General features: G+C 68.1%; 49 protein-coding genes (2 of these 49 running past the window's edge). 27 read left to right on the forward strand and 22 right to left on the reverse strand.

Features of this window, described 5'->3' with window-relative positions:
* From ABZS29_RS34525 to ABZS29_RS34535, 3 genes are all read left to right on the forward strand, one after another.
* A protein-coding gene (locus ABZS29_RS34525; RefSeq protein WP_355468546.1) for an EVE domain-containing protein crosses the window boundary here: on the forward strand, window positions 1–152 show its final stretch. Its footprint begins 307 nt before the window's first position; only the last 152 of its 459 coding nucleotides appear in the window; its start codon lies off the left edge, out of view; the stop codon is at window positions 150–152.
* Between the two features lie 77 nt (window positions 153–229).
* Window positions 230–805 carry a hypothetical protein gene (locus ABZS29_RS34530; protein ID WP_355468548.1) on the forward strand — a complete coding sequence of 192 codons (576 nt, stop codon included), beginning with the start codon at window positions 230–232 and terminating at the stop codon, window positions 803–805.
* A 19-nt stretch (window positions 806–824) separates the two neighbouring features.
* On the forward strand, window positions 825–2,063 hold the full coding sequence (locus ABZS29_RS34535) for a crosslink repair DNA glycosylase YcaQ family protein (protein WP_355468550.1): 1,239 nt from the start codon (window positions 825–827) through the stop codon (window positions 2,061–2,063).
* On the opposite strand, the gene ABZS29_RS34540 is transcribed toward ABZS29_RS34535, so the two are convergent.
* From ABZS29_RS34540 to ABZS29_RS34560, 5 genes are all read right to left on the reverse strand, one after another.
* Window positions 2,060–4,039, reverse strand: coding sequence for an exo-alpha-sialidase (locus ABZS29_RS34540; RefSeq protein ID WP_355468552.1), 1,980 nt, complete (start codon window positions 4,037–4,039; stop codon window positions 2,060–2,062). The genes ABZS29_RS34535 and ABZS29_RS34540 overlap by 4 nt on opposite strands.
* Before the next feature lie 78 nt (window positions 4,040–4,117).
* Window positions 4,118–5,344 carry an MFS transporter gene (locus tag ABZS29_RS34545; RefSeq protein ID WP_355468554.1) on the reverse strand — a complete coding sequence of 409 codons (1,227 nt, stop codon included), beginning with the start codon at window positions 5,342–5,344 and terminating at the stop codon, window positions 4,118–4,120.
* A complete protein-coding gene (locus tag ABZS29_RS34550) occupies window positions 5,341–6,705 on the reverse strand; it encodes a GH1 family beta-glucosidase (protein WP_355468556.1) in 1,365 nt (454 codons plus the stop codon). Before ABZS29_RS34550 ends, ABZS29_RS34545 begins: the two co-directional genes overlap by 4 nt.
* On the reverse strand, window positions 6,695–7,309 hold the full coding sequence (locus ABZS29_RS34555; protein ID WP_355468558.1) for a heavy metal-binding domain-containing protein: 615 nt from the start codon (window positions 7,307–7,309) through the stop codon (window positions 6,695–6,697). Before ABZS29_RS34555 ends, ABZS29_RS34550 begins: the two co-directional genes overlap by 11 nt.
* A 15-nt stretch (window positions 7,310–7,324) precedes the next feature.
* Window positions 7,325–10,486 (reverse strand): penicillin acylase family protein, encoded by a 3,162-nt coding sequence (locus ABZS29_RS34560; RefSeq protein ID WP_355468560.1) that lies wholly within the window; start codon window positions 10,484–10,486, stop codon window positions 7,325–7,327.
* Window positions 10,487–10,613: 127 nt separating this feature from the next.
* Here ABZS29_RS34560 and ABZS29_RS34565 point away from each other — a divergent pair, with 127 nt between their 5' ends.
* The gene (locus ABZS29_RS34565) at window positions 10,614–11,702 is read left to right on the forward strand and encodes an aminotransferase class V-fold PLP-dependent enzyme (protein ID WP_355468562.1); all 1,089 of its coding nucleotides are present in this window, start codon (window positions 10,614–10,616) and stop codon (window positions 11,700–11,702) included.
* A 48-nt stretch (window positions 11,703–11,750) separates the two neighbouring features.
* Here the strand turns inward: ABZS29_RS34565 and ABZS29_RS34570 are convergent, their stop codons facing one another.
* Window positions 11,751–13,991 carry a DEAD/DEAH box helicase gene (locus ABZS29_RS34570; protein ID WP_355468564.1) on the reverse strand — a complete coding sequence of 747 codons (2,241 nt, stop codon included), beginning with the start codon at window positions 13,989–13,991 and terminating at the stop codon, window positions 11,751–11,753.
* Window positions 13,992–14,338: 347 nt separating this feature from the next.
* Here ABZS29_RS34570 and soxR point away from each other — a divergent pair, with 347 nt between their 5' ends.
* From soxR to ABZS29_RS34585, 3 genes are all read left to right on the forward strand, one after another.
* Window positions 14,339–14,812, forward strand: a complete 474-nt coding sequence (soxR, locus tag ABZS29_RS34575) for a redox-sensitive transcriptional activator SoxR (RefSeq protein WP_355468566.1) — start codon at window positions 14,339–14,341, stop codon at window positions 14,810–14,812.
* Between the two features lie 176 nt (window positions 14,813–14,988).
* Window positions 14,989–15,633, forward strand: coding sequence for a snapalysin (gene snpA / locus ABZS29_RS34580; protein WP_355468568.1), 645 nt, complete (start codon window positions 14,989–14,991; stop codon window positions 15,631–15,633).
* Between the two features lie 20 nt (window positions 15,634–15,653).
* A complete protein-coding gene (locus tag ABZS29_RS34585) occupies window positions 15,654–16,181 on the forward strand; it encodes a hypothetical protein (protein ID WP_355468570.1) in 528 nt (175 codons plus the stop codon).
* Here the strand turns inward: ABZS29_RS34585 and ABZS29_RS34590 are convergent.
* Entirely contained in the window at window positions 16,178–17,197 is a 1,020-nt protein-coding gene (locus ABZS29_RS34590) for a LacI family DNA-binding transcriptional regulator (RefSeq protein WP_355468572.1), read from the reverse strand. The two genes, ABZS29_RS34585 and ABZS29_RS34590, sit on opposite strands and share 4 nt — an antisense overlap.
* A 223-nt stretch (window positions 17,198–17,420) precedes the next feature.
* On the opposite strand from ABZS29_RS34590, the gene ugpC reads away from it, so the two are divergent.
* Window positions 17,421–18,500, forward strand: coding sequence for a sn-glycerol-3-phosphate ABC transporter ATP-binding protein UgpC (gene ugpC / locus ABZS29_RS34595; RefSeq protein WP_355468574.1), 1,080 nt, complete (start codon window positions 17,421–17,423; stop codon window positions 18,498–18,500).
* Window positions 18,501–18,558: 58 nt separating this feature from the next.
* Here the strand turns inward: ugpC and ABZS29_RS34600 are convergent, their stop codons facing one another.
* A complete protein-coding gene (locus tag ABZS29_RS34600) occupies window positions 18,559–19,539 on the reverse strand; it encodes an ABC transporter permease subunit (protein ID WP_355468576.1) in 981 nt (326 codons plus the stop codon).
* Complete coding sequence (locus ABZS29_RS34605) at window positions 19,536–20,459, reverse strand: ATP-binding cassette domain-containing protein (RefSeq protein WP_355468578.1); 924 nt, start codon at window positions 20,457–20,459, stop codon at window positions 19,536–19,538. Before ABZS29_RS34605 ends, ABZS29_RS34600 begins: the two co-directional genes overlap by 4 nt.
* A 136-nt stretch (window positions 20,460–20,595) precedes the next feature.
* Between ABZS29_RS34605 and ABZS29_RS34610 the strand changes: the two genes are divergently transcribed.
* From ABZS29_RS34610 to ABZS29_RS34630, 5 genes are all read left to right on the forward strand, one after another.
* The gene (locus ABZS29_RS34610) at window positions 20,596–21,066 is read left to right on the forward strand and encodes a nuclear transport factor 2 family protein (protein WP_355468580.1); all 471 of its coding nucleotides are present in this window, start codon (window positions 20,596–20,598) and stop codon (window positions 21,064–21,066) included.
* 101 nt (window positions 21,067–21,167) lie between these two features.
* Entirely contained in the window at window positions 21,168–21,467 is a 300-nt protein-coding gene (locus tag ABZS29_RS34615; RefSeq protein WP_344159755.1) for a metal-sensitive transcriptional regulator, read from the forward strand.
* 19 nt (window positions 21,468–21,486) lie between these two features.
* Window positions 21,487–21,705 (forward strand): heavy-metal-associated domain-containing protein, encoded by a 219-nt coding sequence (locus ABZS29_RS34620; protein WP_355468582.1) that lies wholly within the window; start codon window positions 21,487–21,489, stop codon window positions 21,703–21,705.
* Complete coding sequence (locus ABZS29_RS34625) at window positions 21,702–22,679, forward strand: hypothetical protein (protein WP_355468584.1); 978 nt, start codon at window positions 21,702–21,704, stop codon at window positions 22,677–22,679. Before ABZS29_RS34620 ends, ABZS29_RS34625 begins: the two co-directional genes overlap by 4 nt.
* Window positions 22,676–24,886 carry a heavy metal translocating P-type ATPase gene (locus tag ABZS29_RS34630; protein WP_355468586.1) on the forward strand — a complete coding sequence of 737 codons (2,211 nt, stop codon included), beginning with the start codon at window positions 22,676–22,678 and terminating at the stop codon, window positions 24,884–24,886. Before ABZS29_RS34625 ends, ABZS29_RS34630 begins: the two co-directional genes overlap by 4 nt.
* Window positions 24,887–24,992: 106 nt before the next feature.
* Here ABZS29_RS34630 and ABZS29_RS34635 read toward each other — a convergent pair whose 3' ends face one another.
* The 5 genes from ABZS29_RS34635 to ABZS29_RS34655 all read right to left on the reverse strand — a co-directional run bounded on the left by ABZS29_RS34635 (window position 24,993) and on the right by ABZS29_RS34655 (window position 30,881).
* Window positions 24,993–26,534: a glycoside hydrolase family 13 protein gene (locus ABZS29_RS34635; protein WP_355468588.1), complete on the reverse strand. Its 1,542-nt coding sequence runs from the start codon at window positions 26,532–26,534 to the stop codon at window positions 24,993–24,995.
* Window positions 26,535–26,543: 9 nt separating this feature from the next.
* Window positions 26,544–27,416 (reverse strand): carbohydrate ABC transporter permease, encoded by an 873-nt coding sequence (locus tag ABZS29_RS34640; RefSeq protein ID WP_355468590.1) that lies wholly within the window; start codon window positions 27,414–27,416, stop codon window positions 26,544–26,546.
* The gene (locus tag ABZS29_RS34645) at window positions 27,413–28,195 is read right to left on the reverse strand and encodes a sugar ABC transporter permease (protein WP_355468592.1); all 783 of its coding nucleotides are present in this window, start codon (window positions 28,193–28,195) and stop codon (window positions 27,413–27,415) included. Before ABZS29_RS34645 ends, ABZS29_RS34640 begins: the two co-directional genes overlap by 4 nt.
* A gap of 164 nt (window positions 28,196–28,359) precedes the next feature.
* A complete protein-coding gene (locus ABZS29_RS34650) occupies window positions 28,360–29,733 on the reverse strand; it encodes an extracellular solute-binding protein (RefSeq protein ID WP_355468594.1) in 1,374 nt (457 codons plus the stop codon).
* 155 nt (window positions 29,734–29,888) lie between these two features.
* The gene (locus tag ABZS29_RS34655; RefSeq protein WP_355468596.1) at window positions 29,889–30,881 is read right to left on the reverse strand and encodes a LacI family DNA-binding transcriptional regulator; all 993 of its coding nucleotides are present in this window, start codon (window positions 30,879–30,881) and stop codon (window positions 29,889–29,891) included.
* Between the two features lie 87 nt (window positions 30,882–30,968).
* Between ABZS29_RS34655 and ABZS29_RS34660 the strand changes: the two genes are divergently transcribed.
* The 3 genes from ABZS29_RS34660 to ABZS29_RS34670 are packed head-to-tail and all read left to right on the forward strand — an operon-like array spanning window position 30,969 to window position 33,717.
* Entirely contained in the window at window positions 30,969–32,213 is a 1,245-nt protein-coding gene (locus tag ABZS29_RS34660; protein WP_355468598.1) for a DUF4032 domain-containing protein, read from the forward strand.
* Window positions 32,214–32,269: 56 nt separating this feature from the next.
* Complete coding sequence (locus ABZS29_RS34665) at window positions 32,270–32,758, forward strand: SigE family RNA polymerase sigma factor (protein ID WP_355468600.1); 489 nt, start codon at window positions 32,270–32,272, stop codon at window positions 32,756–32,758.
* Window positions 32,758–33,717 carry a hypothetical protein gene (locus ABZS29_RS34670; protein ID WP_355468602.1) on the forward strand — a complete coding sequence of 320 codons (960 nt, stop codon included), beginning with the start codon at window positions 32,758–32,760 and terminating at the stop codon, window positions 33,715–33,717. The genes ABZS29_RS34665 and ABZS29_RS34670 overlap by 1 nt, the downstream gene beginning before the upstream one ends.
* Here the strand turns inward: ABZS29_RS34670 and ABZS29_RS34675 are convergent.
* Window positions 33,714–34,481, reverse strand: a complete 768-nt coding sequence (locus ABZS29_RS34675) for an SDR family NAD(P)-dependent oxidoreductase (RefSeq protein WP_355468604.1) — start codon at window positions 34,479–34,481, stop codon at window positions 33,714–33,716. The two genes, ABZS29_RS34670 and ABZS29_RS34675, sit on opposite strands and share 4 nt — an antisense overlap.
* The gene (locus ABZS29_RS34680; RefSeq protein ID WP_355468606.1) at window positions 34,481–35,629 is read right to left on the reverse strand and encodes an acyl-CoA dehydrogenase family protein; all 1,149 of its coding nucleotides are present in this window, start codon (window positions 35,627–35,629) and stop codon (window positions 34,481–34,483) included. The genes ABZS29_RS34675 and ABZS29_RS34680 overlap by 1 nt, the downstream gene beginning before the upstream one ends.
* 85 nt (window positions 35,630–35,714) lie before the next feature.
* Here ABZS29_RS34680 and ABZS29_RS34685 point away from each other — a divergent pair, with 85 nt between their 5' ends.
* The 3 genes from ABZS29_RS34685 (at window position 35,715) to ABZS29_RS34695 (ending at window position 38,325) form a co-directional block, all read left to right on the forward strand.
* A complete protein-coding gene (locus ABZS29_RS34685) occupies window positions 35,715–36,299 on the forward strand; it encodes a TetR/AcrR family transcriptional regulator (protein WP_355468608.1) in 585 nt (194 codons plus the stop codon).
* A gap of 116 nt (window positions 36,300–36,415) precedes the next feature.
* Window positions 36,416–37,306 (forward strand): S1 family peptidase, encoded by an 891-nt coding sequence (locus ABZS29_RS34690; RefSeq protein ID WP_355468610.1) that lies wholly within the window; start codon window positions 36,416–36,418, stop codon window positions 37,304–37,306.
* A gap of 143 nt (window positions 37,307–37,449) precedes the next feature.
* The gene (locus tag ABZS29_RS34695) at window positions 37,450–38,325 is read left to right on the forward strand and encodes a S1 family peptidase (RefSeq protein WP_355468612.1); all 876 of its coding nucleotides are present in this window, start codon (window positions 37,450–37,452) and stop codon (window positions 38,323–38,325) included.
* A gap of 247 nt (window positions 38,326–38,572) precedes the next feature.
* Here the strand turns inward: ABZS29_RS34695 and ABZS29_RS34700 are convergent, their stop codons facing one another.
* The 4 genes from ABZS29_RS34700 to cysS are packed head-to-tail and all read right to left on the reverse strand — an operon-like array spanning window position 38,573 to window position 41,696.
* Window positions 38,573–38,977 carry a type II toxin-antitoxin system VapC family toxin gene (locus ABZS29_RS34700; protein ID WP_355468614.1) on the reverse strand — a complete coding sequence of 135 codons (405 nt, stop codon included), beginning with the start codon at window positions 38,975–38,977 and terminating at the stop codon, window positions 38,573–38,575.
* Entirely contained in the window at window positions 38,974–39,255 is a 282-nt protein-coding gene (locus ABZS29_RS34705; RefSeq protein ID WP_355468616.1) for a type II toxin-antitoxin system prevent-host-death family antitoxin, read from the reverse strand. Before ABZS29_RS34705 ends, ABZS29_RS34700 begins: the two co-directional genes overlap by 4 nt.
* 46 nt (window positions 39,256–39,301) lie before the next feature.
* Window positions 39,302–40,261 carry a 23S rRNA (guanosine(2251)-2'-O)-methyltransferase RlmB gene (gene rlmB / locus ABZS29_RS34710; RefSeq protein WP_355468618.1) on the reverse strand — a complete coding sequence of 320 codons (960 nt, stop codon included), beginning with the start codon at window positions 40,259–40,261 and terminating at the stop codon, window positions 39,302–39,304.
* Window position 40,262: 1 nt separating this feature from the next.
* Window positions 40,263–41,696: a cysteine--tRNA ligase gene (gene cysS, locus ABZS29_RS34715; RefSeq protein WP_355468620.1), complete on the reverse strand. Its 1,434-nt coding sequence runs from the start codon at window positions 41,694–41,696 to the stop codon at window positions 40,263–40,265.
* 67 nt (window positions 41,697–41,763) lie between these two features.
* Between cysS and ABZS29_RS34720 the strand changes: the two genes are divergently transcribed.
* The 4 genes from ABZS29_RS34720 to ABZS29_RS34735 all read left to right on the forward strand — a co-directional run bounded on the left by ABZS29_RS34720 (window position 41,764) and on the right by ABZS29_RS34735 (window position 45,838).
* Window positions 41,764–42,957 (forward strand): neutral zinc metallopeptidase, encoded by a 1,194-nt coding sequence (locus ABZS29_RS34720; RefSeq protein WP_355468622.1) that lies wholly within the window; start codon window positions 41,764–41,766, stop codon window positions 42,955–42,957.
* A gap of 297 nt (window positions 42,958–43,254) precedes the next feature.
* Entirely contained in the window at window positions 43,255–43,884 is a 630-nt protein-coding gene (locus ABZS29_RS34725; RefSeq protein ID WP_355468987.1) for a lysozyme, read from the forward strand.
* Between the two features lie 30 nt (window positions 43,885–43,914).
* The gene (locus ABZS29_RS34730) at window positions 43,915–44,472 is read left to right on the forward strand and encodes a GNAT family protein (protein ID WP_355468624.1); all 558 of its coding nucleotides are present in this window, start codon (window positions 43,915–43,917) and stop codon (window positions 44,470–44,472) included.
* A gap of 76 nt (window positions 44,473–44,548) precedes the next feature.
* A complete protein-coding gene (locus tag ABZS29_RS34735; protein WP_355468626.1) occupies window positions 44,549–45,838 on the forward strand; it encodes a peptidase C39 family protein in 1,290 nt (429 codons plus the stop codon).
* Between the two features lie 3 nt (window positions 45,839–45,841).
* On the opposite strand, the gene ABZS29_RS34740 is transcribed toward ABZS29_RS34735, so the two are convergent.
* Window positions 45,842–47,521 carry a DUF2207 domain-containing protein gene (locus tag ABZS29_RS34740; RefSeq protein ID WP_355468628.1) on the reverse strand — a complete coding sequence of 560 codons (1,680 nt, stop codon included), beginning with the start codon at window positions 47,519–47,521 and terminating at the stop codon, window positions 45,842–45,844.
* A 141-nt stretch (window positions 47,522–47,662) separates the two neighbouring features.
* Here ABZS29_RS34740 and ABZS29_RS34745 point away from each other — a divergent pair, with 141 nt between their 5' ends.
* A complete protein-coding gene (locus ABZS29_RS34745) occupies window positions 47,663–48,877 on the forward strand; it encodes a neutral zinc metallopeptidase (protein ID WP_355468630.1) in 1,215 nt (404 codons plus the stop codon).
* A 171-nt stretch (window positions 48,878–49,048) separates the two neighbouring features.
* A complete protein-coding gene (locus tag ABZS29_RS34750) occupies window positions 49,049–50,824 on the forward strand; it encodes a neutral zinc metallopeptidase (RefSeq protein WP_355468632.1) in 1,776 nt (591 codons plus the stop codon).
* A 983-nt stretch (window positions 50,825–51,807) separates the two neighbouring features.
* On the opposite strand, the gene ABZS29_RS34755 is transcribed toward ABZS29_RS34750, so the two are convergent.
* Window positions 51,808–53,493, reverse strand: coding sequence for a DUF2207 domain-containing protein (locus tag ABZS29_RS34755; RefSeq protein WP_355468634.1), 1,686 nt, complete (start codon window positions 53,491–53,493; stop codon window positions 51,808–51,810).
* A gap of 55 nt (window positions 53,494–53,548) precedes the next feature.
* Here ABZS29_RS34755 and ABZS29_RS34760 point away from each other — a divergent pair, with 55 nt between their 5' ends.
* Both ABZS29_RS34760 and ABZS29_RS34765 read left to right on the forward strand, forming a co-directional pair.
* Entirely contained in the window at window positions 53,549–54,667 is a 1,119-nt protein-coding gene (locus ABZS29_RS34760) for a neutral zinc metallopeptidase (protein ID WP_355468636.1), read from the forward strand.
* A 55-nt stretch (window positions 54,668–54,722) separates the two neighbouring features.
* A protein-coding gene (locus ABZS29_RS34765; protein WP_355468638.1) for a Pls/PosA family non-ribosomal peptide synthetase crosses the window boundary here: on the forward strand, window positions 54,723–57,459 show its 5' portion. The gene runs 1,196 nt beyond the window's last position; only the first 2,737 of its 3,933 coding nucleotides appear in the window; the start codon lies at window positions 54,723–54,725; the stop codon falls past the right edge of the window.

Below are 57,459 nucleotides of genomic sequence, written 5' to 3' on the forward strand. Positions count from 1 at the left end.
CGCCGATCCCCCTCAGCGAGATCACCGGCGACCTCCTGCTGACCGCCCGACCGAACTGGGGCTATCAATTGCGCCGCGGCCTGGTCGCTCTCGAGCCCGCGGACTTCGCTGTTCTGCAAGCAGCCATGGGTGCTGCGGAAGTTATCAAGTAGTGGCCAACTTCTCCGACGAAACCCGCGTCTCAGTTCGCGTCAGGCCAACTGGGGCCGGGGTAAGAGGGGAAAGAACGATGCTGAAGAAGAGCTTGCTGGCCCGCATGCTGGCTGGTGCCGCGACGCTGGCGGCCGTGGGTGTCGTGGCCGGCGCAATGCCGAGCAGCGCGGCGGCGCCGAGCTACAGCTACAAGTGCTGGGGGACCTCGAAGGACCACTGCACCGTGGCGGTCCAGGCACCGAAGGGCTGGAAGTTCACCCAGCTCGACCGGGACCAGGCGAAGTTCACCAAGGGCTCGACCGAGATGCTGCGCGTCGACGGGATCTACGCGAAGGTGAGCCCGAAGACCCAGGTCGCGCGGAAGACCGCCGAGCTGAAGAAGGTGCCGGGCCTGAAGATCCTCTCGCTGTCGAACGGCGTCACGCCGTCGGAGATCACGTGGAACAACCCGAAGGTCGTCTTCTACGACGTGAAGTACACCTACCGTGACGGCGCCCGGGGACAGCGCGTGGTGACCACGCGGTACGCCGACACGCTGGACGGCGGAAACCACGCGCTGGTCGAGCTGACCGTGGGTGGGCGTGCACAAGACCAGGCCGAGCTCGACCTGGTGCTGCGCAAGGCGACGCAGACGGTGACGCTTGTCGGCTGAGGCCGGTAGCTTCTGAAACATGAAGCTCTTCGGAGACGACCTATCGGTCGCTACTGCTCGACGAATCGCGCTGGGGGCGCAGGGATTCGCGAGCGGGCGACCGGTAGGTCGTCTTGATGTACGGCGGATGCGGTCGGCGATCGGGGACGTCGGCGTACTGCAGGTCGACGCGGTGAACGTGCTGACCCGCGCGCACTACCTGCCGTTGTTCTCGCGGTTGGGGGACTATTCGCGAGACCGGCTTGACCAGCTGAGCTGGGGACCATCGCGGGAACTGTTCGAGTACTTCTGGGGGCACAAGGCGGCCTTGCTGCCGGTGGTGTACTTTCCGCTGCTGCGGCACCGGATGCGGGCGGCCGAGCAACAAGACTGGAGCGCAGAGCTCTCGCCGGTGATCACTGCGCCGTGGGCGGTGGTGGTCGGGATGCGGCGGCTGCAGACCGAGCGACCCGGGTTCGTGGAGCAGGTGCTCGCCACGATCGCCGAGCGGGGGCCGTTGGCGGCCGGTGAGATCAGCCCGGACGACGTACGCCGCAAGCGCACCGACCCGGATCCTGATCCGACCACGGGCTCGATGTGGAACTGGCAGGACGCCAAGATCGCGGTCGAGTACCTGTTCTGCGCCGGCCTGGTGAGCATCGCCGGCCGGCGGAACTTCGAGCGGCTCTACGACCTCACCGAGCGGGTGCTGCCGGCCGCCGTACTGGCCTCGCCGGAGCCGGATGATCCGCAGCAAGAGCTGGTCCGGATCGCCGCCCGCGGCATCGGCATCGGCACGGCCGCCGATCTCTGCGGCTCGCGTGGCCACTACAAGTTGCCCACAGCAACCGCTCGCCGGATCATCGCTGAGCTTGTCGAGTCCGGCGAGCTCGTCCCGGTGCAGGTCGAAGGCATCACCAAGCAGAGCTACCGCTGGCACGAGGCCGTGGATCGACCGGTCGACGCCCGCGCGCTGCTCTCGCCGTTCGATCCTCTGATCTGGAACCGGGACCGCACCGAGCAGTACTTCGACTTCTTCTACCGGATCAGCATCTACACCCCAGCCGCCCAACGCGTGCATGGGTATTACGTTCTCCCGTTCCTACTCGGTGACGCGCTGGTTGCCCGCATCGATCTCAAGGCTGAGCGCGCCACCTCCACCCTCGTGGTCCCCACGATCACCGCCGAGCCCGGCGCTCCCGACTTCACCGAACCACTCCGCGAGGAGCTCCGGCTGATGGCCGACTGGCTCGGCCTCGAGAACGTTCGTCTGCCTTAGGAGAGGCGGCGGAACCGGACCGCGTCGGCGATCACATACCCGTCGGCCGCGTCGGTGAGTTGGACATATCCGGTGGTTCCGGCCTTGAACGTGAACTCACCCAGCGACTTCCACTCGCCGGTGCGATCGTCCGGGGTGGCCTGGATCCGCTGGTTCACGGTCACTGTCGTCGTACCGGTGGCGTGGTGGATCGCGTACTTGGCGTTCGAGGCGCGATTCGGGTCGGCGGTGTAGGAGACCAGCACCTCGTACCGGCCGTCGCCCGGTAACGCCGGGCGGAACCGCGCCAGGTTCGTACCGGTGCCTTTGGGGTGAGTGAGGTAGTCGAAGCCGTAATACCCCGGAATGCTGCGACCGCTGTTCCAAGTACCGACCAACTCGAAGCCCAGACCGTTGTTGTCCACGGTGATCTCCTCCCGCACATCAGGCTTTGCCGAGGCTGTGACCAGCGTCAGCTGATCGAGGTCGATGCTCTGGCCACCACCTCGCCCGGGACCGGCGAGCGTGATGCGGAGGGTGTGCCGCCCAGCAGCGAGCTGACGCGTGTCCACCAGTACGACGTCGTGGCCGTCGCCTCGGAACGACGTGAGGTCGATGGCCGACGTACGGGGTGTTTGGCCGTCGACGGCGACCGAGACCAGAGCACCGGCGGCCGTGCGGTAGTAGCGCAGCCAGAGCTCGTACCGAGCGTCGCGGTCGACGATGAAGGGGTACTCGATCGAGCCTGTGGGAGGAGGCCCCAACGGGAATGTCTTCGTGCTGAGTCCGGGGCCGGTGGCGAGGGAGTCGCGACTCGCGGTCAGCCACTCCAAGTTGAAGCAGGCAACAGCCACCCTCTGCGGGAATCCGTCCAGGTCGCCGTCGCGGCCGTACAGCAAGACAATCGTGCCGTCGGAGAGTCGGCCCAGGTCCGAGTAGTAACTGCGGCCCGGATTGACCACGCGGCTGTAGCGGAACGAGTTCCCCTCGTCGTAGCTGACCGACACCGTCATGTTTCGGCGCATCGGAGCATCTGGCCGGCTGAGCAGGACGCGGTCCGGGGAGTAGCGGAGCAGGCCTGTGTCGACGCCGTTGAACAGGCCGGCGCCGAAGTCGAGCGCCGGTCGTGACCAGCTCAGCCCGGCGTCGGTGCTGATAGCAACGCCCCGCGGCCAGTCGTTGCCGGAACCAGGACGGCTGTTCAGCAGCACACTGCCGTCGGCCCGCTCGATCAGCCGGGACTCGCCCATTGCCGGCAGGTCTGGGCCCAAGGGGACTTCAGCCCCCGAACGCCAGGTGCGGCCGTGGTCGTCGCTGTAGATCGTGGAGACGCCGTAGTGCCGGTCAGCAGCCGGTACGCCGGTGATGATCGTCCGATGGCCGACGGTCACCAGCAGCCGGCCCGAGGAGAGCTGGATGCCGTGTCCGGGCCCAGCTCCGTGCATGGCCCAGTTGTGCGGGAAGTGCTCGAACAGCGCCGTGAGGTCGCGGCGCTCGCTCCAGGTGACTCCGCTGTCGGTACTGGAGATGACATGGAACGTGCTGGAGTCAGCGGAACAACTGGTGTTCTCCGGCAACCGCACGCACAAGCCGTGGAACAGGAAGACCTCACCAGTCGTGCTGTCGACGACGAAGGTCGGGTTGGCCCAGCTCTGGCCGTTGACCGACGGTACGACGGCCTTCGACGGTGTCCAGGTCCGACCGCCATCGGTACTGCGCCGGAGCAGCAGGTCGTGCGGACCCGCATCGCAGACCTCATACCTGCCTTCGGTGCAGGCGAGGATCGTGTCGTTCGGCAGGACCGCAAGGGCGTGCACGTGGTAGCTCGCCAGTGGGTCAACTGTGTTGTCCCACAAGATCGTCTCGGCGAAGGAAGGTGCCGCGACCTCGGCCTGCCTGGTGGCGACAGCGGGTTGGACGGCTGACGGTAGGGCGGTGCTGACGGCACCAGCGGCAAGTCCGGCGGTGAATGTGCGACGACTGACGGGCGGAGTCATGCCCGGGACGCTAACGACCGAAGGTGAACCAGGACCTGTTGCTCCGCGGCCAATACTGGACTCTGGCAGGAAGCTGAATCACTTGACCGAGCGGACCTTGCCGACCAGTACGCCGGCGAGGGCGGTGATGACCGCGGAGAGCAAGTAGAGGACGGGGTAGCCGCCGAGGTGTTTGACGATCGGGGCGGCGATGACCGGGGCGATCACCTGGGGCAGGGAGTTGGCGATGTTGATGACGCCGAGGTCTTTGGCGCGGTCGACGGCGTTCGGGAGGACCTCGGTGATCAGGGCGAAGTCGACCGAGAGGTAGACGCCGAAGCCGATGCCGAGCACGATCGCGCCGAGTACGGCGCCCGGCCAGGTCGGCCAGAACGCGAGGACGACGGCGGCGACCGCCATCACCAGGCCGGAGGCGACGACGAAGATCTTCCGGCGGCCGAGCCGGTCCGACCAGGCGCCGAAGGCGATCGCGGTGACCAGGGTGCAGACGCTGTAGATCGCCGTCAGGACGAGGACGCTGGTGCCCGCATCGGGGACGCCGACCTCGTCCTGCAAGTAGTAGAACAGGTACAGCAGACCGATCGAGTTCCCCACGTTGAACAGGAACCGCGTCAACCACGCCCACCCGAAGTCCGGATACCGGCGCGGGCTGATCCAGAACCCACGCAGGAAGTCGCGCAGCACGAACGCCGGCGCAACCACCAGCCGGGCGTCCTGCGCACGCGCGACGTACGGCAGCACGGACAACACGACGAAGATCGCACACGCGATGTACCCGACAGCGATCCCACCGAAGACCGTCGCCAGCGCGGTCCCCACGAGTGCACCGGGGACCTGGGCGACGGCGACCCAACCGCCGACGACACCGCGCTGCTCGACCGGCACCCGATCCGGGACGGTCGCGGTCTGCGCAGCCAGTACGGCGTTGCCGAACAACTGCACGAGGCACCACCCCACAAGCATCAAGGCCACGCCCTGAGCTCCGGACAGCACCAGCAGACCCGCGGCAGCACCCAGCGCACCACCGAGCGTCCACGGCATCCGGCGACCGAACCGGGAGGTCGTCCGGTCCGAGACAGCACCCCAGATCGGCGCAGCAACCACCGAGACTGCCGCACCGATTCCGGTGACCAGGCCGAAGACGAATTCTTTGTTGTCCGGAGCAAGTGCCTCGGACTGCTTGGCCAGCAGCACCTGGATCGGGCCGAACCACGCGGCGAACACTCCGACATTGGCCAGCACCACGGCCACGGTCCAGCCCGGCCGAACCCTCATCGTGGGTTCGGCCAGGGACTCCGTCGTCATTCGCGGTTCTGCGCGATCACGTCGCGGAACCAGTGGTACGACGCCTTGGGCGTCCGCTCGAGCGTCTCGAAGTCGACGTGCACGAGCCCGAACCGCTGCGAGTACCCGGCGGCCCACTCGAAGTTGTCCATCAGCGACCACTGGAAGTAGCCGCGGACGTCGACACCATCGTCGATTGCCGACCGCAACGACCGCAGATACCCATCCAGGTAAGCGATTCGGCGCTGGTCGTCGACCACACCGTCGACCGGTACGTCGTTGATCGCGCACCCGTTCTCGGTGATGTAGATCGGTGGCAGGCGGTCGCCGTACCGGTCCTTGAAGGTGCGCAGGATCTCGCCGAACGCGGCCGGCACGATCGGCCAGTCGAAGTCGGTCCGGTCGTAGCCCTCCACCATCCGTGGCTCGAACGGCAGCCCGGGTGGCAGCGGGATCCCGTCGGTGGCGGCCACGTCCGCCTGGCCCGTCGCAACACCGACCGAGGCCGGTGCGTAGTGGTTGATCCCGAACCAGTCGAGCGGCGTCGAGATCACCTTCAGATCGTCCTCGACCGGTCCCGGCATCGCGGCCTCGTAGCCGGCCGGGTACTTGCCGAGCAGGATCGGGTCGGCGAACAACCAGTTGATCAGGTTGTCGTAAAGCCCGGCAGCCTCGACGTCCTCGGCGCTGTCGCTGGCCGGCCAGGTCGGCGCCTGGTTGCTGGCGATGCCGATGTTCGTGGCGCCACCGGCCCGGAGCGCCTGGACGGCCCGGCCGTGGGCGAGCAACTGGTGATGCGCGACCGGCAATGCGTCGAACATCAGGTCCTTGCCCGGGGCATGCGCTCCGAGCGAGTAGCCCATCAGCGTCAGCACCATCGGCTCGTTGATCGTGATCCACATCGGAACCCGGTCCGCGAACCGCGCGGCGAGCACCGACGCGTAGTCACCGAACCGGTCGGTGATGTCCCGCGACAGCCAGCCGCCCGCATCTTCCAGCGCCTGCGGGGTGTCCCAGTGGTACAACGTCGGCGCCGGCTGGATGCCGGCACCGAGCAGCGTGTCGATCAACCGGTCGTAGAAGTCCAGGCCGGCCGCGTTGCCCGGCCCGGTCCCGTCCGGCTGGATCCGCGGCCACGAGAACGAGAACCGGTAGGTGTCGACCCCCAGCTCGCGCATCAGCGCGACATCCTCGGCGTACCGGTGGTAGTGGTCGCACGCGACCGCCCCGGTCTCGCCGTTCAGGACCTTGCCGGGCTCGGCGCAGAACGTGTCCCAGGTCGAGGGGCCCCGGCCGCCCTCGGCCACGGCCCCTTCGATCTGGTACGCCGAGGTGGAGACACCCCAACGGAATCCGGGCGGGAAACTCAACTCATCCGGCACTCGCATCATCCTCATCGGGTGTGGTGTCCACGGGGCGGGGCGGCTCGACCTTGTGCACGATCACCGCCGTACCGTAGGCCGCCACCTCGCTCATGGTCTGGGCGATCTCCGTGCAGTCGAACCGCATCGCCAGGATCGCGTTGGCGCCCATCTGGTGCGCCATCTGGCACATCCGCATCACGGCGACGTGCCGCGACTCGGCCAGCATCTGGGTGTACTCCGGCACCTCACCGCCACCGAGCGAACGGAAGCTGGCGGTGAAGTTCGAGCCGAAGTCGCGGCTCCGCACGGTCAGGCCGAAGACCTCGCCGAAGACCTTGTCCGCGACGTACCCGGGCAGGTCGTTCATGGTCGAGACCAGCACCGGGTACGGCGAGCCCTGCGGCGCGACGTGCGGAGCGTTCTGCTGAGCCGGCTGGTAGCCCGGCCCTTGTCCGTACCCCGGTGCCGGCTGGCCGTAGCCCTGCGGCGGCGGCCCCTGCTGGTACCCCTGCTGCGGCGGCGGCTGGTAGCCGGGCGGCGGGCCCGGCTGGTAGCCGCCCTGCGGCGGCGGGCCGTATCCGGGCGGGGGCTGGTTGGGGTTCGGAGGATAGTTCTGCGTCATGCACTCATCCTGACATCACTGCCGAAACACCTGCATTTCATACACCGAATATCCGTACGACGTCGCTCGCTGCGTCCCGGTGAACTTCACGTACCGAGCCTGCGTGGCCGGGAACCGGAGCACATCCTCCCCACCGTTGCCGGTGGTTGTCGCGTACACCTGCTTCCAGGTCGATCCGTCCGTGGACACCTCGATGCGATAGCTCTTCGCGTACGCCGCCTCCCAGGTCAGCACCACCCGACCAACCGGTTGGATACTGCCGAGGTCGACCGACAACCACTGCGGATCCGACCAGTCGCTGGCCCATCGGCTGGCGAAGTTCCCGTCGACCGCGTTCACCGGCGGGGAGTTGTACCAGCCGGTCTCGTAGCTGCTCGCCGCCACCGGCTTGCCCTGGGCAAGGTTGCTCACGTTGTCGCCGCGCCGAGCCGGGAACTCGACCACCTGCTGGTACGTGGGCCGGTTGACCCAGGCGATCCTGTCCTGCGTGATTCCGCCCATCGGGTTGTGTGCGATCTGATCGGCGCAGAACTGGTCTCCCGCCGCACAGTCCGCCGTCGCCGGGTACGTCGTCGCCGCCGGCACCTTGGTTGCGGCCAGCAACGAATCGGTCAGGACCGACCGGCAGGCTGCGAGTGCTCCGCTACCGCAGTACGTCACCGGCTGGGCCGCCTGGACGGGATCGCCGAGCACCTTGCGCAGATCACGCTGGACGAAACCCCACCAGCCGCTCTGGAACGCCGACCCCTGCGCGCTCGGCCGCTCGTCGATCTTCAGGTTCGCGACCAGAGCGCCGTACAAGTCGGGGCCGAGGTCCTTGAACTGTGCGGGGACCAGGATCGGCCACCAGGCGTCGAGGATCCGGATCGCCTCCGCATGGTCGTAGGTCTTCGACGACGCGTTCGGCGACTGGCGGTGGCTGCCGGCGTTCTTCCAGGCGGTCAGCTTGGCGACCGCGTCCGCGACCGCCGGGTCGGTGATCGGCGCACTCTTCAGCACGCGGAGCAGGTAGGGCAGCACGTAGTCGGCGCGCAGATCGACCGTGGCCGCGCTCTCCATCGCCTCGACCAACTTGCCGCGGGTGAACTTCTGCCCGCTGCCGATGACCGCCTTGATCCGGTCGTCCAGCGGCTGGTTGCGGTAGACCGAGTTGTAGCCCCACTGGCCGTCCGACGCCGAGAAGCCGGGCGCCTGCTTGTTGTTCCAGCTGGTCAGGTAGTCCTGGTTGACGACCTGCGGGTGCTCGGCCGGCGGCGTGTACGTCGCCCTGTTGGTGGCCGGGTTCCAGCCCTGCCACTCGTAGTTGCTCCAGGTCGGCAGGTTCGGGTCGGCGCCGGCCGCGCGGACCGGGTTGTCGCCGGAGTTGTAGTACGCGATCGTCGACTTGTCGGTGTAGAACCAGTTGAAGGTGTAGCCGATGTTGGCGGCGGCCTTCTTGAAGTCGTCCGCCGACTTCATCTTCTCGGGATCGTTGAACAACATGAAGCCGAGTGCCGAGCCCGCGTCGTTGCCGTAGGTCGACCGGTTCTTCGTGAACAGCACCGGCTTGCCGGCCACTGTCCCGCGGTGCGTGACGATGCCGAACTTGGTGCGCAGGGCAACCAATGTGTACGAGCCGGCCGGTTCCGAGGAGCCGAGGCTCGAGTACCACGCGTTGTTCCGCTCGAGCCGCTCGATCGGCGTGCACTCACCCCGGAAGACGTAGTACGCCGAGTTCTTCGTCGGCGTACCCCCGTTCGGCTCACAGAGCGGGACCGCGAAGGTGTCGGTGATGTCCTGGCCGGCGGACGTTGCGCTCCAGGAGTAGTCCGGGCCGCGGCCGATCAGCGTGTAGAAGTTCAAGCCGGAGAACGCGATTCCGCGGGTGCTGATGCCGGGGCCTTGCAGCTCTTGGCGCAGCAGCAGTTGCGGGGCGAAGTAGCCGGTCTGCGGGCCGTAGACCGCGACCGGATTGCCGCTCTCGGTGTGCGCGCCGGAGACCAGCAGAGCGTTCGACATCGCCTTCTTGCCGTAGCCCTCGGGGAAGACACCACCGTCGAAGACGCCCTTGAGACTCTCGGATCCCTTGGGTGCGGCTTTGACGGTCGCCGTCTTGTTGACGGTCTGGTTGATCACTTCGGGCTCGGGCGTGACCGATCCACGGTCCGGCATCGCCCGTCCGGCCGGGTTCGGCCCGGTGGTTCCGTACGGGAACGACGTACCGTTGTGGACCGTCGTACTGGCTTCGGGGTCGTTCTGCGAGCGGAAGGACTCCCAGACTTTGGTGCCCTGGGCAACGCCGTACTTCGCTTGGGCTTCGAGCAAAGCCAAGGCGGAATTGACTTCGCTACCGCCGCCGGTGCCGAAGATGCCGGCCACCACGGCCGCGGTGGCGACGACGTCGGTCACCTTCCACGGCTGCGTCGGCCAAGCCAGACCGAGCGCCACGTATTCACCGGGGTACGCGATGCCGACCGTGTTGATGTAGTGGTTGACACCGTCGACCCAGGCCTGGATGTCCTGCTGCATCTTCACGCCGTCGGCGCCGTACAGCTCGTCGGCGCTGTCGAACTGACGCTGCAGGTCGGCTTCCGTGTACGGCGCGGTCCGCCAGAACTCCTGCTCGAACGCACGGTTGGCCGCCGCACCACCGGCGAACGGCGTCAGCTGGCCGCGACCGAGGTGCCGGAAGACGTCCATCACGAACAAGCGGTCCTGTGCACCGGCGTACCCGGCGCCGAACATCGTGCCCAGCCGGGTGGTGCCGGTGATGTGCGGGATCCCGCGCGACTTGTCCCGGACGATCGTGACGTCCGACCGCGGCGAGATGGTGCTCGCGACATCATCCGGCTTGACCCCGAACGAGGCGTCGTCGAAGTACGGCGCGAGGCCGTCGTCGGTGATGTTCTGGGAGTTCCAGACCAGGTCTTGATAGGGCTTTACGGTGTCGCTGAAATGCGCGGGGCGGGTCCCGAAAGCCTTGAAGGCAAGGAGATCCGTGAACGTCGCGTTGCCGTTCTGACCTGGCGGCAGGATGTCGCGACACTGGCCGGCGCAGTAGTCCACTGGTGCGGCGGCAGCTGCTGCTCGTGGTGCGGCCTGGGTACTCGGTACGGGTAGCGCCGCCAGTACGGCGGCCGAGGTCGCCACGGCGATCGCCGTACGAAGGGTGCGGGTCCGGGGTGCGGGGCGGGGCACGGGAATCCTCCCTTGGTCGAAGAAACTGAGAATGACTCACTAGTAGCTTCGAGGTCAAGGGGTCGGCAATTGGTCCGGGGCGACTACTGGTCAAGTACGGACAGTGACCACTACTGTGTCGACCACCATGAGCATTCATGACCGTTATCGGTTGAGTGCGGTGATCAACGCCAGGGGCACCTACACCCCACTAGGGGTGTCACGGAGTTCCGACGGGGTGGCGGAGGCCGTCGCACAGGCATTACCCGAGTTCTTCGTGATGACCGAGCTCGGCGACCGGGCGAGTGAGACGATCGCCCAGGTCACCGGCGCCCAGGCGGGTGCCGTCGTGCACTGCACCGCGGCCTCGATCACGCTCGCCGTCGCGGCCACGATGGCCGGCACCGACCCGCGCCGGATCGCCTCGTTGCCCAATACAACGGACATGCACAACCGGGTGGTGATGCCGGCCTGCCACGTGGTCGACTACGGCCACTCCAACCTCCAGGGCATCCGATTGGCCGGTGCCCAGGTCGACCTGGCGGGTGACGAAGCCCGTTGCACGCTTGAAGATCTGGAGGCCGAGCTCGACGGCCCCGACATCTGTTGCCTGATGCTCGTATCGTCCCGGCTGACCAGCGGACCGCCGATCGACCTGGTGGCGGCGATCCGCGCCGCCCATCGCCGCGGCGTACCGGCGATCATCGACGGAGCCGCACAGTTCCCTCGCGTGGCCGATCTGCTGGCCACCGGCGCCGACCTGGTGCTGATCAGCGGCCAGAAGTACCTGGCCTCACCCACCGCGGGTCTGATCGCCGGCACCTGGCCGCTCGTGCAGGCCGTCCGGGCGCAGGAGCACGGCATCGGCCGGGCGATGAAGCCGACCAAGGAGGCAGTCATCGGCGTCATCGCCGCACTCGAGGAGTGGCAGGCGCTGGACCGGATGAAGTGGGAGGCCGACGAGCTGGCCAAGGCCGGCGACTTCGCCGATGCCGCGGCCCGGATTCCGGGGGTCACGGCAACCGTCGTACCGGATCCGACTGGGCTGCCGGTCTCCCGCGTGGTGCTCACCGTGCCCAATGCGCATGACATCGCCACGCAGCTCGAGGCCGGTTCGCCGTCGATCTACGTGATGACCGATCGGCTGGCGGACGACCAGTTGACGCTGGAGCTCGTCCCCCTGACCAAGGACGAGATCGACGTCGTACTCGCTCGGCTCTGGGCACTGCTGACATAGCAAAGCCCCGGCCTCCTCCGTAGAGGAAGCCGGGGCTTCGGTGCTAGCTCAGTGCTGGTACGACTTGCGCGGGCCGCTGCTGCTGTCGCGACGCGGGCCACTGCTGTCCCGGCGCGGGCCGCTGTTGCCACGGCGCGGGCCGCTGCTGTTGCCGCCGAAGCGACGACCGCCACCACCGCCGCCGCGCTGCGGCTTCGGGGCGGGGAGCCGGACCGGGTACCCGGACGGCGTCTTGCCGCCGGTCAGCTCGGTGACCAGCTCGTCGCCCGGACGGGCGCGCACCGGCTCGGCCTCGACACCGGCGGTCTCGGCCATCCGGATCATGCCCCGACGCTGGTGCGGCAGGAGCAGGGTGACGACCGCACCCTTACCGCCCGCACGCGCCGTACGGCCGGCGCGGTGCAGGTAGTCCTTGTGCTCGGCCGGCGGGTCAGCCTGAACGACCAGGCCGACGTCGTCGACGTGGATACCGCGCGCGGCGACATCCGTTGCCACCAGCACCGGAACCGAACCGTCCTTGAACTGGTCCAGCGTCCGGTTGCGGGCGCCCTGGGTCAGGCCGCCGTGCAGGGCCGCGGCCATCACGCCCCGGTCGCGCAGCTGGGTGGCGACGCGATCGGCGCCCAGCTTGGTGCGAACGAAGACGATGGTGCGGCCGTCGCGGCTGGCCAGCTCGGCCGTCAGCGACTGCTTGTGACCCGGCTCGATGACGAGCAGGTGGTGCTCCATCGTGGAGACCGTGGCCTGGCCGGACTCGGTCGAGTGCGTGACCGGGTCCTTCAGATAGGTCTTCACGATCTTGTCGACGTCGTTGTCCAGCGTCGCCGAGAACAGCAGCCGCTGGCCTTCCTTCGGCGTCATGTCCAGCAGCGTGGTAACGGCCGGCATGAAGCCCATGTCGCACATATGGTCGGCCTCGTCGAGGATCGCGACCTCGACCGCGCCCAGGTCGGCAGCGCCCTGCTCACACAGGTCGATCAGCCGGCCGGGGGTGGCGATCAGCAGGTCGACGCCACGGCGCAGCGACTCGATCTGCTTCGGGTACGGCAGGCCACCGGCGATGAGCTTGAGCGAAACGCCCATCACGTGCGCCAGCGGCTCGAGCGCGTCGTGCACCTGCATCGCGAGCTCGCGGGTCGGGACCAGGATCATCCCGCGCGGGCGGCGCGACTCGGTGTGGCCGCCGGACAGCCGCATCAGCGTCGGCAGGCCGAAGCTCAGGGTCTTGCCGGAGCCGGTCTGGCCGCGGCCGAGCACGTCGCGACCGGCCAGCGCGTCCGGGATGGTCGCGGTCTGGATCGGGAACGGCGCGGAGATGCCGTCGCGGGCCAGCCGCTGCACGAGGCGCGGCGCGAGGCCGAGCGCGGCGAACTGGTTGTCCTCGGCAACGGTGCCCAGGTCCTCCGGTGCGTTGTCCTGGCTCCGGGTCGTGTCCTGGTAGTTCGGTCGTTCACGATTCACGTAGGGCTTGTCCTCACCGCGCTTGAAGAACGAGGGGCGCTCGTCACGCTGCTGGTACGACGGCTTGTCGTCCCGGCGCTGGTACGACGAACGATCGTCGCGCTGCTGGTACTGCGGGCGGTCCCCACGCGAGCGGTCGTCCCGCTGCGGGTAGGACGGCCGGTCATCACGCTTCTGGTACGACGGCCGGTCGTCCCGGCGCTGGTAGGAGGAGCGGTCGTCGCGCTGCTGGTAGGCAGGCTTGTCGTCGCGCCGCGGGTACGAGGGACGCTCGTCCCGCGACTGGTACGACGGACGGTCCCCGCGCGAGCGGTCGTCGCGCTGCGGGTAGGAGTCACGCTTCTGGTACGACGAACGGTCGTCGCGCTGCTGGTAGGCAGGCTTGTCGTCCCGGCGCTGGTACGAGGGACGCTCGTCCCGCGACTGGTACGACGGCTTGTCGTCGCGCCGCTGGTAGGACGGCTTGTCGTCCCGCTGCTGGTACGACGGGCGCTCGTCACGCGACTGGTACGACGGACGCTCGTCGCGCTGCTGGTACGCGGGGCGGTCGGAGCGCTGGTACGACGGACGGTCGCCGTCGCGACGGGGCTGCGTGCTCCGGTCGGAGCGGTAGCCCTTCGCGGGCGGACGACGGTCGTCACCGCGGGAGCCGTCACGCTGGCCACGGTCGGAGTACTGGGAAGGTCCGCCACGACGCTCGGGGCGGTCGTCACGAGCTGCCGGTGCGGTGGAGGGGGTGTCACCCATCCGCTCGCCGAACGACTGGTTCTGGAATTTCTTGTGCCGCGGCTTCTTCGAAGCTGCGTCGTCAGGGTGGTGCTGAGTCACAATCTCTCTCTCGAAAATCGCGGACGACACCCCGAGTGGCCCGCGCGCAGAGGCCGGACAGCAAAAGCTGACCGGTCTGAACATCAGGCAGGAGATAGGCATCGACCTGCGGGTGCTATCGCGTTGCACCCTCGGCGCCGGACAATTCAGCGGGTGCTGAAACCGACGGGTCGGAGCGCCTGGAAAGTACTCTGGTGACGCGACTCGCGCACCGACACCTGACAAGTGTACAGGAATCCGGCGCCCACTCTGACCAGTAGCCCAACCACCAGACCAGTGACAGTACTGGTTTCCGATCGTACTTCAAGCGAGCTTGAGTTCTTGGCGCGCGGTTCTAGGGTGGCGGTATGGCGGAGGAGAACGTGCCGAGCAAGGACCACTGGCTGTCCATCGGGGAGATTGCGCATCGGTCCGGAGTGGCTGCGTCGGCCCTGCGGTTCTACGAGGACCAGGGTCTGATCACCTCCCGGCGCACGGCCGGCAACCAGCGGCAGTACCAGCGCAGCACGCTCCGCCGGATCGCCTTCGTCCAGGCGGCGCAGCGGGTCGGTCTGGCCCTGGCCGAGATCCGCGGGGCGCTCGACTCGTTGCCCGACGACCGCACTCCGACGCGTTCGGACTGGAGCCGGCTGTCGAAGACCTGGCGCAGCCGCCTCGACGAGCGCATCCGCGAGCTCGAGCGGCTTCGCGACGATCTGGACGGCTGCATCGGCTGCGGCTGCCTCAGCCTCCAGCGCTGCAACCTCTACAACAAGTCCGACCGGCTCGCCGAACGCGGCCCCGGCGCCCGCATCCTCAACGTCGGCATCCCGGGCGAGTAGGTCAGCTCATAGGCGCGCGGTTATGGATGGCATAGAACCGGCGTCGGCATTCACGGGTTAACCCCTGAGTTCCGCCCGAGTGCGTGCGGAAAATCGGCGCGCGAGGCAGGGTGCGGAAGTAGCGAACAGTAGCCCGCTGGTCGCTTTCCGCCACTGATCCGGAGTGAGGCCCTCCCATGTCGCATCGCCGCATCCTGTCGTCCTGTTTCGCCGGACTCGCCGCCGCAGCACTCGCCGTACCGGCTCTCGCCGCGGCTGCCCCGGCTCCCGCCGCACCGTCCGTGTCCACCGCCGCCAGCCGGGCGGCGTACACGGGATCACCGCTGGACGAGGCCGCCACCAAGGCGTTCTACGACGCGGTCATGAAGTCCGCCCGCGCCAAGCAGGCCAAGGCCGCCAAGGCCGGCCAGAAGCTCGCCGCGGTCACCGTCACCTACTCCGTCGACGCACCGACCTTCGCGAGCCAGATCAGCCGCAGTACGCAGATCTGGAACTCGTCGGTCAGCAACGTGAAGCTGGTCGAAGGCAGCAGCTACGACTTCTACTACACCGAGGGCAACGACTCCCGCGGTTCGTACGCGTCCACCGACGGCCACGGCGGCGGCTACATCTTCTTGGACTACGCCCAGGCCCAGCAGTACGACCCGATCCGGATCACCGCCCACGAGACCGGCCATGTCCTCGGCCTCCCCGACCACTACTCCGGCCCCTGCTCGGAGCTGATGTCCGGCGGCGGCCCCGGCCCCTCCTGCACCAACCCCAACCCCGACGCCACCGAGATCGGCAAGGTCAACAACCTCTGGGCCAACGGCAAGAGCTGAGTTCGCCGTACGCTGTCGGAATGCGTAGATGGGTGGGGATCTTTCTCGCGACGACCCTGGGGGCGGGCACGCTGACAAGCTGTGGCGTGCCCGGGGGCGGCGTGTTCGGCGTGATGGCCGACGGGACTGCCGTCGTACAGATGTGCGAGGGCCATATCGACGGCGCCTCGCTGTATCTCGAGGATCCGCACGTGCCGGAGGGTGAGGAGCCGCACGACGAGAAGATCGGGCGGTGGGTCGTGGATCCGCCCGTCACCGGGTTCTCGCAGTTCACCCTGGCTCATGGCGGGAACGGCTGGGTGCTGAACGGCCGGCTGCAAGCACGTGATCCGAAGAAGCGCTACACGCTCGCGGGCTGGACCAGCGACGCCAGTTGGACGACGACCCCGGTGGACTTCAGCGAGGATGAGCTGGCGAAGCTGAAGCCAGGCGAGCTGGCCGGCCCTCCCACCGAATGGCCAGAGGACGAGAACGCGCCGGAACCGCCGAACCGGGTGTGGACGTTGGCGGACTTCACAGCGAACGCCTGCCAGGCATACAAGTACTAGCGCGCCGGGCCGGTGGTGTTGCGGACGACCAGCTCGGGGCGGAACAGGAACTCCGTCTTCGGGGTGGCGTGGCCGCGGACTTCTTCGAGCAGGGACTGTACGGCGGCCAGCGCCATCGACTGCACGGGTTGCCGGATGGTGGTCATCGGCGGGTCGGTGAACTCCATCATCGGGGCGTCGTCGTAGCCGACGACCGACAGATCGGCCGGGATGCCGAGGCCGCGTTGCCGGGCGGCCCGGATGACGCCGAGGGCCATCATGTCGGAGCCGCAGACGATCGCGCTGGCACCGGCATCGAGCAGCGGCTGCGCGGCGGCTTGCCCGCCTTCCACCCCGAACATGCTCAGTGAGACGAACGGGTCCAGGTCCTCGTCGCTGACGCCGAGCTGAGCCTTCATCGAGGTGCGGTAGCCGGTGAGTTTGCGCTGAACCACGATGAACCGCTCCGGGCCGGACGCGAAACCGATCCGGCGGTGGCCGAGGGCAACCAAGTGCGCAACCGCGAGCTCCATCGCGGCGTTGTCGTCGGAGGAGACGAACGGCGCCTGGACCTCGGGCAGCCAGCCGTTCACGAAGACGACCGGCAGCCGGCGCTCGACCAGCGACTGGTAGCGCTCGTGGTCCGCGCCGGTGTCCGCGTGCAGACCGGAGACGAAGATGATTCCGGAGACGCCGCGCTCGAGCAGCATCTCGACGTACTCCTCCTCCGTCGCGCCGGAGGGGGACTGTGTACAGAGCACCGGCGTGAAGCCGCGTTGCGACAGCGCCGACTCGATCACCTGCGCGAACGCCGGGAAGATCGGATTGATCAGCTCCGGCATCACCAGCCCGATCAAGCCGGCCGACCGGCGCCGCAACCGCGTCGGCCGCTCGAACCCCAGTACGTCGAGGGCCGTGAGTACCGACTGTTTGGTGTCCTCCGCGACCCCCGGTTTGCCGTTCAGCACCCGCGAGACCGTCGCCTCACTGACCCCCGCCTTGGCGGCGATATCCGCCAGCCGTGCTCTCGTAGTCACGCGGGCACCCTACCCAGGCTCCGTTGACATTGCAGCAAGATGCTGCAAGAAGTTGCAGGCTGAGACTGCGCAGACATGTCCACCAGGTGAACAGAATGAACAGGTCACAGCCTGCATCCCTTGTCAGGACGAGCGCGGGCGGCGAAGATAGCCGCACCCCCGCCTGGGGGCCTTTACTCGGATCGTCCGGCACGTTCCTGCCGGTGAAGGGATGTACCCAGTCATGGCTACTGTGTCTTTCAAGGCCGCCACCCGGATCTACCCCGGTGGTGACACCCCCGCCGTCGACAAGCTCAACCTCGAGATCGAGGACGGCGAGTTCATGGTTCTCGTCGGCCCGTCCGGATGTGGCAAGTCCACCTCCCTGCGGATGCTGGCCGGCCTCGAAGAGGTCAACGAGGGCTCGATCTACATCGGCGACCGCGACGTCACGCACCGTCCGCCGAAAGAGCGCGACATCGCGATGGTGTTCCAGAACTACGCCCTCTACCCGCACATGTCGGTCGCGGACAACATGGGCTTCGCGCTGAAGATGCAGGGCGTCTCCAAGGAGGACCGCGCCAAGCGCGTCCAGGAGGCCGCCAAGCTGCTGGGCCTGGAGGAGTACCTCGACCGCAAGCCGAAGGCGCTCTCCGGTGGTCAGCGTCAGCGCGTCGCCATGGGCCGCGCCATCGTGCGTAACCCGCAGGTCTTCCTGATGGACGAGCCGCTGTCGAACCTCGACGCCAAGCTGCGGGTCCAGACCCGTACCCAGATCGCCGAGCTGCAGCAGCGCCTGGGCGTCACGACGGTCTACGTCACCCACGACCAGGTCGAGGCCATGACGATGGGCGACCGCGTCGCCGTACTGAAGGACGGCCTGCTCCAGCAGGTCGACACCCCGCTGAACCTGTACGACAACCCGAAGAACAAGTTCGTCGCCGGCTTCATCGGCTCCCCGGCCATGAACCTGCTCACCGCCGACCTCGTCGAGGGTGGCGCCAAGCTCGGCGACTACACCATCCCGGTCTCCCGCGACATCCTCGCCAAGGCCGGCTCCGACAAGACCGTCACGATCGGCGTCCGCCCGGAGGCCTTCAAGGTCTCCGACAACGGCCTCCCCGTGAAGGTCGCCGTCATCGAGGAGCTCGGCGCTGACGCGTTCCTCTACGGCACCGCCGAGCACGACGGCAACCACCAGCAGATCGTCGCCAAGATCGGCGCCCGGATGAACGTCGAGAAGGGCTCGCTGATCCACCTCGAAGCCCAGACCGACAAGCTCCACCTGTTCTCGGCCTCCACCGAAGAGCGCCTCATCGCCTGATCGGGCCAGCTGACAAGAAACCCCGGAGCTTCGGCTCCGGGGTTTCTTTTTTGTCCTGCTAGTTGACGTCGCGGCGCTGGAAGACGGCGCCGGCCACGAGGACGGCGACCAGCGTCAGGACGCCGAGGTACCAGGCGCCGTGCTCGAAGGTGAGGATCTTCTCGATGGTGTCGCACGTGTAGTTGCCCGAGGCATCGGTTGTGCATTTGTTCAGGAAGTACTTCGTGTCGTGCAGGACGAAGGCGTCGAAGTTCCGGCCGAGCAGCCAGGGCTGGGCCGACTGGAGGAAGTTTCCGAAGACGGCTTCGACGAGGACGAGGTAGCCCATCACGAGACCGATCGCGGCCGCGGTGTGACGCAGTACCAGTCCGACGACCGCACCCAGGACCGCACCCATCGCGGTCGTGGTGACGACCCGGGCCACGAGTCCGACGACGTGACTCCAGTCGGTCCCTGCCGTCGAGCCGAGCTGCGCGGTGATCAGGTAGGTCCCCAGAGTCACAACGCCGGCGACCAGCAACCCGACGGGCACGAACCAGAGACCCGCGGCGACGATCTTGCTGCCGTACACCCGCATTCGTCGCGGTTCGAAGGTCAGCCAGTTGCCGATGGCACCCGAGCTGAACTCGGCCGCGACGAAGCTCGCCCCGATCAGGAACGCGGCAAACAGCAGGAAGTACGACGCTCCTTGCAGCAACGTCGGAAGCAGCTCCGCGAAGACCGCCTGCGGCTTGCCCCACTCGGAGGCCTTCGGCTCGGGGAAGGAGCACATCTCGTCGATGGGCGGCTTGGAACCCTGGATCTCGTCGTAGCTCTTGCGGCACTCGGCCTCGTTCTGCACGTGGTGCTCGACCCAGTCCTTGTGGGCCATCTCGAACTGCGCCCGAGCCTGCTGCTGCTGGACCTCAGACAACGGCCGGGCCTCACGCCACGTCACGAACAGCAGGAACGCCGTGATCAGTACGACGCCGGCCACGCCGATCATCGTGATCCGGCGCGCCGTCAGCCGCCGCAGTTCCACTCCGGTCAGGCGGATCACGCCAGCCCCTCCCCTGCGGTCAGCTCCAGGAACACCGACTCCAGGTCGGCCCGGATCGGGACCAGCTCGTTCACGTACAGCTGCTGGTCGGCCAGCCGCTTCGTCAGCTCGGCGGGGTGCTCGATCCCGTCCACCAAGAGATAGTTGCCATCGGCCCGTACGGCGAGCCCCGCCGCGGTCAGCACCCGGGTCGCCGCTTCGCGGTCGTCCACGCCGACCTTGACGGTGGTCGTCGTACCGCCGCCGATCACCTCGGCAACGGTGCCGGACGCGAGCAGGCGGCCGTGACCGATGATCGAGACGGTGTCGGCGACCTGCTCGACCTCGGCCAGGATGTGGCTGCTCACCAGGACGGTTTTGCCCTGGTCGCCGAGACCACGCATGGTCTCGCGGATCTCGCGGATACCGGCCGGGTCGAGGCCGTTCGTCGGCTCGTCGAAGATCAGGAGGTCCGGGTCCTTGAGCAGCGTCGCGGCGATCGCGAGCCGCTGCTTCATGCCGAGCGAGTAGCCCTTGAAGCGGTCCTTGCCGCGCTCGGCCAATGAGGTCTGCTCGAGCACCTCGGCGACCCGCTGCTTCGGAGCTCCGATGGCCGCCGCCAGCAGCTCCAGGTTCTTACGGCCGGTGAAGGCCGGGAAGAATTTTGGCGACTCGACGATCGCACCGACCCGTCCGACCACCTCCGGAAGCCGGGCCGGGACCGGCCGGTCGAAGACCGTCATGGTGCCGGCGTCGGCCCGGATCAGACCGAGCAGCATCCGGATCGAGGTGGTCTTCCCGGAACCGTTGGGACCGAGAAATCCGTGCACACCTCCGACCGGGACATCCAGGTCGAGCCCTTGGACCGCGACCACGGTCCGGCCGCGCCGGGTCCGGTACGTCTTGCGCAGCCCGCGCGTACTGATCGCCAGGTCAGGCATGCCACCCCTCTCACGTCGTCCCCTGGAGTCAGGGGACGCACATCCTTGCAGAGGAAGACTCCACCGACCGGTGTTTGGTTGATCGATGTGCTGCACTATTGCCTGGATACAGTCGACAACTGAAGGAGCGCCCGCCGTGACCACTCGTCCCCCACTGCCTCCGTTCACCGCGGAGACCGCCGTACAGAAGGTTCGCGCTGCGGAGAACGCCTGGAACAAGCAGGATCCAGAGACGGTGTCGCTCGCCTACACGCCGGACACGTACTGGCGGAACCGGGACACGTTCGTGAACGGTCGCGAGGAGGTCGTCGCCTTCCTGACCCAGAAATGGGCGCGCGAGCTGGACTACCGGCTGATCAAGGAGCTTTGGGCGTTCACCGACGACCGGATCGCAGTTCGGTTCGTCTACGAGTGCCGGGATGCCGAGGGCCAGTGGTACCGGTCGCACGGCAACGAGAACTGGGAGTTCGACGAGAACGGGCTGATGCGCGTTCGCCGGGCGAGTATCAACGACCAGCTGATCTCGGAGTCCGAGCGGCTGTTCCATTGGGACGCGCCGGGACCGCGGCCGGAGGACCACCCGGGGCTGACCGAACTGGGCCTGTGACCTAATACCCCCTCTAGGTATCGCGCGGGACTTGCGTCAGATACCCAGAGGGGGTACTTTTTGCCTGTCGACATACCCCATGGGGGTAGAGAGGGGCAGTCATGAGCAGCGAAGAACACGTCCACGGGTACACCTCGGAGAAGTCCAGCCACCTCAAGCGGCTGCGGCGGATCGAGGGCCAGATCCGCGGTCTGCAGCGGATGGTCGAGGAGGACAAGTACTGCATCGACATCCTGACCCAGGTGTCGGCGGCCACGAAGGCGCTGCAGTCGTTCTCGCTCGAGCTGCTCGACGAGCACCTGTCGCACTGCGTGGTCGAGGCCGCGCAGAAGGGCGGCGCGGAGGCGGAGGAGAAGGTCCGCGAGGCCTCCGACGCGATCGCCCGTCTCGTTCGTAGCTAATTCTTTCAAGGAGACCGATATGACCACCACGACCTACTCCGTCAACGGCATGACCTGCGGGCACTGCACCTCCGCCGTCACCGAGGAGCTGACCAAGCTGGACGGCGTCACCGAGGTGAAGATCGACCTGAACGCGGGCGGCACCTCCGCCGTCCACGTGACCAGCTCCACCGCGCTCGACGAGGCCGCCGTCCGTGAGGCTGTCGACGAGGCGGGTTACGAACTGGCCGCGTCGTGAGCCGGGCCGTCGCGCTCCGGCTCGGCGTGTTCGCCGGTGCGCTCGCGCTCGCCTTCGGGGCGGCGTACGCGATCGGCTCCGCTGTGGACCCGATCGCGGCGGCCGAGCCCGCTCCCCCCGCCGGCATGGCGGACATGGGCGGCGAGACGCACGGAGCCGGGCACGGCGAGTCGGGTGGGCAGCTGCCCGGGCTCGCGGTGTCCGATGCCGGATACACGTTCGCGCCGGAGTCGACGTTCTTCACCGCGAACAGCAAGACGGTGCTGCGGTTCACGATCAAGGGCCCGGACGGCAAGCCGGTCACCGGCTACACCCCGACCCACGAGAAGGATCTGCACCTGATCGTCGTACGGCGGGATCTGTCCGGCTTCCACCACGTGCACCCGACCCGGGACGCGCAGGGTGTGTGGTCGATCCCGTTCACCTTCACCGCCGGCGGCACCTGGCGCCTGTACGCCGACTTCCAGCCGGCGGGGTTCGACCGGACGCTGACGTTGGGCACCGACGTGAACGTGTCCGGGCTCTACATCCCGGTTCCGCTGAACGAGCCGGCCAGCAGCTACAGCGTGCATACGTACGACGTGACGCTGGCAGGGACTCCGGTCGCGGGCAAGGAATCCGAGCTGACGTTCAAGGTCAGCAGCGGCGGGAAGCCGGTCACCGATCTACAGCCGTATCTCGGGGCCTTCGGGCACCTGGTGTCGCTGCGCGAAGGCGACCTGGCGTATCTACACAACCATCCGGCCCAGCACGCTGAGGTGGGGATGAAGGGCGGGCCGGAGATCACGTTCGGCACGACCTTCCCGACGGCCGGGGCGTACCGGCTGTTCCTGGACTTCCAGCACGCGGGCGCGGTCCACACGGCCGAGTTCACCGTGCAGGTGGGTTCCGACGGCCGGCCGATCGTGCCGCCGACAGTAATGCCCAATGAAGGCGAACCGCACGGACACGGAGAGGAGACGCAGCACAAATGAGTCACTCCGTAGAACTTGTCATCGGTGGCATGACCTGCGCCTCCTGCGCGATGCGGGTCGAGAAGAAGCTGAACCGGATGGACGGCGTCACCGCGACCGTCAACTACGCCACCGAGAAGGCCAAGGTCACGTACGACGACGGTGTCACCACCGACGATCTGGTCGCGACCGTGGAGAAGACCGGTTACACGGCAGCGCTTCCCGCTCCAGTCGTTGCTGCTAGCAACGAGGTCGACGAGCTTCGTCCGCTCCGGGAACGGCTCGTCGCGAGCATCGTGCTCGCCGTACCGGTGATTGCCTTCGGCATGATTCCGGCGCTGCAGTTCGACTACTGGCAGTGGGCGTCGCTGACACTGGCCTTCCCGGTCGTGACGTGGGCGGCGTGGCCGTTCCACAAGGCCGCCTGGACCAACCTGCGGCACGGCGCGGCGACGATGGACACGCTGATCTTTGTGGGCGTGCTCAGTGCGTTCGGCTGGTCGCTGTACGCACTGTTCCTCGGCTCGGCCGGTGAGCCGGGGATGAAGATGCCGTTCACGCTGATCCCGTCCCGGGGCGGCGGCGCCGAGGAGATCTACCTCGAGGTCGCGGCCGGCGTGACCACCTTCATTCTGGCCGGCCGGTACTTCGAAGCCCGCGCCAAGCGCCGGTCGGGCGCAGCCCTGCGCGCTTTGCTGGAGCTCGGCGCGAAGGACGTCGCCGTACTGCGGAATGGTGTGGAGACGCGGATTCCGGCCGAGCAGCTCGCCGTTGGCGACGAGTTCGTCGTTCGGCCGGGCGAGAAGATCGCGACTGATGGCGTGGTTGTCACCGGCAGCAGCGCGGTCGACGCGTCGATGCTGACTGGTGAGTCGGTGCCGGTTGAGGTCGGTGCCGGTGATGCCGTCGTCGGTGCGACGGTGAACGCGGGCGGTCGGCTCGTGGTTCGCGCGACGCGGGTCGGCGGGGATACTCAGCTCGCGCAGATGGCTCGGCTGGTCGAGGACGCTCAGAACGGGAAGGCCGCCGTACAACGGCTTGCCGATCAGGTGTCGGGGGTGTTCGTCCCGATCGTGATCGGGCTGGCGCTGGCGACGCTTGGCTTCTGGCTGGGGAACGGCTCGCCGGTTGAGGTCGCCTTCACCGCGGCGGTCGCGGTACTGATCATTGCTTGCCCTTGTGCGCTTGGGCTCGCGACGCCGACTGCCTTGCTGGTCGGTACTGGGCGGGGCGCGCAGCTGGGGATCCTGATCAAGGGGCCTGAGGTGCTCGAATCCACGCGTCGCGTCGACACCGTCGTACTGGACAAGACGGGGACTGTGACGACGGGGCGGATGGAGCTGGTCGACGTACTGCTAGCCCCTGGGCAGGACCGCGCCGAGGTACTGCGCCTGGCCGGGGCGCTGGAGCACTCCAGCGAGCACCCGATCGCGCAAGCCGTCGCTCGTGCGGCATTGGCTGCCGGCAAGCTGCCGGAGGTCGAGGACTTCGGCAACGTCGAGGGCCTCGGCGTCCAGGGCATTGTCGACGGCCACGCCGTCCTCGTCGGCCGCACGCAGCTCCTCGAAGACTGGAGCCAGCACCTCCCGGCCGACCTCGCTCACGCCAAGGAGCACGCCGAAGCCGAAGGCAGTACAGCGGTCGCCGTCGGCTGGGACGGCCAAGCCCGCGCCGTCCTCGTCATCGCCGACACCGTCAAGCCGACCTCGGTGCAGGCCATCAAGGACCTCAAGGCTCTCGGCCTCCGCCCGGTCCTCCTGACCGGCGACAACGAAGCAGTCGCCCACAAAGTCGCGGCCGAGGTAGGCATCGACGCGGTCATCGCGGAGGTCCTGCCGGCCGGCAAGGTCGACGCCATCAAGCAACTCCAGAGCGAAGGCCGAGTCGTCGCCATGGTCGGCGACGGCGTGAACGACGCCGCCGCCCTCGCCCAGGCCGACCTGGGCCTGAGCATGGGCACCGGCACGGACGTGGCCATCGAAGCCAGCGACCTGACCCTGGTACGCGGCGACCTACGCGCAGCCGCGGACGCCATCCGCCTGTCCCGCAGCACCCTCCGCACCATCCGCGGCAACCTCTTCTGGGCCTTCGCCTACAACGTAGCCGCCCTCCCCCTGGCCGCCGCCGGCCTCCTCAACCCCATGCTCGCCGGCGCCGCCATGGCCCTCAGCTCCGTCTTCGTAGTAACCAACAGCCTCCGCCTCCGCCGCTTCCGCCCCCTCGCCTGAAGCAACGCGAACGGATATCCGTTCCAATGCACCCTTCTCCCCTCTCATACGAGGGGGAGAAGGGGCGACACGAACGGATATCCCCTCGTATGCGCGGGCCGGTTGGTTAGCGGAGCCAGGCGGTGGTGTCGGGTGGGAGTTGGCCGTTTTCCAGGGGGCTGCTGGTGAGGAGGAGCTCCTGATGGGGCGGGAGGTCTACTGCGGCTTCGGACAGGTTGGTGATGTTGGTTAGGGACTCTCGCGCGAAGACCAGTACGCCGGGCTGGGAGTCGCGCCAGGTGAGGGTTCCGTCGCCCAGGTGGTGGCGGCGGAGGGTCAGGGCGTTGCGGTAGAGGGCGAGCATGGAGTTCTGGTCGGCTTGCTGGGATTCGACGGTGAGGTTTTTCCAGTCGGCGGGCTGCGGGAGCCACGGCGTACCGGCTCCGAAGCCGAAGGGAGGCTCCTGGCCGGACCAGGGCAGGGGGACGCGGCAGCCGTCGCGGCCTCGGTCTGTGCCTTGGGAGCGGGCGAAGATGGGGTCTTGCAGGAGGTCGTCGGGGAGGTCTTCGACCTCGGGGAGGCCTAGTTCTTCGCCTTGGTAGACGTAGACGGCGCCGGGGAGGGCCATCGCGAGCAGGGCGGCGGCGCGGGCTCGGCGTTCGCCGAGGACCAGGTCGGTGTGCATGCCGTGCTTGCGGTCCTGGTGCGAGAACGACGTGTCGGGGCGGCCGTACTTGGTGACCGGGCGGGTGACGTCGTGGTTGGACAGGACCCAGGTGGGGGGTGCGCCGATCGGGACGTGGGTGGCGAGCGTCAGGTCGATGGAGGCCCGCAACTCGTCGGCTTCCCAGGGGCGGGACAGGAAGTCGAAGTTGAAGGCGGTGTGCATCTCGTCGGGGCGCAGGTACAGGGCGAAGCGTTCCTGGTCCGGCATCCACATCTCGCCGACCAGGAAGCGGCCGTCGTACGAGTCGGTGATCCGGCGCCATTCGCGGTAGACGTCGTGCACCTCGTCGTGGTCGGTGTAGGACTCCTCGACGCTGTCCAGATCCTTGAACAGTACGGCGGCGCTGTCGATCCGGATGCCGTCGACGCCACGGTCCAGCCAGAACCGCAGGATGTCGTGGAACTCCTCGACCACCTCGGGGTTGCGCCAGTTGAAGTCGGGCTGCTCGGGTGCGAACAGGTGCAGGTACCACTCCCCGTCCGGTACCTGCGTCCAGGCCGGGCCGGCGAAGATCGACTGCCAGTCGTTCGGCGGCTGATCGCCACGCCCCGGTCGAAAGATGAACCGCGAGCGCTCCGGCGAACCCGGCCCGGCCTGCAGGGCCTGGGCGAACCAGTCCTGCTGGTCGGAGCCGTGGTTCGGGACGATGTCGATGATGGTGCGGATGTTCAGCGCATGCGCCTCGGCGATGTACGCCTCGGCCTCGGCCAGCGTGCCGAACGCCGGCTCGATCGCGCGGTAGTCGGCGACGTCGTACCCGCCGTCGGCCATCGGGGACGGGTACCACGGGTTCAGCCAGATCGCGTCGACGCCGAGCTCGGCCAGGTACGGGAGCTTCGCGCGCAGACCGGCGAGATCGCCGATGCCGTCACCGTTGCCGTCGGCAAAACTGCGCAGGTAGACCTGGTAGATCGCTGCGCCACGCCACCATTCGTCGGCCATCGAAGCTCCTTAACCTTTGAGGGAACCGGCGGTGAGGCCGGCCATGATGCTGCGCTGGAACACGAAGAAAACAAGGATTGTGGGCAGGCTGGCGATCACCAGTGAGGCGATCAGGACGTTCTGCGGCATCTGCGCGGACAGCGACGCGATGCCGACGCTGATCGACATCTTGTCGGTCTCGGGCAGCACCAGCAGCGGCCAGACGAAGTCCTTCCAGACCGTGACCACGGACAGGATCGAGACCACGCCGAGGATCGGCCGGGAGACCGGCAGCACGATCGACCAGAGGATCCGCATCGGCGAGGCGCCGTCGATCTCGGCCGCCTCCAGCAGCTCCTTCGGGATCGAGTCGAAGAACCGCTTGAGCAGGAAGACGAAGAACCCGTTCGCTGCCGCCGGCAACCAAATGGCCCACGGGGTGTTGAGCAGATCGAGGTGCAGGATCGGCAGATCCTTGGCCACCAGGTACGTCGGCAGCAGCAGCACCATCGGCGGGATCATCAGCGTGGCCAGCATCAGCCCGAGCACGACCTTGCCGAACATCGGCCGGAGCTTCGACAACGCGTACGCCGCGGTCACGTCGACGGCGAGCGTGAACAGCCACGCACCACCGGCGTACAGGGCGGTGTTCTTGAGGAAGACGCCGAGCTGCAACTGGTTCCAGGCCTCGGCATAGACACCGAAGTCGAAACTCTTGGGGAAGAAGCTCGGCGGGATCTGCGCCAGCTCGTCGGGTGATTTGAGGGCGCCGGTGATCATCCAGTACAGCGGGAAGACGAAGGCGCCGGTGAAGCCGACCACGGTGATCACGAGGATCGTCCAGTAGATCGCCTTGCCGCGCGAGGACTGCAGGGACAGCGGGGACACCAGGGTTCTCGTCATCGCTCCGCCTCCCGGGAGAGTCGCAGGTAGATCGCGGAGAAGACCATCAGCACGATCATCAACATCAGGCCGAGGGCGCTGCCGCCGCCGAAGTCACCGAAGTTGAACGCGTACTGGTACATCAGGTAGGCGACCGTGACGGTCGCGTTCTCCGGACCGCCGCCGGTGAGCAGGTACGGCTCGATGAAGACCTGCATGGTCGCGACGACCTGCAGGAGCAGCATCACCAGCAGGATCAGCTTGGTCTGCGGGATCGTCACGTGCCAGACCCGCCGGAACAGGCCGGCGCCGTCGAGCTCCGCGGACTCGTAGAGATCGCCCGGGATGCTCTGCAGCGCCGCCAGGTAGATCAGCGTGCCGGTCCCGAGGTTCATCCAGGTCGATACGAGTACGAGGCTGATCAGCGCCGTACTGGTCGAGTCCAGCCAGCTCAGCGGCGGGATGCCAACGGCGCCCAGCGCCTGATTGAACAGGCCTGCGCCCGGATCGTAGAACCACTTGAACAGGAGTACGGCGACGGCCGGCGGCAGCATCACCGGCAGGTAGACCACGAACCGCAGGTACGCCTTCGCGTGCTTCAGCTCGTTCAGTACGACGGCCAGCACGAACGGGACCGCATACCCGACCACCAGCGCGAGCCCGCTGAACACCGCGGTGTTCAGCCACGCCTGCCGAAATGCCGGATCCGAGATCACGTTGCGGAAGTTGTCGAAGCCGACCCACTTCCCCGGGGCGACGAAGTTGTTCTCCTGGAAGCTGAGCACCACCTCGCGCACCATCGGATACCAGGAGAACAAGGCGAAACAGATCAACGCGCCACAAAGGAATCCGTACGCCGTGAGGTTCCGCCCGACCGCTCGCCGCAGCGCACCTCGGTCGTCTGGGCGCGGGCCCGCCGCCCTCAGAGGCTGAGGACGGCGTACCCGCTCTTGGGTGACAGTCATTACGTGTTCTTTGCCAGGATCTTGTTGGCCTTGGACTCGGCGTCACTGAGCAGCTTGTCGATATCGGCGTCCTGACGAGTCAGTACGGCGGACATCGCGACGTCGAGGACGGCGTACAGCTCCTGCGCCTTCGGCGGTTCGAGCTTGTTGGTGATGCTCGCCTGGGCGTCGACGTACGGCGTGAAGTGGTCGACCGGGACCGTGGCGTACTGCTTGCGCAGGGCAACGATCTCCTTCCCCGGCGCGGAATCGCCGTACAGGTCCGGGATCGGCAGGCCGACCGGGCGGCCCTGCTCCTTGGCCCGGGCGTAGTTGAACTGACCCTGCCCCGGCGTGAGTTCGTGGAACTCCAGCCAGGCCAGCCCGGCCTTGATCTTCTCCGGGGTCGCCTTCGGGTTGAACATGTAGCCGTCGCCACCGCTCAGCGACGACTTGCCCTCGGACTCCGGTACGGCGGTCACGCCGTAGTCCTCGAACTTGCCCTGGAAGTCGTTGTTCACCGACTGCACGACGTCCGGCGCGCCGATCATCATGCCGAGCTTGCCGGAACCCATCATCCGCATCAGGTCTTCCCACTGCAGCAACTGCTTGCTGCCCATGGAGTTGTCGTTCCAGCGCATCGCCTTCAGGTTCTCCAGCACCGCCTTGCCCTCGGGGCTGTTGAACGCGGCGGTCTTGCCGTCGTCACCGACCATCGAGCCGCCGCGGGCGTAGAGCGAGGCCGCGAAGTGCCAGCCGCCGGTGTTGCCCGCGGAGTACTCACCGAAGCCGACGTACCCGGCGCCGAGACCGGCGATCTTCTTGGCCGCGGCCTGCACCTCGGCCCACGTCTTCGGCGGGCTGTCCGGGTTGAGCCCGGCCTGGGTGAACAGCTTGCGGTTGTAGACCAGGCCCATGTTGTAGTTGTTGCGGGGCAGGCCGTAGGTCTTGTCGCCGTCCTTGAAGACACCCTGGACGTCCGGCCGCAGATCCTTGACCGCCTTGACGTCGCCGAGGTACTGGCTGATGTCGGCCGCCTGCTTGGCCTTGATGATCTTCTGGACGTCGGTGTAGTAGACGTAGAACACGTCCTCCTGGGTGCCGCCGGCCAGCTTCGCCTGGAAGGTGTCGGGGTTGATGCAGGGGAACGCGTCCTTGCTCTCGATGGTGATGTTCGGGTGCAGTTTCTGGAACGCGGCGACGTCGGCGTCCCAGCCCTCCCGTTCCTTCGGATTGCTCTTCGGGGGCTGGCAGCCGACCGTGATCTTGACCGGTCCGTCCGCTCCGCCGGAGCCCTGAGCTCCGGGCTTGTCGTCCCCCGAGCCGCAGGACACGGCCCCCAGCCCGAGTCCCGCTACCAGCAGCAGGCTGAGCCCGCGGCGCCTTGTCTTCATGGTGAACCCTCTCCCTCGACTCTGCGCCACACCGTAGGGTTGTCGACACATGAGCGCAATACTTCAAGAGAAGATTGCAAAAACGTGACTTACCCGCGCCCGGACAGACGAATGCCCCGTCCACCAAGGGTGAACGGGGCATTACGAAGGGTGAGTCAGCTGCGCACTCGAGCAGTCGACGCCCGGACGACGAGCTCCGGCTCGAAGAGCAGTTCGTCGGCCGCGACGGCGGCTCGCTCGATCAGCGCCAGCAGCATCTCGACCGCAGCCCGGCCCATCGCGTCGATCGGCTGCCGGACGGTGGTCAGTGGCGGGTCGGTGCAGTTCATCATCGCTGAGTCGTCGTACCCGATCACCGAGACATCACCCGGTACGTCGAGCCCGGCCCGCCGTACGGCGCGGATGACGCCCAGCGCGAGGATGTCGCTGGCGCAGACGATGCCGGTGACGCCCGCGGCGACCAGCCGACTGCCGGCCGCGTGACCGCCCTCGAGCGAGAACATCGTGTGCTCGACCAGCTTCGGATCCGCCTCCTCCGAGGCGAGGAAAGCAGCCAGTTTGCGGCGCGACGGGATGTGGTCGCGCGGGCCCAGAACCATGCCGATGCGCTGATGTCCCAGCGTACGCAGGTGTCCGATCGCCATCTCGGCGGCGACCGTGTCGTCGGTCGACACCTGCGGGAAGCCGAGGTGATCGACGGCCGCGTTGACCAGGACGGTCGGAAGCTTGCGCTCCTGGATCAGCTCGTAGTGGGCGTGCGGCGCATCGGCCTGCGAGTAGAACCCGCCGGCGAAAACCACCCCCGAAACCTGCTGCTGCAGGAGCAGGTCGACGTAGTCCGCCTCGGACACTCCGCCGACCGTCCGGGTGCAGAGCAAGGACGTGAAACCTTGCTGCGCCAACGCTCCCCCGACCACCTCGGCGAACGCCGGGAAGATCGGGTTCTGCAACTCCGGCAACACCAGCCCGACCAGCCGGGCGCGGTCGCCGCGCAGCTGCGTCGGCCGCTCATAACCCAGGACGTCGAGCGCCGTGAGCACCGCTTCCCGGGTCGCTTCGGAGACGCCGGGCTTGCCGTTCAGCACCCGGCTCACGGTGGCCTCGCTGACGCCGACCTTCTTGGCCACCTCTGCAAGTCGTCGTGTCATGACGCAAACTCTACGCCTGATCACGCAACTTCTTGCAACGACTTGCGTAGTCGCTGAAGGGTCAATGTTCCTGAGAGACTGGTGGCCGTGCCTCGCTTCGTCGCTACCCGTCCGGACACCGGCCTGTTGTCGCTCCCGTGGGACATCCCGCTGGAGGAGTGGCCCGAGGACCAGTTGGTCGCGCTGCCCCGCGGTATCTCGCGACACGTGGTCCGGTTCGTCCGGGTCAACGGCACGGTCTACGCGATCAAGGAGGTGCTCGAGCACCTCGCGCTGCACGAGTACCGGCTGCTCCGCGACCTGGAGCGCCTCGAGTCCCCCTCGGTCGAGCCGGTCGGCGTCATCACCGACCGCATCGACCGCAACGGTGAGCCGATCGACTCGATCCTGATCACCAAGCACCTGCAGTTCTCGCTCCCGTACCGCGCGCTGTTCTCCAGCACGCTGCGTCCGGACACGGTGAACCGGCTGATCGACGCACTGGTGGCATTGATCGTCCGGATGCACCTCCTCGGCTTCTTCTGGGGCGACTGCTCGCTGTCCAACACGTTGTTCCGGCGCGACGCGGGCGCGTTCGCGGCGTACCTGGTGGATGCCGAGACCGGCGAGCTGCACCAGGAGATCTCCAGCGGCCAGCGAGCCCACGACCTCTACACCGCCGAAATCAACCTGTTCGGCGAGCTGTCCGATCTGGAGGCCGGCGGTCTGCTCGACGAGTCGCTCGACCCGCAGGAGATCGTCCAGTCGATCCAGGACCGGTACGAGGCACTCTGGAGCGAACTCACCGCCCCCGAGGAGTTCGCCACCGACGAGATGCACCGCCTCGACTCGCGGATCCGGCGGCTCAACGAGCTCGGCTTCGACGTCGCCGAGATCGACATCATCACCGACTGGGACGGCAGCCAGGTCCGGATCCAGCCCAAGGTCGTGGACGCCGGCCACCACTCCCGCCGCCTGATCCGCCTCACCGGCCTCGACGTCGAGGAGAACCAGGCCCGCCGCCTGCTCAACGACCTCGACTCGTACGCCGCCGCCACCGACCAGCAGAACGAGGACGAAGAGATCGTCGCCCACCAGTGGCTGAGCGAGGTCTTCGAGCCCGTCGTCCGCTCGGTCCCCCGCGACCTCAAGCGCAAACTCGAACCCGCCGAGGTCTTCCACGAGGTCCTCGAACACCGCTGGTTCCTCTCCGAGCAGGCCGGCCACGAGGTCGACACCATGGAAGCCGCCCGCTCGTACGTCGAGAACGTCCTGAGCGCCAAGCCCGACGAGAAACTCGCCCTGCCCCCGGCGCCGCTGCCTGGCAGCACGCTCGATCCGGATCTCGACTGACCTAGCCGTGCAACATCCGGGACCTGGGCTGCGTGCAGTCGGGTGGGAGGTGCCGGATGGAGAGGCCTGAGTTCGACGACTGGGTGGCGCAGCGGGGTGCGGCGTTGCTGCGCTTCGCGTACCTGGTCACGCGGGACCACAGTCGCGCCGAAGAGGCGGTGCAGGAGGCGCTGATCTCGGCGTACCCGCGCTGGAAGCGGATCACGCGGGACGGCGATCCGGAGGCCTACGTACGGCGCTCGATCGTGAACGCGGACATCTCACGCTGGCGGAAGTTCTTCCGGCGGGAGACGGTGACGGACTCGCCGATCGTTGGGGACGCACCTGATCATGCGGCTGCTCATGCCGATGCTGATGCGGTGTGGGCGTTGTGCGCGACGCTGCCGACCAAGCAACGCGCGGCCGTGGTGCTGCGGTACTACGAAGACCTGCCTGATGGGGACATCGCGGTCATCCTCGAGTGTTCGCCGGCAACCGTGCGGTCCCAGATCCACCGCGCGCTGGCCACGTTGCGCGCCACCGTGACCGAGGAGGTCAAGCGCTGATGGACGTCAACGAACAGAAGATCGCGGACAGCCTCGCCCGGCATGCCGCGGACGCCCCCTCCGATCACGCGCTGCTGTCGACGGTCCACGGTCGCTTGCGGCGCCGCCGTACGGGTCGGGCCGCGGGCGCCGTCGTACTGGTCGCTGCGGTGGTCGCGACTGCCTTCACGGCGAACCACACGCTGCGGACGGAGCCGGAGGTGGCGCAGACCAAGCCGGGGTGGCGGTGGGAGTCGTACAAGACCGCGCAGGTGCAGGTGCCGGAGAGCTGGGATCAGTACGTCGCCGGTCCAGCGCCCTGCGGCACCTGGGGAAGCCCGGCGATCGGCCGCTGGTACGACTGGCAGCCTCGCGACCGGTACACCTGCGAGTTCGCCGTCTTTCCGTTGAAGGATCGGCAGCCGTACGTCTGGTTCGGCGACGCGCAGGCGCCCGGAATCAAGCAGTACGACGGCGGCTGGTCGGAGGAGACCCGGCTCGTCGGCGGCACGAAGGTGAGCGTGCTGGCGCCGAGCGAGGAACTCCGGCGCGAGATCATCGATACGGCTCGGCCGATCACCCGCACCGATGCCTACGGCTGCACGCCGACCGACATCATGCAGGCCACAGCCTTCCGCACCGAGGAGGCCGACGGCGCGGAGGTCTGCGAGTACTTCGACGGGAAGCTGGTCGCGGGATCGCACTTGCCACCGCGGCGGGCCGCACAACTCGGCCGGTCGCTGACGACAGATCTCAGCCGGCCCGTTCCGACACCGCTCGCCGGCTGCAGCGACAGCGTCCGGACCTACGTGGTCACGCTGCACGCCGGCACGAAGAGCTGGACGGTCCGCGCACGGCACCACACCTGCGTGTACCACGAACTGCCCAGCGTCATCGCGCTACAGACAGGGCCTCATGGCCCGCATGACCCGAGCGCCTTGTACGACGGAGTCGGACCAATCACCCCGCCGCAGCGTTAGCGCGGGGGCATGCGGAGGGCGCCGTCCAGCCTGATGACCTCGCCGTTGAGGAGCTGGTTGTCGAGGATGTGGGCAACCAGCGCGGCGTACTCGGACGGTCGGCCAAGGCGGGAGGGGTGCGGGACCTGCTTCTCGAGGACCTCGCGGGTCTCTTCGGGGAGGCCGGCGAGCATGGGGGTTTCCATGGTGCCGGGGGCAACGGTAACGACGCGGATGCCCTTGTCGGCAAGGTCTCTCGCCGCGGTCAGCGTCAGGCCGACGATGCCGCCCTTGCTGGCTGCGTACGCCGCTTGGCCGACCTGACCGTCGTACGCGGCGATGGAGGCGGTCATCACGACGACGCCGCGGTCGCCGTCGTCGCTCGGGTCGAGGGCGATCATGCGCTCGGCGGCCAGCCGGAGGACGTTGAAGGTGCCGATCAGGTTGACCTCGATCACCTGCCGGAAGGTTGCCAAGGGCAACGGTCCTTGGCGGCCGACGACGCGACCCGGGGTAGCGATACCGGCGCAGGTGACGACGACGCGCAGGTCGCCGAGGGCGGCGGCTGCGTCGAGGGCGGCCGTGACGGCGGCTTCGTCGGTGACGTCGGCGGGTGCGAAGACGACTCGGTCACCGAGCTCGTCCGCGACGGCTTTGCCGGGCGACGACGGGAGGTCGACGATGACGACGCCGAGCCCGTCCGCGGCCAACCGGCGTACGGTCGCCTCGCCGAGGCCGGAACCACCACCGGTGACGAGGGCGACATCGGACGGACCAAACTTCATCACACGCTCCTGAGCAAGTCGCGGCTGATCACGAGCCGCTGGATCTGGTTGGTTCCTTCGAAGATCTGGGTCACCTTGGCCTCGCGCATGTAGCGCTCGGCGGGGAACTCCCGCGTGTAACCGTAGCCGCCGAGGACCTGGACGGCGTCGGTCGTGACCTTCATCGCGGCGTCGGTGCAGACCAGCTTGGCGATCGCGGCCTGCTGGGTGAAGTTGCGGCCGAGGTCGCGGCGGCGGGCGGCCTGCAGGTACGTCGCGCGGCCGGTCTCGACCGCGGCCGCCATGTCGGCCAGCAGGAACTGAACGCCCTGGAAGTCGGCGATCGCGTGCCCGAACTGCTGCCGCTCTTTCGCGTACGACGCGGCGACGTCGAGCGCGGCCTGAGCCAGCCCGACCGCCGTCGCGGCGATGCCGAGCCGGCCGGAGTCCAGCGCGGACAGGGCGATCCGCATGCCGTCACCCTCGGCGCCGATCAGGTTCGCGGCCGGGATCCGGACCTGGTCGAAGTTCACCAGCGTGGTCGTCGAACCGGTCAGGCCCATCTTGCGCTCGGGCGCGCCGAAGCTCAGGCCTTCGGATGGAGCCGGCACGTGGAAGGCGGAGATCCCGCGCTTCGGGTCGGCCGAGGTCCGCGCGAAGGTCGTGTAGAAGTCGGCGTGCGAACCGTGGGTGATCCACGACTTGGTGCCGGTGAGCACGTAGAAGTCGCCGTCGCGGACGGCCTTCGTGGTCATCCCGCTGATATCGGAACCGGCCTGCGGCTCGGAGAGCGCGTAGGCGCCCAGCAGTTCGCCGCCGACCATGTCGGGCAGCAGGCGGGCGCGCTGCTCCTCGGTGCCGAAGGTGGCGAGCGCGTAGCTGGCCATGGTGTGCACGGAGACGCCGACGCCGACCGACATCCAGGCGGCGGCGATCTCCTCCAGCATCTGCAGGTAGACCTCGTAGGGCTGCTCGGCGCCGCCGTACTGCTCCGGGTAGGCGAGGCCGAGCAGGCCGGCCTTGCCGAGCGTGCGGAACGCGTCCCGCGGGAACGACTCGGCCTCCTCGGCCTTGGCCGCGAACGGCGCCAGCTCGTGCTCGCACAGGTCCCGGACCAGCGCGAGCAGGTCAGTGGATTCTTCGGTCGGCAGCAGGCGGTCGACAGCCATCAGGCACCCCTCCCCGGGTCTGCCGAAATGATACCAGGAATGATACTGGCGGCCATACTTCAGTATCGTTCTATGCTGTCTTGTTATGACGACAGTCGTGCCTGGTCGCCGCACCCGCAGGCAGAGCGAGCTGCTCGACCGCCTCCTGTCCCTGTTCCTCGAGCAGGGCTTCAGCCGGTTCACCCTCGACGATCTGGCCGCCGAGCTGCGCTGCAGCAAAACCACGCTGTACGCGCTGGCGCCGAGCAAGGAGCAACTCGCGGTCGAGGTGGTCAAGCACTACTTCAAGAACGCCACCGCCCAGGTCGAGGCCGCGGTCGCCCGGCAGACCCGGCACGACCGCCGGATCGCGGCGTACCTGAACGCCGTCGCCGACGCGCTCCGGCCGGCCAGCCGGACCTTCCTCGACGACGTAGCGACCTTCGCGCCGGCCCGCTCGGTCTACGAGCGGAACACCCGGATCGCGGCCGACCGGGTCCGGACGCTGATCGAGGACGGCATCAACAGCAAGACCTTCCGGCAGGTCGACATCGCGTTCGCCGCCGAGATGATCGCGCACACCATGCAGGCGATCCAGCGCGGCGACATCGCCCGCCGTACCGGCCTGAACGACGCCGAGGCGTACCGCGAACTGGCGTCCTTCGTGCTGCACTCTCTGCGCCTGGACTGAGCCGCGGTGACCAACAGCTACTGGGGCGCACGCTAAGTTACCCTCAGTCCAGCGTTTGACGTCCGGTAGCTGCCACGACCACTTGGTGATCCCGTCACCATGGGAGGTTGTTCCGCATGAGATCTTCGACCATCCGCCGCGGTGCAGCGACTCTCGCCGCTGCTGCACTCGTCGTCACCTCCCTCCCTGCCGCCCAGGCCGATCCGGTCGAGCCTGTCAAGCCGCCTCGGCTGTCCGCGGCCGCCATCTCGTCGGCGCTTGCGCGCGACGTGACCACGCCGGGCACGGCCTGGCAGACCGAACCCAACGGCACCGTACTGGTGTCCTACGACTCCACGGTGACCGGCGACAAGCTCGCCGAGCTCACCGCGAAGACGCGCCGTCTCGGGGACGGCGTCGTACTCGAGAAGCTGCCGGGCAAGCTGCAGAAGTACGTCACCGGCGGTGAAGGTACGTACGGCGGCGAGTACAAGTGCTCGGTCGGCTTCAATGTGTACCGCAAGGGCCGCTACTCGTTCCTGACCGCCGGGCACTGCGGCAACATCGCCTCGACCTGGTACGCCGACCCTGAGCACCAGGTGAAGATCGGGACCCGGCAGCACTCCAGCTACCCGGGCAACGACTACGCGCTGATCAACTACCCGGTGGGCATCAAGAAGCCGGGCGGCAGCGTGTACCTGTACAACGGGAAGTCGCAGGACATCACGCGGGCGACGACGCCGGCATTCGGGACCTATGTGTACCGGGCCGGGGTGACGAGCGGGCTGCACAGCGGTCGCGTGCGCGGGCTGAACGCGACCGTCAACTACGGCGACGGACGGATCACCGGACTGATCCGGACCAGCGTCTGCGCCGAGCCGGGCGACTCCGGTGGTCCGCTGTTCAGCGGGCGCAGCGCTTACGGCCTCACGTCGGGTGGGACCGGTGACTGCAAGACGCCGGGTGGCGTGACGTACTTCCAGCCGGTCACCGAGGCGCTCGCGGCGTACGGAGTGGTCGTGTACTGAGTTTTCCGCCGGAGCGTGCGGGAAAACCCTCACGCTCCGGATTTGCCTGAATACTCAGCGGTCTTCGCGGGTAGGTGTGCTCACGGTTGAAGTCAAGGACGCACCCGCCCCGAGCGCGTCCTCATCGTGAGGAGGCTGAAACCGTGAACGTTTCTCGCCGTACCACCGCCATCCTGGCAGCCGCCGGGCTCGCCGCCGCCGGACTGCTCGCCACCGGGCCCGCCTCGGCCGCACCCGCCGTACCGTCGCCCGCTGCCATCACCTCGGCACTGAACTCCGAGGCCCGGATCCCGGGCACCGCCTGGCAGACCAACCCCGACGGCCGGATCATCGTGTCGTACGACGACACCGTGACCGCGTCGAAGCTGTCCGCTCTGACCCGCGTCACCAGCCGCTTCGGCTCCGCGGTCACGCTGGAGAAGATCCCCGGCAAACTCACCAAGTACATCGCCGGCGGCGACGCCATCTACGGCGGGCAGTACCGCTGCTCGCTCGGCTTCAACGTCCGCAACAGCGCCGGCGCCTACTACTTCATCACCGCAGGCCACTGCGGCAACATCGCGTCCAGCTGGTACGCGAACTCGTCCAAGACCACGCTGCTCGGAACCGTCACCGGCTCCAGCTTCCCCGGCAACGACTACGCGATCGTCAAGTACAGCACGTCGTACACCAACCACCCCGGCACCGTGGACCTCTACAACGGTTCGAGCCAGGACATCACCTCGGCGGGTAACGCCACCGTCGGCCAGTCCGTCCGGCGCTCCGGCAGCACCACCGGCGTCCACTCCGGCTCCGTCACCGCCACCAACGCCACGGTCAACTACGCCGAAGGCACCGTCACCGGCCTGATCCGCACCAACGTCTGCGCCGAAGGCGGCGACTCCGGCGGCGCCCTCTTCGCCGGCACCGTAGCCCTCGGCCTCACCTCCGGCGGTTCCGGCAACTGCTCCTCCGGCGGCACCACGTTCTTCCAGCCCGTCACCGAGGTCCTCTCCCGCTACGGCGTCAACGTCTACTGAGCCGAACAACGGGAAACAAAGGGAAGAACAGAAGAGCAAAAACAAAATACAGTTAAAAGAGAAAACAAAACATTTTAGATAAAAGCAGGCAGGCTGACGGTCAGGTGAGCGCTCACCTGACCGTCGGTTGCCCTAAACAACAACTGGTCCGGTCGCAGCGACGTGATGGAAGAACGCAATTAGCAGGCCCGCGATTGCCCGGTTTTTCGGGCATATGCCCACTTTTGTGGGCATAGAGTCAAGTTGCTCAGTCGGGAGCCGTGACCGGGAAGCCCAGCTCGGTGGCGGCTCTGGCGAGTTCACGGTCGTAGGTGACGAACTCTGAGAGGTCCTCACGGAAAGGCTCGGCGCTCGCCAGGTGGACCGCATCGAGCGAACCGAGGCGTGGAGTCCGGTAGGCCATGGCGCGGCGGAGCACGGTGCTGGTCAGATCGACCAGATAGAAGCCACGAATTGCCTGCCCGGTGAAGAACGGGACCTGCTGATGGTCGACCTCCGCCCGGAGCAACGTGCGGCTGATCTCGAGCTCGGCGAGCTCGCTGGTGACTAGCTCCTCACCTTCGGGCAATTCCTCTCGCCAGCGACGCAGGGCAGCAGACTCCGGCTCCGGCTTGATGAACTTCAGCAACGCACAGGCGTCGAGGTAGATCACCTGCGCCGCTCCCGATCGCGCTCCTCGATCAACAGATCGGACAAGCTCGCGACGTTCGGCGCCAACTCGAGCATCAGATCGGGCATACCGAGCTCCGCCGGCGGCGTGACCTCACCGGACTCGACCAGCCGCTGCAGCGTGTTCTGCCGATCAACCTCCGGAACCAACCGCAGCACCGGCTTGCCGCGGTCGGTCACCACGATGGTCTCGCCGGCCCGCACACGAGCCACCGCCTTCGACGGGTTCTGGTTGAGCTCCCGCAGCCCGATCGTATTCATTCCACCAATGTAACTACATCAGGTAGTTACATCAAGTGTGCAGTCCTCAGACCGCGCGGCGGCGGGAGATTTCGTAGAGGGCTACGCCGGTGGCGATGCCGGCGTTGAGGGATTCGGTGGCCGATGTCATCGGGATGGAGACGATGAGGTCGCAGTTCTCGCGGACGAGGCGGGCGAGGCCTTTGCCTTCGGAGCCTACGACGAGGACGATCGGCTCGGTGGCGGCTTCGAGGGCGGGGAGTTCTACTTCGCCGCCCATGTCGAGGCCGATGACGAGGAGGCCGGCGTCCTTGTAGGACTTGAGGGCTCGGTTGAGGTTGGTGGCGCGGGCTACCGGGATGCGGGCGGCGGCGCCGGCGGAGGTTTTCCAGGCGGAGGCGGAGACCGAGGCGGAGCGGCGCTCGGGGACCAGTACGCCGTGGGCGCCGAAGGCGGCGGCGGAGCGGGTGATGGCACCGAGGTTGCGGGGGTCGGTGACGCCGTCGAGGGCGACGATCAGGGGGACCTCGTGCGCGTTGTAGGCGCGGTCGAGGAGGTCGTCGGGGTGTGCGTACTCGTACGGCGGGATCTGCAGCGCGACGCCTTGGTGGGCGCCGCCGGCGGTGACGCGGTCGAGCTCCTGGCGCGGGACCTCGAGCACGGGCATGCCGTGCTGGGCGGCGATCAGGAGGGCTTCGCGCAGCCGCGCGTCGCGCTCGGTGCCTTCGGCCATGTGCAGAGCAGCAGCCGGTACGCCGGCGCGCAACGCCTCGACGACCGGATTGCGGCCGTAGACCCACTCGACGACCGAGTCGATGTCCTTGCGGGGCGCGCGGCGACGGGTCTCGCGCTCTTCGGCGCGCTCCTTGGCCTTGGCCCGCTTGTGGGCCGGGTGCTTGGTGCGGTCGACCGCCTTCGGCGTCGGGCCCTTGCCCTCGAGGCCACGGCGGATCCGTCCGCCGGACCCGGCCGTCGGGTTTCCGCGCTTCTTCCGGATGGCGCCCTTGCGCTGGCTACTGCCTGGCACGTCAGTTTCCTTCGATCGTGGTCGGCGCCGCGAGTGTCCAGCGCGACCCCTGGGGTGTGTCCTCGACGACGACGCCGAGCGCCTTCAGCCGGTCGCGGATCGCGTCCGACGCGGCGTAGTCCTTGCGTGCACGAGCGGCCTGGCGCTGCTCCAGCAGCGCCTTCACCAGCCCGTCGACGACCTCGGTGAGCTCGTCTCCGGCCGCGGCGCGGGACGCCCACGGCTCGGCCAGCGGATCGAGTCCGAGCACGCCGAGCATGCCGCGGACCGCCGCCAGTGCTTCCCGCAACGCGGGCGAGTCGCCGTCGGCGACCAGCTTGTTCCCGTCGCGGACGGTGTTGTGCAGTACGGCGACCGCCGCCGGCGTCCCCAGGTCGTCATCCATCGCGGCGACGAACTCGGCCGGCAACTCACTAGCGGGCGCGACCCCGCCGGTCACCTCGGTGGCGCGGGCGACGAACCCGTCGACGCGCTGGAAGCTCTTCGCGGCCTCGTCGAGCGCCTCGAAGGAGAACTCGACCACCGACCGGTAGTGCGACTGCACGAGGTAGTAGCGCAGCTCGATCGGGCGCACCCGCTCGACCACGTTCCGGACGACGGCGCTGTTGCCCATCGACTTCGACATCTTCTCGCCGGCCGTGGTGACGAGCGCGTTGTGCATCCAGGTCCGGGCGAACTTCTGCCCGACCGCGGTCGACTGGGCCAGCTCGTTCTCGTGGTGCGGGAAGCGCAGGTCCAGCCCGCCGCCGTGGATGTCGAACTCCTCGCCGAGGTACTTCCCGGCCATCGCCGAGCACTCCAGGTGCCAGCCCGGGCGGCCGCGGCCCCACGGGGTCGGCCAGGAGGCCGTCCGCGGCGTGCCCTCGGTGTAGCCCTTCCAGAGCGCGAAGTCGCGGGGGTCGCGCTTGCCGCGCGGGTCCGCGTCCTCAGCGGCCTCCATGTCGGCGATCTTCTGGTGCGACAGGGCGCCGTACGCCGGCCAGGACTTCACGTCGAAGTAGACGTCACCGGATCCGTCCGGAGCGACGTACGCGTGGCCGGCCTCGATCAGCTGGTCGATCATCTCCAGCATCTCCGGGATGTGCCCGGTGGCGCGCGGCTCGTACGTCGGCGGGCGGCAGCCGAGGACGTCGTAGGCCCAGTGCAGCTCCCGCTCGAACTCGTAGGCGTGCGCCCACCACTCGACGTCGCGCTCGGCCGACTTGGCCAGGATCTTGTCGTCGATGTCGGTCACGTTGGCGATCACCGTGACCTGGTAGCCCGAGCGCTCGAACCAGCGCCGCAGGACGTCGAAGACGACCTCCTTGTAGATGTGCCCGACATGCGGGGCACCCTGCACCGTCAGCCCACAGTGGTAGATCCCGACCTTGCCCGGATGGACCGGTACGAAATCCCTCACTGTTGCCGTCGCGGTGTCGTACAAGCGAAGTGTCACCGGTCAAGAGTACGGGAAATGGCACTTCTCCTTGACAAGATGTCCGTAGCACCCCTCAGGAGGACCCTTGTCGAACCAGCAGTACGGCCCCCCGCCACAGCAGTACGGCGGCCCGCCGGGACCGCCCCCGCAGTACGGCCCGCCGCAGCAGCAGTACTGGGGACCGCCGCAGGGACCGCCTCCGCAGGGACCGCCGCCGCAGTACGGCCCGCCCCAGTACGGGCCGCCGCCGGGCGGACCGGGCTTCGGGTTCGGCGGCAACGGCTATCCGCCGCCGAAGAAGAAGCGCAGCAAGGCGCCGTTCATCATCGCTCCGCTGGTCCTGCTGTTCGCCGGGGTGATGGCGCTCTACCTGTTCGCGCTGCACGCCAAGCAGGAGCGCAACAACTACTCCAGCCCGTCGCCGACGTACACCGCGTCGTACTCGCCCAGCACCGAGCCGACGTACTACCCGACCGGCACCCGCCCGACGGCGACGCAGCCGACGCAGGCGCGGCCGACCCAGCCGACGCCGACGAAGACCTCGGCCCCGCAGCCGTCGGACGTCGACCTGACCGCGCGGAACAAGTTCTACTCGACGGGTATCCAGAAGAGCGTCAACTGCCGCGAGCCGAAGGACCGGCCTAACAACCAGGCCGGCGCCCGCAAGTACTACTCCGGGATCATGGCCTGCCTGAACAGGGCCTGGCCGGCTCAGGTCCGCGCGGCCGGCTACCAGTGGCAGGGTGTGCGGATGGAGGCCTACTGGGGCTCCGGGTACAGCCCGTGCGGCACCACGGTCCGGCGGTCGTTCTACTGCGCGTCCAACCACCAGATCTACATGGATGCCCAGTCCGACGTGGAGTACTGGCGGAAGTACCCCAACGACACGATCGCCCGCAACTGGGTGCGCGCGGACATGATCGACACGACCGCCCACGAGTTCGGCCACCACCTCCAGGCCATCACCGGCATCCTCAGCGCCTCGCGCCGGATCCAGTACGAGCGCAGCGGCGACAAGGCGCTCGAGATGAGCCGCCGCAAGGAGATCCAGGCCACCTGTTTCGGCAACGTCTTCATGGGCTCGAACCGCCGGACCCTGATCACCAGCGGGGTCCGCAGAGAGCTGATCTACCTCAGCCACAACTCCGGTGACGAGTACGACACCGTTCGCGACCACGGCAGCAAGGCCATCCAGCCGTACTGGGCCGAGCGCGGCTACAACTCCCGGAACCTGGCCCAGTGCAACACCTACACCGCCGGGCCGCAGTACGTCCGGTAAATACTCACGGTGATCTCAATCCGAAAAGGTTGATTCTTACGACTTCCGGGTAAACCTCTGCCGAGCGCTCTGTCCGCCCCCATCGCTCTGTGGAGGTTCACCGTGAAGAAGTCCGTCCTCACGGGTGCCGCCGTCACTCTTGGCCTGCTCCTGGCCTCGATCGGCTCCGCCCAAGCCACCAGCACCGCAGCACACCAGCCCACCCCGCAGGCCCGTCAGCACGGTATCGACCGCGCCGGCGACGCCTACGCCGGCTGGTTGCAGAACACGACCACCAGCACCGCCGCCCCCGCCGCGATGACGCCGACCGCCTCGGTCGAAGGCATCGACGTCTCCGGACACCAGGGCAACGTCAACTGGTCGGCCCAGTGGTCCGCCGGCAAGCGGTTCGCCTACGTGAAGGCGACCGAAGGCAACTACTACGTCAATCCGTACTTCGCCCAGCAGTACAACGGGTCGTACAACATCGGCATGATCCGCGGCGCGTACCACTTCGCCACCCCGAACGACTCCAGTGGCGCGAACCAGGCGTCGTACTTCCTGTCACACGGCGGCGGCTGGTCGCGTGACGGCAAGACGCTACCCGGCGCACTCGACATCGAGTACAACCCGTACGGCGCCACCTGCTACGGACTGAGTCAGTCCGCGATGGTGAGCTGGATCCGGGACTTCGTGAACACCTACAAGAGCCGCACCGGCCGCGACCCGGTCATCTACACCAACCTGGACTGGTGGAGCCGCTGCACCGGCAACAGCACGGCCTTCAACTCGACCAGCCCGCTCTGGGTGGCCCGCTACGCGTCAGCACCCGGCACACTGCCCGGCGGCTGGCCGTTCTACACCATCTGGCAGTACAGCTCGTCGCCGATCGACCAGGACCGCTTCAACGGCGACATGTCCCGCCTGACCGCACTCGCCAACGGATAAACGGGTTGCACGGTCTCATAGCCTCGATTGGTGACCTACACGTTGCCGATCGAGACCGACCGTCTCACTCTGCGCCGCTATGTTGAATCCGACTACGACGACCTGCTGAAGCTGCAGTCCAACCCGGACGTCACCCGGTTCCTGCTGTACGACCCGAAGACTCCGGAGCAGGTCAAGGAAACCCTCGCCAGCCGGCTGGCCGATGTCCCGATGGACGGCCCGGACCAAGCGCTCACGGTCGCCGTGATCCAGCGGGAGACCGGCCAGCACGTCGGCGAGGTGACGTTGTTCGTGGAGAGCTTCGACCACCAGGGCGGGGAGATCGGCTTCGTCTTCCACCCGGAGTTCCACGGCCGGGGGTTCGCGGCCGAGGCCGCGATCGAGCTGCTGCGACTCGGCTTCGAGGAGCTCGAGATGCACCGGATCATCGGCCGCCTGGACGCCGCCAACACCGGCTCGGCCAAGCTCCTGAAGCGGCTGGGGATGCGCCAGGAGGCGCTCTTCCGGCAGAACGAGTTCCTCAAGGGCGAGTGGACCGACGAGGCCGTCTTCGCGATGCTCCGTGACGAGTGGATCAAGCGTTCGTAATTAATTAACGGAGAAACTCGGGCCCGCGGCACGCGTTCACCGCGACAGCCGAATCGCGCGGGTCTACCGTCGGAAGATGACCGCCATTCGCCCCCTCGCCGCCCTGATCGCCGGTGTGGTCGTGCTGAGCTCGGCCGTGCTGCCGAGCGAGGCCGTGAAGGTAGCCCCACTGCGACAGATCGCTTTCCACACGTGGACGTCGGACGCCGACTTCCTCGCCGGTGCGCACTCCGGCACCACTGTCACCGACGGTTCGCTGACGTTCGGCCAGGCGACCGGCAGTACGGCGTACGTCGATCCGTTCGGCGACGGGAGCGCCAAGAGCTACGACCAGGCGAGCTGGGTGTCGCCGCCGGTCAGCACCGGCTTCGGGGCGACCGAGCTGATCGCCTCCTGGAACGCGACGACGCCGCCTGGGACCTGGGTCGAGGTGTCGATGTCCGGCAAGACGAACCTCGGCACGACCACCAAGTGGTACGTGCTCGGCCGCTGGACCGGCGGTGACGACACAGCGGCCGGCGACATCCATCGCACCTCGGTTCCGAGTCAGGGCGACACCGACGGCCGGGTCGCCGTCGACACGTTCGTCGCGGCCAAGGACCGCTGGGTGGACCGCTGGCAGCTCAAGGTGACGCTCTATCGGCTGACCGGTTCCTCGCAGGCACCGCTGGTCCGCTCGGTCGGTGCGGTCTCGTCGCGCCTGCCCGCCGACAAGAAGGTTGCCGTGAGCCCCCTTGGTGGCGCGGAGGGCGTCGTACTGGATGTGCCGACGTACTCGCAGGAAACGCATATCGGCCACTACCCGCAGTGGGACAACGGCGGTGAGGCCTGGTGCTCGGCGACCTCGACGGCGATGGTCCTCGACTACTACGGCGCCGGTCCGACGGCGGCGGAGACCAGCTGGGTGGACCCGGCCGATGCCGATCCGCAGGTCGACCACTCGGCCCGGCACGTCTTCGACTACGCGTACGACGGCGCCGGGAACTGGCCGTTCAACACCGCGTACGCCGGAAGCCGCGGCCTGGACGCGTTCGTCACCCGACTGCGGTCGTTGACCGAGGCCGAGCAGTTCATCAAGGCCGGGATCCCGCTGGTCGCCTCACTGTCGTTCAAGAAGGGCGATCTGCCTGGCGCCGGCTACGGAACCAACGGCCACCTGATGGTGATCGTCGGCTTCGCCCCGAACGGCGACGTGGTCGTCAACGACCCGGCGTCGCACCTGATCGCAAGCAACGACCAGGTGCGGACGACGTACGACCGGGAAGCCTTCGAGAACGCGTGGGTGCCGCACTCCGGCGGACTGGTCTACGTCATCCACCCCGCCGGTACGCCGCTCCCGCCGCACGAGCCACAGGCCAACTGGTAAGGCTCAGCGGGCGAACAGGGCGCCGGTGAGGTTGGTGGTGAGGTTGCGCAGCGAGTCCGGCAGGTTCTGCAGGTGCCAGCCACGGGGGCCGCGGTACCAGGCGAAACCTTCGTCCTCGTCGGCGTCGTCGTCGGTCGCGACCAGCGCGTCGATCCAGCGCTCCGAGCCACCCAGCACCACCGCGTACGGCAGGGCCCGGGAGCAGAGCTCGGCGTGCTGGTCGGCCGGCAGTTCGCTGACGTCCATCTCGGCGAGCTCGCCGCGGATCGCTGCGATCTGACCGAGGACCCGGCCGGCAGCCGGCGCCTTGGCCGGCATGTGCCGACCCATGAACAGCAGTCCGACACCGACCGCGATGACCGCCAGACCGACCAGGCCCCAGCTGCTCAGCACCGCGAGCAGGACAGTCAGTACGACGCCGGCCACCGTGGTGCCGATCCCGATCGTCGCCCACAACGAGCGAGTCCGGTCCGGGCGCTCGTTGAACCACCCGCGCTTGACGACACCGTCGTACAGGGCGTCCTGCACCTGGGCGAGGTTGGCGCGCACCTGGCGGCCGAGCTCGGAGACGAGCACCGTGTCGGAGTCACCGAAGACCGCGCGGATCAGCACGTTCTCGTAGCGCTGCAGCTCCTCGGCCGGCGCGTTCGCCACTCGGCGCAGCTCCCAGTCCGGGCGGGCGTACTCGCTGCGGTGCTCGAGCTCGATGATCGTGAGGTGGCCGCGGACGGCCAGGTCGATGATGGACGCGGTCACGTCCACCGGGTCGATCCGCTCGTCGATCAGCGTGCCGACCTCACCGGGCCGCAGGTCCGACGGCGGCGTGAAGTTGATCTTGGCGTCCTGCCCGAGGCTGAACAGCGACGCCGGTACGACGCGGCGCGGGTCGACCTCGTCGCGGCCGCGGAACCGGTAGAGCAGCAACAGCGCGAGCGCACCCAGGACCAGCAGCCCGACCGCGGTCAGCAGCTGGGCGGTGTCGGTGGAGAAGGCCCGCGAGAACGTCTTGCGGTACTCGACGATCGAGTTGGCAGCGATCTCGCCCTCAGGGAAACCGACCGTCATCCGAACCGTGTTGCCCGGCGGCAGACTCGTCTGCTCGAACGTCGGGCCGGCCACCTCGGCCAGCTGTGCCAGCGTGCACGGGGTGTTGCTGTCGATCGCGCCGACGAAACAGGCGATGTGACTGGTCTCGGGAGTGCTGTACTCGACGTGCACCGACTGGATGGTCAGGTTGATGCCGCTCAGCGGCGCGAACTGCACCTCGGTGCCGTTCAGCGTCTTGGCGACCGCGCCCTTGACCGTGTAGCTCACGTCCAGCTGGGTGTCACCGCTCAGGTCGCCGACGGCGATCGAGGTGACGTCGCCCTCGACCTTCTGCTCGGTCTTCTTCTCCGTACCGCCGGCCTTGACCGACAGGTTGTTGACCTGCTGCACGTGGTCGATGTCGTCGGCCAGGTGCCGCCGGGTGAGCAGGAACCGGCTGAAGGTGCCGGTGACGTTGCTCAGCTTCCAGGTCTCCGCGACCCGGAGCAGACCGTCCTCCTCGACCCGCACCTGGGCCGAGTAACTGGTCACGACCGGATCAGCCGTCGAATGGGTGGTTGTCGCGCCGGCCGGGACGCCGGTCAGGGCGGCAAGACCGAGAGCACACAGAGAAGTCCCGAGCAGACGTAGACGCATCGACCAATCACACCGTAATCAGAGGGTCAGGTTGACTCGGGCACCATACCGTGGGGCGGGGCTCGTGCCCGGTTCAGTGCCAGTGGCAACGACCACAGCCTGCCGCGTGGGGTGAGCCCGGGCTCCGCTACCGTCGGTGCGGTGTCAGGGAACCAGTGGGGTCCGCCGCCCGGCCAGTACCCTCAGCAACCGCCGCAGGGTCAGTACCCGCCCCCGGGACAGCCGTGGCCGCCACAGCAGCCGCAGTACGGCGTACCGGCGTACGGACCGCCTGCGGGACAACCGCAGTTCGGCTGGGGCCCTGGTGCGCCGCGGCCGCCCCGGAAGAGCGGTGGCGGTGCCAAGGTGGCGTTGGTCCTGGCGCTGGTCGCGGTCGGCGTCGTCGTCGCCGGTGTGGTCGGGTTGTCGGTTCTGTCGTCGGTGCTGAAGCACAACGGCGGCGGGAGTGCGCCGTACAGCAGTCAGCCGGAGCCGACGTCGACGTACAGCCCGACGTACTCGTATCCGCCGACGGTGGTCCAGCCGACGCCGACAGTGCGTACCTCCGCTCCGCCGAGGCCGACCACGACTCGGCCTGTCGTGCGACCGACGGCACCACGGGCGACCCGGCCGACCAAGAAGCCGGTGGTGGTGACCGACCTCGACATCGTCGCGCGGAACCGCCTCTACAAGTCCGGTGCGATGCGCTCGGTGAACTGCCGGGAGTCGAAGGCGCGACAGTCGACCGTCGCTGGGGCGACGGCCAACTACAAGAACCTGTGGAACTGCCTGAACCGAGCCTGGCCGTCGCAGGTCACCAAGGCCGGGGCGAAGTTCCGCCCGCCGAGCGTGCGCACCTTCACCGGTCATATCACCACCCCCTGTGGGGGCTGGGACGACTCAGGCCCGCCGTTCTACTGCCCCAGCACCGAGACGATCTATATGAACCTCACCCAGGACGTCGGCAACTACAACAAGTACTCGCAGAGCATTCCGCGCACCTGGGCCCGGATGTGGATGCTGCACCAGTTCGCGCACGAGTACGGGCACCACGTGCAACAGATGACCGGGATCATGTCGGCGTACTACCGGATGCGGTACGAGGCGCCGTCCACCGCGAAGGAGCTGGAGCTCAGCCGCCGGCTCGAACTGCAGGCCTCCTGCTTCAGCGACATCTTCATCGGCGCCAACCGGAGCAGCTACCCGATCAGCGGCCAGTCCGCGACCCAGTGGCGCTGGCTGATCGGGAACGTCACCGACTACAAGAACGACCACGGCGACGCCCCGAACCACAAGTACTGGGCGCTGCGCGGCTACAACACCCGCAACCCGAGCGCCTGCAACACCTACGTCGTCTCCCCCAAGAAGGTGCAGTAACTCACCGACGGGCCGCCGTGGCTGGCGTCGGGCCCCGGGATCACGCAGAGTATGACCCGGGGGCGTACGGGCAGGCCTGGGGGCGAAGGACCGTGCGCGGCTTCGGCACCCCGAGAAGCGCCGGAAGCAGTATGTCGACGGCTACACCCAGCAAGGTCGTGAGGAGTTTCGATGTCGGACAGCGGGAACCCACCACGGGGGGACGAACCGGCGGACGGCGAGAACGCCGCCGCCGGCGAGCGCCGGGACGCGGCGTCACCCCGGTGGTGGACCGGGAGCGAGGCCAAACGCGAGTTCCAGGACCCGGCCGGGTCCGAGGAGCCGCGCCCGGCGAACAACTGGTTCGGCGACGGCTGGACCGCCCGCCGCCCGGAAGACCCCGCCAAGCGCCCCACTCCGCCGGCCGCCGGCCGCCCCGCCGGTCAGCCTGCCGCAGGTCCGGCCCAGCCCAGTTCAGGTCAGTCGAGTGCGGCTCACCCCGGCTCGGGCCAGTCCGGTGCGGCTCACCCCGGGTCAGGTCAGTCCGGTGCTGCTCACCCCAGCTCGGGTCAGTCCGGTGCCGGCAGGCCTGCCCCGGCTCAGCCTGCCTCTGGTCAGCTTGGTACTGCTCGTACTGCTCCTCAACAGCCGACGGGTCGCCCCAACCCGTCGCAGCCCACGCCCCAGTCCGGTTCTGCGTCCCCCCGCCCCGCGCAGCCGCCGTACTCGGCGCCTACTCCTCCGCCCCGCACACCGCAGCAGCCGCCGGCAGCCTTCGGTCCGGCGCAGGCTGCTCCCGGCGCACGCCCGGCCGGTCCGCAGCAGCCGCCGGCCGAGCGCTCGCAGGGCTCGTACCTGTGGGGTGCACCTGAGCAGCAGGCTCAGCCCGGCGGCGCTCGCCACGCAGCAGGTGGCGCCCCGGTCGGCCCGATGGGTCAGCCGGTACAGCAGCCGCCGACCTGGCAGTACCCGCCGATCCCGATCCCGCAGCCACCCGGCGCCGGCCGCCGCCGCAAGCCGCGCAAGGCACCGCGGGCGCTGCTGATCGGTCTGGTCGCCCTGGCCGTCCTGGTGGTCGGCACCGGCATCACCCTGCTCATCGGCAACCTCGGCGACGACGACAAGACGCCCCAGGCCGACCCCACCCCGGTCGTCTCGGAGACCCCGTCGACCCAGCCGTCGCAGACCCCGACCGCACCCACGTCGGACGCCCCGAAGCCGTCCCCGACCCCGACCGGCCCCAACACGGCGGCCGCCGACAAGGTCGTCACCAGCAGCAACCTGTACGCCGTCGGCCTGCTCGTACCGTCGAAGTGCCCGGAACCGCCGTTCGTACCGACCAGCTTCGCCCTCGCGCAGAACTACTACAACCGCATGCTGGCCTGCGTGAACGCCACCTGGGTCCCCGCGATGGCCAAGGTGAAGGTCAAGTACCGCGGCCCCAAGGTCGCCGTCTACAACGGCAAGGTCGCCTCCCCCTGCGGCGTCCAGCGCAGCGTCCGCGCGGCGTACTGCGGCGCCAACGAGACCATCTACATGCCGTTCGCCGTCGACTCCCGCGCCTACCGGTCCAACCCGGTCTACGCCCGCGCGCTGATGCTGAGCACCTTCGCCCACGAGTACGGCCATCACATCCAGAAGCGCACCGGCATCCTGAGCGCCTCCCTCGAACGCGCCCAAGCCATGAACGCCGCCCAGAAGCTGGAAGAAAGCCGCCGCCGCGAACTGCAAGCCAGCTGCCTCGGCGCCGCCTACCTCGGCATCAACTCGTCGTTCATCCCCATCACCGGCCCCCTCCTCCAGAGCTACCGCTTCCTGATCTCCCACACCGGCGACGAGTACTCCCGCCCCCGGGTCCACGACCACGGCAACCGAGCCAGCAACTACCAGTGGAACATCGCCGGCTTCAACACCAAACGCCCCGGCAGCTGCAACACCTTCAAAGCCGGCCAAGGCCGAGTCGCGTAATCGGCCCGCCTTTCTTCTTTCGGCGCAACCACCCCGGTGGTTGCGCCGAACCCATGTGGCGGCAAGCGAACACAAGGACTGGTAGTAGGTCACATCCAGCCCCTCCTCCAGCCCCGTTCCACGCTCACACCTCTGCCACAGCGATACCCACCACCAGTCCGTCCGTACGCCGACCCGGTCGGCACGCACGGTTCGATCGCGAACCGTGGTTGGTGCGTGTGCGGGCGGAGGCTGGGACTGTCGGGGCGCCGCCGTACGTCGGAGGCGGGTGCGGCGGGCTTCGTGCAGGGCGGGGAGCATCTCGCCCCGGACCGGTCCATCATCTTCCCCACCTCACCCACGACAACCTTGAGCACGATTCAGTCGCACGCGTCCGCAGGACGTGGTTAGCGGATGCTCAAGGTGAGTGCGCGGCTCGGGCAACCAACTCAACCGAGCCGGCTCGACGAACCGCCTTCGACGGCACCGGGTAGGCGCACGCCGAAGGCATCAAAAGAACTGTCGCCGCCCAAGGCGGTGGCCTTTGTGGGCGGCACTTTGAGCTCGGTTCAGTCGCGGGTAGACGCGGGAAGTGGTTGGTGGGTGCTCAAGGTCGAGGCGCTCGCTTGCTCACCCACTCGACCGCGCTGACCCATCGAGCGCATCACACAATCGCACCACCGTGTTCTCCGCTTCCTCCAATGCGGGGAGTATCTCGAACCGCACCGGTCCACGATCTTCCCCACCTCACCCGCAACGAACCTTGAGCACCGTTCAGTCACCGCTGCACCCAACACTCGGCTGATGGGCGCACAAGGTGACCGCGTCGCGACGACCTTGAGCACGGTTCAGTCGCATGTGTACGGGGGACGTGGTTGGTGGGTGCTCAAGGTGGGCCGCTTGAACGCCCACTCCACCACGTTGGTTCGGCGAAACGCGTTGGGCGGCACCACGTCGGCGCGCGCCGAAGGCGTTAGAAGAACTGTCGCCGGCGGAGGCGGGGTTTAGAAGAGGCGGCGGGCGGTGGTTAGGGAGCCGCCGAAGGAGGTGACGAAGTTGCTGAGGGACTCGCCGATGTCGGAGAGGTGCCAGTTGTCGGGGCCGGAGTACCAGCCGATGCCGGCGTCGGGGTCGTCGTCATCGTCGGTGGCGGCGATTTCGGCGGCCCACTTCTCGGTGAGCCCCAGTACGGCGGCGTACGGCAGGCAGCGGGAGGCGAACTCGAGGCGGTGGGTCGGCGGGAGCGACGCGGACGTCTCGTCGGTCAAGTAGCGCTGCAGACCAGCAACACGACCCAGTACGGCGGCGCCGCGGGCCGTCCGCGCAGGTGCGACCTGACCGACCAGCGCGAGCACCAGACCGGCCAGCATGACCGCGAAGCCGACCAGACCGAACTTGCTCACCACAGCCAGCACAATCGTCAGTACGACGCCCGCCCCCAGCAGCACGACTCCCGCAGTAGTCCAGCGGTTCCGCACAGCGTCCGGCCGGCTGGCGAACCAGCCTTGGCTGACCACGTCGGCGTACAGGTGCTCGCGGACCAGGTTCAGCCGCGGGCGCAGCGCGCCACCAAGCTCGGAAACGACCACAGTGTCACCGTCGGCGAAGACCGCGTCCAGCAAGGCCTTCTCGTACGACAGCAGCTCCGGACCGCCCGCGTGCTGCCGGCGCAGCTCCCAGTCGAGCTTGCCGAACTGCGACTGCCGCGGCAGCTCCACGATCGTCAAGTAGTTGCGCACAGCAAGGTCCAGCAGGGTCGCGGTGATGTCGACGACATCCGCCGTCTCGTCGACCACAGTGCCGACCTGACCAGGACGGATCCCGTCCGGCGCGGCGAACTGCGGGCCGTCGGCACCGTCCAGCACCGGGCGCTCAGGTGCGCCCTCGCCGACCTTGGCCGCGTCGCGACCGCGCAGGAACCACAGCGCCGCCGCACCGAGCAGACCGAGCCCCAGCACGATCACAGCCAGCCCCACCGTGCCGGAGTCGACAGTGAAGGCGTGGCTGAGCGTCCAGCGCGTCTTGTACTCAGCGTTCGGCTGCACGGTCGCCTGACTGCTCAGACCGGTCAGGAACGTCACCCGCCCACCAGCCGGTACGCCGTTCTGTGTGATCTCCAGCGCAGCGGACTCGGCCAGCTGGGACGACGTACACGGCATGCTCGAGCCGGTGCGACCGGCGAAGCAGGTCACCCACGTGGCGAACGGCACGTTGATCGACAGCGCCGCCCGCGGAATCGCTGAGGTGAAGCCCTGCACAACCGGCCAGCTGACCTCGCGGCCCTCGGTCGACTCCGCGACCACGTTTCCGACCGTGTAGGTGTACACGACCGTCGTCTTGCCGGACGCGTTCACCGTGATCCGGCGGCCGTCGTCGATGCCTTCGTCAGTGAAGCCCTGGGCCGGCTGACCGTTGACCGTGGCCGAGACGTCGCTGACGTCGTACGTCCGGTCGCGCTCGGCGTCGGCGCGGACCCGGGTGGTCAGGGTCCGGCTGAACGTGGAGCCGCCGGCGGTCAGGTCGACGGTCTCCTTGACCTGGAGCTTGCCGTCCTTGGTCAGGGTCGCATCGGCGGAGTACCCGGAGATCTGGTCGTCCGCGGCCTGGGCGGGCAACGTGCTCAGGGCAACGATCGGTGCGGTCAGGCAGATCATCAGGGCGGCCGGGAGGACGCGGCGCTTCAGTGACATGGGTTGAGAGTAGTCTCGTGCCGGTTCGTCGAGCGAAATCAGGAGGGCAAGACCGGTGAGCAGCCCGTACGGCGGTCCCCAGGACCGGGTCGGTCCCCCAGGTCCTCCACCCGGCGTGCTCCCGCCACCCCAGGCCGCGCCCTGGCAGGGTCAGCAGGGCCAGTACGCCGGACCTCCGCCGGCGCAGCAGTACGGGCAGTACCAGCAGGCTCCCGGTCAGTGGGCACAGCCGTACTACGGCCCGCCCGGCGGCCAGTTCAACGGGTTCCAGCCGCCCAAGCGCCGGGGCGGCGCGACGCGGCTGATCGTGTTCAGCATCTCGGTGCTGATGTTCCTGGGCGTGTCACTGGTCGTCATCGTCGCACTGCTCGGCCGGGGCAGCGATGCCACCGCCGATCCGGGCGTGACCGGTCCGTCGATCGTGCCGACGGCGACCAGCAAGCCGCAGAAGGGCACCGCCGAGGACTTCCTGCTGAACGCGAGCATCTACCGGACCGGTCCGCTGCCGGTGCAGAACTGCCGGGCCGAGAACCTCGGTGACGGCAGCCTGTCCGCGCAGAAGGTCTACTACCAGAAGCTCTTCGCCTGCCTGAACGACGCGTGGCGGCCGATCTTCAAGGAGCTCGGGCAGGACAAGCCCGACCCGGGCCTGGTCGTGTTCGACAAGCCGGTGCAGACGCCGTGCGGCAACTTCGCGCCGATGTCCGGCCGGGTGCTGGCCTTCTACTGCTACGGCAACCAGGTGATGTACACCGACGTACTGCAGATGAACAAGGCGTTCGGGCCGAAGCAGGACCTCGCGTACCTGATGACGATCGCGCACGAGTACGGGCACCACGTGCAGGGTGTCAGTGGTTTGTTCTACGCCCGTGCGGTCTATCTGCAGGACCACCCGGAGCAGAAGCTCGAGTCGTCGCGGCGCAACGAGCTGCAGGCGTCCTGTTTCGCCGGTGTGTTCAGCAAGGCCGTCGAGCAGTCGTACCCGCTGACGGACCGGCTCGACGAGTTCAAAGAGCAGTCCAGCAACAGCTTCGGCGAGAGTCCGGACACGCCGGAGGACGAGCGGACGCACGGACTCGCGACCAGTCAGGGCTTCTGGATCCAGAACGGCTTCAACATCGGCGCGAACAAGGCCTGCAACACGTTCGCGGTGAACACCGACCTGGTCAAGTAGTCCGCCGTTCGCTCGACGTTCCGGAACCGTTAATCCAGCGGCGTACCATTCGCCCGTGACGTTGCGACGCGGGGACCTGGCGCCGGCGGCGCGCACTCTGGTGGACGTGCTGCAGGAGACAGCCACCAAGTACGCCGACGAACCCGCGCTGGACGACGGCAGCGTCAGCCTGAGCTATCGCGAACTGATGGCTCAGGTGGAGCGGTTCGCGCTCCGGCTGACCGCGGCCGGCATCGGTCCCGGTGACCGCGTCGGCATCCGGATCTCGTCCGGCCACAACGACCTGTACGTCGCGATCCTCGGCACCCTGTACGCCGGAGCCGCGTACGTGCCGGTGGACGCGGACGACCCCGAGGAGCGCGCCGAACTGGTCTTCGGCGAAGCCGCCGTCGCCGCGACCGTGGCCGACGAGCTCGAGCTGACGATCCTCCGCGAGCAGACACCTCCGCAGGTTGCGAACGACAACGCCGACGGCTACTACGACTTCCCCTACTCGGCCCGGATGGACGCTCCCGAGCCCGCCCCGGCGCCGCGGCGATCGGGCGGTCCGGAGCCGACCGACGATGCCTGGATCATCTTCACCTCGGGCTCGACCGGCGTACCGAAGGGTGTCGCGGTATCGCACAGGTCCGCGGCGGCGTTCGTCGACGCGGAAGCCCGAATGTTCCTGCAGCAAGAGCCGATTGGTCCCGATGACCGGGTCCTGGCCGGGCTGTCGGTCGCGTTCGACGCGTCCTGCGAGGAGATGTGGCTCGCCTGGCGGTACGGCGCCTGCCTGGTGCCCGCTCCGCGTTCACTGGTCCGCAGTGGCATGGACCTCGGACCCTGGCTGGTCGCGCAGGGCATCACGATCGTCTCGACCGTACCGACGCTCGCCGCGCTCTGGCCGGCCGATGCGCTCGACCAGGTCCGGCTGCTGATCTTCGGTGGCGAGGCGTGCCCGCCGGAGCTGGCCGAGCGGCTTGCCGTCGACGGCCGCGAGGTGTGGAACACGTACGGCCCGACCGAGGCGACCGTGGTCGCGTGCGGCGCGCAGCTGACCGGGGAAGGCCCGGTCCGGATCGGTCTGCCGCTGGACGGCTGGGACCTCGCCGTGGTCGATGCCGAAGGCAACGAAGTGCCGGAGGGCGGGATCGGCGAGCTGATCATCGGCGGCGTCGGCCTGGCCCGCTACCTCGATCCGGCCAAGGACGCGGAGAAGTTCGCACCGATGCCCACGCTGGGCTGGGAGCGCGCCTATCGCAGCGGTGACCTGGTGAAGAACGAGGCGGCCGGGCTGCTCTTCCAGGGCCGTGCCGATGAGCAGATCAAGCTCGGTGGTCGTCGGATCGAGCTGGGCGAGGTGGACGCCGCTCTGCAGGCGCTGCCGGGAGTGTCCGGCGCGGCAGCCGCCGTACGGGCCAGTGCGGCCGGCAATCAGCTGCTGGTCGGGTACGTCGTACCGGATGATGCGGAGGCGTTTGACCAGACTGGTGCGACTGAGCGGCTGCGTGAAGCACTACCCGCAGCACTGGTGCCGCTGCTCGCCATCGTCGACACGCTGCCCACTCGGACCTCCGGCAAGGTCGACCGGAACGCACTGCCCTGGCCGCTGCCTGGCATGGACTCTGACGGCCCAGCGGCCGACCTCGACGGTACGGCGGGCTGGCTGGCCGAGCGGTGGACGAAGGTGCTCGGCGCCAAGGTCACTGGGACCGACAACGACTTCTTCATGCACGGCGGCGGCAGCCTGGCCGCTGCGCAACTGGTGTCCGCGCTGCGCGAGCGCTACCCCGAGGTGACCGTCGCCGACATCTACGAGTACCCCCGCCTCGGCGCACTGGCCGATCGGCTGGACGACTCCACGCAGGTGCTGGCGGAGCCGGTCGAGCTGCGCGAGATCCGGCCGACGCCGCCCAGTACACAGCTCCTGCAGACCGCGCTGACGCTCGTACTGCAGACCGTGGTCGGCGTGCGCTGGCTGGTCTACCTGTTCACTCTGAACAACCTGCTCGACCAGTTCGCTGGACCGCTGCCATGGATCCGCACAGTGTCGTGGTGGTGGATTCTGGTCGGCTGGCTGCTGCTGATCACGCCAGCTGGCCGCATGGGGATCGCTGTGGTCGGAGCGCGGCTCCTGCTGCGCGGTCTGAAGCCAGGTCGCTATCCACGCGGCGGCAACGTGCATGTGCGTCTCTGGGCCGCGGAGAACCTGGCGGACGCCGCGGGTGCCGCTAATCTGGCCGGTGCGCCATGGATCGCCTACTACGCAAGGGCTCTCGGCGCGAAGGTCGGCCGTGGCGTCGACCTGCACACGCTGCCTCCGGTCACCGGCATGCTCACCATGGGCCGAGGCGCGTCGATCGAGCCCGAGGTCGACCTGTCCGGCTACTGGATCGACGGTGACCAACTGCTGGTCGGCGCGATCAGCGTGGGCGCGGACGCCGTCATCGGCTCCCGCTCGACGTTGCTCCCGGGCGCAGAGATCGGCCGGAGCGCCGAGATCGCGGCCGGCTCAGCCGTCTCCGGCAAGGTCCCACCGAACGAACGCTGGTCCGGCTCACCCGCCGCACGCGTCGGCCGCGCTCGGCACCCGTGGCCCGAGGAGCGCCCGGCCCGTGCCCCGTGGTGGGTAGCGGCGTACGGCGTCCAGTCCGCGATCATGTCGCTGCTCCCGGTGGCGGCTGCCGCAGCAGCGCTGTTCGTCCTCGGCCGCGCGCTGCAGGGCACCCAGACCCTCAGTGACGCCGCAGTGCGAGCGCTGGCCGCGGTTCCGTTGATGACACTGGTCGGTTTCGTCACCCTCGCCGTAC

This window comes from Kribbella sp. NPDC005582, from assembly GCF_040605415.1.
Lineage (GTDB): Bacteria > Actinomycetota > Actinomycetes > Propionibacteriales > Kribbellaceae > Kribbella.

Excerpts from the sequence above, each read along its gene's own strand:
- snpA (WP_355468568.1), top strand. The coding sequence starts at position 14,989 with ATGTCGCATCGCCGCATCCTGTCGTCCTGTTTCGCCGGACTCGCCGCC.
- ABZS29_RS34725 (WP_355468987.1), top strand. The coding sequence starts at position 43,255 with ATGACGCCGACCGCCTCGGTCGAAGGCATCGACGTCTCCGGACACCAG.
- ABZS29_RS34675 (WP_355468604.1), bottom strand. The coding sequence starts at position 34,481 with ATGAAGTTTGGTCCGTCCGATGTCGCCCTCGTCACCGGTGGTGGTTCC.
- ABZS29_RS34655 (WP_355468596.1), bottom strand. The coding sequence starts at position 30,881 with ATGACACGACGACTTGCAGAGGTGGCCAAGAAGGTCGGCGTCAGCGAG.
- ABZS29_RS34585 (WP_355468570.1), top strand. The coding sequence starts at position 15,654 with ATGCGTAGATGGGTGGGGATCTTTCTCGCGACGACCCTGGGGGCGGGC.
- ABZS29_RS34705 (WP_355468616.1), bottom strand. The coding sequence starts at position 39,255 with ATGAATACGATCGGGCTGCGGGAGCTCAACCAGAACCCGTCGAAGGCG.
- ABZS29_RS34565 (WP_355468562.1), top strand. The coding sequence starts at position 10,614 with ATGAGCATTCATGACCGTTATCGGTTGAGTGCGGTGATCAACGCCAGG.
- ABZS29_RS34620 (WP_355468582.1), top strand. The coding sequence starts at position 21,487 with ATGACCACCACGACCTACTCCGTCAACGGCATGACCTGCGGGCACTGC.
- ABZS29_RS34740 (WP_355468628.1), bottom strand. The coding sequence starts at position 47,521 with ATGCGTCTACGTCTGCTCGGGACTTCTCTGTGTGCTCTCGGTCTTGCC.
- ABZS29_RS34665 (WP_355468600.1), top strand. The coding sequence starts at position 32,270 with ATGGAGAGGCCTGAGTTCGACGACTGGGTGGCGCAGCGGGGTGCGGCG.
- soxR (WP_355468566.1), top strand. The coding sequence starts at position 14,339 with ATGGCGGAGGAGAACGTGCCGAGCAAGGACCACTGGCTGTCCATCGGG.
- ABZS29_RS34540 (WP_355468552.1), bottom strand. The coding sequence starts at position 4,039 with ATGACTCCGCCCGTCAGTCGTCGCACATTCACCGCCGGACTTGCCGCT.
- ABZS29_RS34750 (WP_355468632.1), top strand. The coding sequence starts at position 49,049 with ATGTCGGACAGCGGGAACCCACCACGGGGGGACGAACCGGCGGACGGC.
- ABZS29_RS34690 (WP_355468610.1), top strand. The coding sequence starts at position 36,416 with ATGAGATCTTCGACCATCCGCCGCGGTGCAGCGACTCTCGCCGCTGCT.
- ugpC (WP_355468574.1), top strand. The coding sequence starts at position 17,421 with ATGGCTACTGTGTCTTTCAAGGCCGCCACCCGGATCTACCCCGGTGGT.
- ABZS29_RS34630 (WP_355468586.1), top strand. The coding sequence starts at position 22,676 with ATGAGTCACTCCGTAGAACTTGTCATCGGTGGCATGACCTGCGCCTCC.
- ABZS29_RS34555 (WP_355468558.1), bottom strand. The coding sequence starts at position 7,309 with ATGACGCAGAACTATCCTCCGAACCCCAACCAGCCCCCGCCCGGATAC.
- ABZS29_RS34530 (WP_355468548.1), top strand. The coding sequence starts at position 230 with ATGCTGAAGAAGAGCTTGCTGGCCCGCATGCTGGCTGGTGCCGCGACG.
- ABZS29_RS34650 (WP_355468594.1), bottom strand. The coding sequence starts at position 29,733 with ATGAAGACAAGGCGCCGCGGGCTCAGCCTGCTGCTGGTAGCGGGACTC.
- ABZS29_RS34680 (WP_355468606.1), bottom strand. The coding sequence starts at position 35,629 with ATGGCTGTCGACCGCCTGCTGCCGACCGAAGAATCCACTGACCTGCTC.
- ABZS29_RS34605 (WP_355468578.1), bottom strand. The coding sequence starts at position 20,459 with ATGCCTGACCTGGCGATCAGTACGCGCGGGCTGCGCAAGACGTACCGG.
- ABZS29_RS34535 (WP_355468550.1), top strand. The coding sequence starts at position 825 with ATGAAGCTCTTCGGAGACGACCTATCGGTCGCTACTGCTCGACGAATC.
- ABZS29_RS34545 (WP_355468554.1), bottom strand. The coding sequence starts at position 5,344 with ATGACGACGGAGTCCCTGGCCGAACCCACGATGAGGGTTCGGCCGGGC.
- ABZS29_RS34685 (WP_355468608.1), top strand. The coding sequence starts at position 35,715 with ATGACGACAGTCGTGCCTGGTCGCCGCACCCGCAGGCAGAGCGAGCTG.
- ABZS29_RS34670 (WP_355468602.1), top strand. The coding sequence starts at position 32,758 with ATGGACGTCAACGAACAGAAGATCGCGGACAGCCTCGCCCGGCATGCC.
- ABZS29_RS34735 (WP_355468626.1), top strand. The coding sequence starts at position 44,549 with ATGACCGCCATTCGCCCCCTCGCCGCCCTGATCGCCGGTGTGGTCGTG.
- ABZS29_RS34615 (WP_344159755.1), top strand. The coding sequence starts at position 21,168 with ATGAGCAGCGAAGAACACGTCCACGGGTACACCTCGGAGAAGTCCAGC.
- ABZS29_RS34640 (WP_355468590.1), bottom strand. The coding sequence starts at position 27,416 with ATGACGAGAACCCTGGTGTCCCCGCTGTCCCTGCAGTCCTCGCGCGGC.
- ABZS29_RS34645 (WP_355468592.1), bottom strand. The coding sequence starts at position 28,195 with ATGGTGCGCGAGGTGGTGCTCAGCTTCCAGGAGAACAACTTCGTCGCC.
- ABZS29_RS34755 (WP_355468634.1), bottom strand. The coding sequence starts at position 53,493 with ATGTCACTGAAGCGCCGCGTCCTCCCGGCCGCCCTGATGATCTGCCTG.
- ABZS29_RS34635 (WP_355468588.1), bottom strand. The coding sequence starts at position 26,534 with ATGGCCGACGAATGGTGGCGTGGCGCAGCGATCTACCAGGTCTACCTG.